We start from the raw sequence: 57,671 nt of genomic DNA, 5'->3' as shown, positions 1-57,671 counted from the left end.
CTTTTTACACTTTTATTTCCTAAAGTATAACGGGTATTATTTCTTTCTTCAATGATATTAAATGGAACATAAATATCATTCACCAGGTTACTGGTCCCAAAAATATCTCTGTCATAAGAATAGCTTCCGTCAGCATTATTAACTTGCTGATAAGGATTCACATTTCTGGAATATCTTGCTGGATTCGTAAAACCATCTACATCGGCAAGGTAATTTTTACGGTCAGACTTAGAAGCGAAAATTGAGACTCCTACTTTTAACTTTTGAGACAGGTTAAAATCAGTCTTCAAAGTCATGTTATATCTTTTCAGTCCGGTACCTATCGTTGTTCCTTTTTCGTCGTAATAACCACCAGAAAAATAATAATTCGCCTGGTCATTTCCTCCTGAAAAACTTAAACTGTATTGCTGATTGATCGCAGTCTGATAAAGTTCTTTATTCCAGTCTGTATTGTTTCCGCGAAGTGCATTGATAGCTTGTTGTGTTGCAGAACTTAAACCTGAAAAACCATTGGTCTGGTAGTTTTCCAATTCATTGTTCCGGTTAAGAATCCTGGCTACTTCACCCTGACTACTGCGGTAAACAAGGTCTGGTCTTGCAGCAAGGCCTAATTCAAAATCAACTTTTTCAGTCGAATTCATCAGGTTCAGCTTATCCAGGTTTGGACGTTCTGAAATGAAAGTATTCGCACTAAAGTTGATAGATACTGGTCCTTTTTTACCTTTTTTCGTCGTAATTACAATGACTCCGTTTGCTGCTCTTGCTCCATAAATAGAGGTTGCTGCTGCATCCTTCAAAATTGTAATATCAGCAATATCATCTGGGTTTAAGCCTGCAATTGGCAGGTTACGCAATTGATCAATATCATCTTTATCAGTTAAAGTATTTGGCAAATTGGTTCCTTCCAGAGGAATCCCGTCTAATACCCATAATGGGTCCTGACCACCGTTTAAAGAAACCGTACCACGGATACGGATTTTTGGTGCACCCGACGGCCCTCCGCCTAAGGAAGTTACCGCGACACCAGCAATCTGGCCTTCCAGCATCTGATCGATCCCTGAAACTCCGGACTGACGGACTTTGTCATAATCCAGCACAGTTGTTGCAGTGGTATTCTTACGTTTTGAAATCGTCGTATAACCGTTCACAACTACTTCGCCCAGGTTATTATCATTACTAGCCATTGAAATGGTCAGTTTAGTCTTATTGATAATATTTACCAGTACAGAGCTATATCCCATATAACTTACGCGGATAGCCGGCGTACCTTCGGGAACAGTTAATGTAAATTTACCTTCAGAGTTCGTTACTGTACCGATCGCTGTATTCTGGATCACCCCGGTAACATTGGTCTGCTCACCGATCGTGGATTTATCCACGTAAACAGATGCACCGGGTATTGGTAATCCTTCCGGGTCCAAAACCTGCCCACTTATAGTGGTTTGTTTCTGACTGTATCCTGAAAGACTGAGGCCAATCAGGAAGAGTATTAACAGTAGATTTTTAATCATAGTTTGTTGTTTAGGTGTGTTTAGATAATGTGTGAATTGTGTGTGTGGTGTTTATTTGTGTGTGTGTGTTCTTGTGTGCTTTTATTTAGTTTGCAGGCTTTGACGAATACGAAGGATCAAATCCATATAATGACCTTTAGTCGCCTCATCGCCGCTGTTCTTATGGTTTTCCAACAGGGTTAAGATTTGTAAAAGTTCTCCTCTTTTTGCTGATGCAACTTCCGAAGTCCGGCTCATGGCAGAAACATAAATATTTCTCAGATTTACCGAAGGATTGATACCGTTTTCCATCTGCTGATTTAGAGCTGCATCGTCTTTATTCAAACCTAAATCACAAGTTTGAGGTAAGTTATTCAGGCTGGTTTGCAACAATGATTTCTTCGTGATTTTTTCCAGCATTTTATCGGTACTCACCAATAAAACGTCTACATAGTTTTGTTGTAACATGCGGTCTGTAATAGACAGTGTTTTCCCTTTCAAGGTTTGTGCGAAGATCGCAGGGCGTATATCTTTAAACAATTCGCCCACAGTAAATACGTTTTCTTTGCCAAACTGAACTTCCATTTCAAGCATTCTCAATAAACGGTCTTCGCTCATTAAGCTATAAAGCAGGCCGTATTGATATTCTCGTCTCAGGTTTAATGGGGCATATTCCATTGGCCCGATTGGCGTATCTTTGATAGGGAAAGTCTTTTTAAGCAGTTCTTTATTGAACAACCATTCCGGCATCGTAAATACCTGGTCTTTGAAATATTCCAGCGCACCCTTCTGGATCTTAACAGGCACTGGTCTGTAAGCGTCTTTACCGTCTCCGCTAACTGGGTTTTCTAAATAATAACCTCCGATGTTTGCAGTTACATGCTCTGCATAGGTTTGCCATTGCCAGATTGCAGCCAGGTAAAGTTTACCTGCCTGGTAATAATTATCACCTTCTGGTGCTGACCATGTTAAAATTTGAGGGATCAGGCGTTTTAAATTTGCCAGTCCGTAACGGCTTGCTTTTACTGCATCATCACCAAGATCTTCAGATTGTGCCCTTGGATCTACGATGTTTTTCATTTGCTGCTGCTCCCCATAGTGGTATAAAGGATCATTTGCATGTACTTTAATCCATTCTTTAAGGATTGGCAATTCCTTACGCGGGTCTTCTTCTGGTAACCAGCGGTATCCCCATGCGATAGCATATTTATCATAAACCCCGATTTGCGGCGTAATGTTAGTGACTTTATCTTCTGGTTGTGCTACGTAATTAAAACGTGCATAATCCATAATCGAAGAAGCTGTTCCGCCCATACGATCTGTAAAAGCAGGTGAGCGTAAGGAGTCAACGGGGAAGGATGCCGAAGCAGACATATTATGTTTCAGACCTAAAGTATGGCCAATTTCATGAGAAGAAACGAAACGGATGGCATGTCCCATTCTTTGATCAGACACGTCATTTTTTCTTACTTCAGGATCGATAATACCGGTTTGCACGCGCATCCAGTATTGAACTGAAGTCATTACATTATGCCACCAGATGACATCAGATTCCAGGATCTCTCCTGATCTTGGGTCTACTACAGCCGGGCCCATTGCATTTGATTTAGGCGAAGCGGCATAAGTGATTTCGGAGTAGCGTACATCATCACCATCGTAATCTGTGGTATCTGTAACTTCACGTGCCTGAATTGCGTTTTTAAAACCTGCTTGTTCAAAGGCTTTCTGCCAGTCCACTACACCAGCAATAATTTCTTTTCTCCATTTTGGCGGAGTTGCCGGATCGATATAAAAGATGATCGGCTTCACTGGTTCTACCAATTCACCTTTAAGGTATTTCGCCTGGTCTTCTGGTTTAGGTTCCATTCTCCAGCGGGTAACGAGTTCCCTGGTTTCCAGTTTATGCTGTGCGTCTGAAAAATACCATCTTGGTGTGCTAAAAAAACCAACTCTGTTATCTGCAAAACGAGGTTTCATTGGTTTTTCAGGTAACAAAAGAATGTTCGTTGTTACTGTTATACTAATAGGTACGCTGATTCCTGCATCCATTACCCTTGTGCTCATTAATGCACGAACGACAATATTCTGAGGGAAACTTTTAATCTTTTCAATAGCGGACAGGGATGTCTTAGGGGTAGCTGCTAAGCCCATGTCATTAAATACATCATTGAAACTTTTCTCTGTTCCATCAAAGACTTTGTTCATTTTCACAACAACGGCCGATGAATCAGGGGAATAGGCTTCTATTTTAAAGGATTCTATCACTGAACCGGTAAAGTTATCTTTCACGGAACGGGTGATAGCATCGCCTGCAGGAGATTCTACTTGTGGCACGATTACCTTAACCCACACTGTTTTAGCTGCTTTATTTCTTGAAAAACGGATAACCCTGTTATCGAAGTTCATTCCTTTATTGACACCCGATTCGTTAAGCGCCAACGGTACTGAGGATATTTTATTGACTACTAAAAAGTCTTTTTCCATCAGGTTCAGCGGAATTTCGAAGTAATAATCGTTCTCCACCTGGTGTACTTTAAATAAACCTTTTAGCGTAGTTGCCTTCTTTAATAATTCGGCATAACTTTTCTGCTCCTTTTTACTGGCTGTATCTGCTTTCTTTTTAAGCGTATCTGTTAGTGCTTTTTTACCCGTGATTTCACCTTTATGAACAGGTAATTTTTTCGGTTGCACAGGTAATTTTTTAGGTATCTGGGTAAAACCGTTTACGTTGCATAAGAATAAAAAGAGCGCCGTAAAAGACAATTTCAAAAGTTTTTTAGTCAAAATCATGCTACAAAATCCCCCTTAGTTGGGAGATTATGAAATTATTAAAAGTGAAAGTCCCGTTTTGTGAAGTGAAAGCGCAGTTTTAAGGAGTGGAAGGTTTTTTAATGAGCGGCAAAAAGCATTGATAGGCCCCATTTTCTATTCCATAACTCAGGTGAAAGTCTCCAAAGTGCGCATAAATACCCTGCAGGTATTTCAAACCTTGCTTACCGGAATCTTTTACATCGCTGCGTAGTTGTAGGTTGTTGGTCACAATGATACCTTCTCCTTCACTCCTGATACTAATATGCAGCGGCTGAAGTTTAGAAACAATATTGTGTTTTACTGCATTCTCCACTAAAGTCTGCACACTCATAAATGGAATATAAGCGGAAGAGTGCTGCGGGTCAATATCGATTTCCAGGGATGCCAGCGCTTCTCCAAACCGTATTTTTAACAGAAAAAAGTATTCACTGGCAAAACGTACTTCTCTGGAAACTTCTTCCAGTCCGTTTGGCGTAGGATCTAAAACATAGCGGTATACCCTGGAAAGCTTAACAACGAATGCTTTAGCCAGATCAGGTTGTTCTTCAATTAAACCATTCAGAGAGCTCAACGAGTTAAACAGAAAATGCGGATCGAGTTTTTCTTTGAGCTTATCCAGCTGCAGAATTGCATTTTCTTTTTCCTGCTGCGCTGCGAGTATTTCAGCCTGCTGCCTCAGCATGAACTGTTTCTGCCATTTAGCTTGTGACCATTCTATTAATACCAGGATAATTAAGGTAGCCGCGATCAGCATCAGGAACACATACTTTTCGATGGCCTTTACGTCTTCGTCGATCACAAAAACAGGTGTTTCCAGTACCATTGTCCATTTCATCCGGCTGATGCCGAAAGGGGTATAAAAACGAAAAACAGGCATACCCAGGTAAGAAGAGGTTGCTATTTCATAACGGCTTATGCTATCCTGAAGCTTCTGCAGCCCGGCTGTTTTAATTCCGCCCGGCATTTGTTTCCCAATTTGTTTTTCATCCGGGCTCAGCACATAGTTACCCTGCTCATCAACGATATAGATCGATGCACGGCTTTGACCATCTACCCCCCATAAATAACGCTGTAATTCTTTGAAATTGAGATCCAGCCCCAGGATAAGCGTAGAGGAGTCTGCCAGGCGATGCCGGGTAGCGAGTAAACCATGAATGGAGTCTCCTGCATTGATCACAGTTCCTATTCTTGTGATCGTATCTTTTGAAAGGAGCTGATTACGAATCCATTTTTTCTGATAGGGTAATATCGTACCGTGCTGATAGTTATTCCCATTTTCACTGATTGTTTTGTACACCGTATCCCGGTCTTTAACGATTGCATACCAGCCGTGTTTGATTTTAGGATGGCTCAACAGCAGTGCATTGATCAGCTTTTCCCCTTTCAGGAAATCACCGGCAGTTTTAAATTGAGGTATGATGAGCTCAGCATTGTTTAATCCTCCGATAAACCCCCTGAACTCATTATTGATAACATTGGATCTCAGCTGATAAATGCTGGTTGCCATACCCATGCTGATCCGTTCTGTGCGCTTATTGAATTTATTGGTTATAAAAAAACCAATCCCACTAAAACACAGTAAGATAAATACTCCGATGGCAATGAAGTACCTGGAGTTATATACTGAAGTTTTCATTCCGGCAAATATAGTCAAAATGCCCAAAACCTATTTTACAGGTCCGAGTTCCATCTTGGCATATGCTGAAAGAGCTGATAATGTCTTTCAAACAGTATATTTTCCACTTTTCCGGGGCTATCAGTATGTTTCTCATTATAGGTTACATACCAATAAACATCGAGCGCTTCAATGTTTTCTTTCTTCATTTGCGCAGGCCAGGATATTTCTCTGGGTACATCGGTAAATTGCATACCATTGATCAGCTGATCTTTAAGCCCACCGGTTCCTGTACTCTGAATTGCATTTAGTTCTTTTTTGGTGACCTCTCCTGTGCCTCCTATAAATACGAGCTCAACTCTCCCGTTCCTCAGTGCATACGTCAGGAATACGCCAATTTCTTTTTCAGGCGCATTACATACGTCTTTTAATTTATCATCTGATGTCAAAAAGAAATGGCCGTTCTTTTTGTATTTATTCAATTCGTTAAACATATGCTGATAGTTTCAAATATTAGTTAACAACTTATAAATCAATATTCTCCACGGTAGAATATAAATATAAAAAAACTAATTTATAACAGAGTTCATAAGTGGTCTTTATTTCAGGGAAGATGCAGCTTTGATTATCTTTGAAAAGAAAAATGGCTCACCTCCACATGAAAATATTCGTTTTATTTACTTACCTGTCTCTTGGTTTTGGAAGCTATACGTTAAGGGCACAATCCAAAAATGCTGTTCCTGGAGATATGGAACAATTGTATACCAAAGCAAAGGCATCTTACCAGGAATTTGAAAGTGTACATGGAGGTTATGTCCAAACGGACAATGTGCTGATGCACTATTTATGCTGGGGCAATCCAAAAGACACTCCTTTAATCTGGTCACATGGCAGCTTCAGTCAAAGTTATGAACTGGCAAATATTGCAGATCTGCTGACCAGTGGCGGATATTATTTAATCGCTGTTGATTATTATGGACATGGTCAGACACCAATTCCTGAAAAGGAAGTATCACTTTATAATTCTGCGGATGACATCCGGGTATTAATGGATACGCTGAAGATTAATCAAGCTATTATAGGGGGATTTTCCAGAGGAGGATATATTGCTGCTGCTTTTTATCAAAGTTATCCAGAAAGAGTTAAGGCGTTAATATTGGAGGATGGTGGCTCTGTAGCATTTAATAGTTTTAACCACCGGATGAGCGATGAAGCATTAGCGCTTAAAATCAAAGCGATGAAACCTGAACCCGGGGCGAGTACGATTTATGAAGCTGCATTTGGCTCACCAGTTGCGGCTTATCAGAGTTTATACGATAAGGGTGAGGGTGGTTTACAGTTTGAGCTGCTAAATATTGTCAAACGCAAAGGTAATCAATGGGTCACTTACGCAGGATTAACTGATTTCTTTTGTATGAAGGATGATCAGCAGTTTAAAAACCTGGTCTTAAAGCCGGATAATTCTCCGTTATATGGGGCTTCGATCACGATGGTTCAACCGAAAATTATCTTTAGGAATCTATGTGTTCCCATATTAATACTTGATCCGGTATCTGCTGCTGACCCCATGCCATTCGAAAAAGATAACATTGCTTTAGCAAACAAATTCCCGGACTTGATAACCCGGGTTGAGTTTGCCGGAGTAGAACATAATATACACTATGAAAAGCCTGAACAGTTTAGCAAAGAGCTGCTCAAATTCTTAGGTATTGTTCAGCTTCCTTTTTACAAAAAAAATGACAAATAAGCCAGTAGATGCCGTTATCTTTGTTTTTTTAGCTCATCTTAATATTTCCAGCATAACACTATGATTAGATTGAACAATGATACACCCACTGATATATTGCAGGACGTTAAGAAAGGCAGTTTAGTAACTGATACTTTTAGCAAAACAGGTTTAGTGGAGACAATTGATATTAGTGATGATGGATTATACCGGATTTACACTTTTAACCTGGTGACTGGCAGAAGCATTGTGATTAAAAGATAATAACACAATCAGTAAAACTAAAACAGGGAGCATCACCGGAAAACTCATCGTTTTAAAGTATAACATGATAAATAATAGTATACTGCCAAGGAAAACCACTGATAAGGGTTTATTGAGTTTTTTGAAGAAAACAAGCAGGTAAAAGGGATGACACCACAGCATATTTAAATTATACTTTACCAATTCCAGGCTGGAAAACAGAGACAGATAAAGTAGCAGACAGCCTATTAAACTGATTAGTGTAAAAACGGTCACGGTTACCCAAATCATCAATTTATTCACGCCGCTTATCTTTTCTATAAATGGACTGATCAGCATAAGGATTAGTAAAAAACTATAGAACGCGGTAGTGAAGCTATTTTGCGAAACATTTTCTTTTTGTTCCGCTTTGAATAAAAAGGTAGCGGGGCCGGCAAGTTTACGCTCTTTTAATTGCAGGTTTCCCAATCTCTTTTGCAGAGTATCCGGCAGAAATAAGTTGACAGCTTTACTGGTACTCTTATCTGCTTTGCTTCCTAGCAAGACATTCATCCCAATCATATACAGTGCGTTACCTGTCAGGTAATTACTCACCAAATTTCTAACCGGATTACCTGCTCCCCGGTTAGCTATTGCCATTGAATTATCGAAATCCGGCCCTATGGTGTATGCTAACAGGTCAACTATTTTTGTTGCACAGTTATTTTTTATAAAATCATAGTAGTAATATTTATTTGCTGGTTTAAGTTGTTCGTTGAGCAGTAAAAAGAGTTTGTTCCTTTCTTTCAGCGTCAGGTAAAGTTTTTGAGTGGAAACTGCTTGCTGGTCTTTTATATACCCTTGTAAAAAGGAATGATAAGTTGAAACGGATAAAGAATACTTCATTTTTCCGCCGATAAGATTGATATAAAAATCAGGATCATCATTGTCAAATGTTCCATAGTTATAGACCAGGTCCAGTTGTTTTTCTTCATCTGTGATCCTGATAGCGCTATGGCCAAATAGTGCATATATATATTTATTGGTTTTGCTGCAGGTGAGCATGTTTATAGTAGATTTTTCTGAGAGCTGTGGCGCGTTTTCAGAGAGCTGCAGTGTGTTTTTTGCGGTTAAATCAGCGGCGGTACTGCTGAAGTACCTCAAAACAAAGACGAACAAAATAAGGATATGTTTTCTCATCAGCCGGGCTGTTGGAGTAAGTTGCAGGGCAATTTGCATTTATGTTGTTAACTCCATGCAAAATATTCATTGTTTTTCAGGTTAAAACGAATAACTCAATAAATTCTTAATTTATTTAATTCCGGACAAGTACAACATATTCAACTTCTTAAATACTATTAAAGCGTTGGTTCTATACAGGAGGCACAATATTTTCATTATTTAATTTGCATCCCATTCAAATTTAATTACTTTTGCCACCCCGGGGGATTAGCTCAGTTGGCTAGAGCGCTTGCCTGGCAGGCAAGAGGTCAGCGGTTCGACTCCGCTATTCTCCACAGAGAATTTCAGAGAAAAACTGAAGCTTTCTTTTTTAGCTTAATAAACCCCTTCAGTGCCGCAGGGATATAGGCAAAATGATCGGGGGAATACCAGAGTGGCCAAATGGGACAGACTGTAACTCTGTTGTCGCGAGACTTCGAAGGTTCGAATCCTTCTTCCCCCACCACTACAAAAAAGTCTTTCAGTTAATTCTGGAAGACTTTTTTGTTTACCGGAGTTATCTGCTAAGACACATCCCTGTTGCTATAAAGCGGATCAAGTCATAAACTTTTGGATCAGGGATTAAATTTCAAGTTTTGGGTTTGATATTTTTTGAGTTCAAAGCAGATGGTTACAATTCTTTAATAAGCTGATTACTTCCTGATTTTATAGTTCAATTTATCATTATTAAAGTCTCCTGATTACTTTGATAAGAGATCGGTCAACGCTTCAGCGGAATTCTTAGGGAGAGGAAAGATCCTGTTTTTTCCAGGCTTGCTACTTTTACGAAAGTTCTCTGATGCCTTTTTCGGTTTCCATTGATTGTTCCATTATGCCCCTTACAGAACTTTTGAAACAACCAGTACTCCAAACTACTGCTTTAAAAATGAAATCGCCCAGGATTCCCTTTACAAATTTACCCGTTAAACTTCCCATAATAAATAAATGCCTTTCCACCAATGTAGGCTATTCGCGTTAAAGATTATCCTGATGCGTAAAAAATGTCCGTAATTGTCCGCAGCTGTCTGCAATTGTCCGCGGTTGTCCATGGGTTAGTCAAAGGGAAGATTATAATTTCATTAATCTTCAACTAGTTATGGTTTGGTTGTGCCTGAGTGGTGGTCGGGGTGACACCAGGTTGTAAACGGGCTGTAAGCATGGCAACTCTAAGTCATTTCAACTAGTTGTTTTGACTTGGACTTGCCATGCTCTCGCGTTACTTTAGCACTGCTCTTACCCTAACGAGTACCCGACCAGTACTCGGACAGTACCCGGGCAGTACCCGGCCGATATAGATCTATTATTAAGCTATTTTGAATTTATTTACTAACAGCCCGGCCTTGTTTCGGCTGAGTCATTCCCATGCAAATTGAAAGCTTTCAGCGCAACTTCCACAGGCATAAGAGCATCCTCCACAAGTTTATGACTTGATCCTATAAAGCACCCTATCATTAGTATAACTTATAACCTTCAGCTTGACAAAGGACATCGGCTTGCCAGTTTTTTATAAAAACCAGTACAAAGGTTAGTTCGCATTAGATTCTTTAATATTATAGTTAGGTATGAAAGAATTATTTGCGAAACTGGCAATTAATCAATTGATTTAGCTATACTTACAGTAAAATAAATCCATTATGATTAAAAAATTTTTCTCTTTCAATGGTCGCATCCATAATAGCGAATATTTTATCTCTTTATTTATCTTTCTCTTTGAAGTGATTATGATGCAAAATATGTTTTCTGGCTTAAACGCTAATATTAGCAGTATCAAGTTGATTATATATGGGCTAATTAATATTGTATTTCTATGGCTCTTAATAGCACAAAGTGCAAAAAGATGCCATGATCTAGGCAAAAGTGGCTGGTGGCAATTAGTACCATTTTACGGGTTTGTCATGATCTTTAAGAACGGACAAATAGGAGCAAATAAATACGGAGAGAATCCTAGAGGAGAGAATGAGCTCAGCTCATTTAAGAATAGAACTGGGAACTAGCTATTTTTTTTTTCGACGATGTACAAGCAGAGCGTAGAAACTATATAGCTAGCTACTGAAATAAATAATTGATAATCTATTTTATATTAAAAGTTGAAGCTTATGAACAGATTTAAATTTTTCGATAATGAAGATGATTTAACAATTGAAAATGGTAAAAACATATCTGATAAAGAGCATAAAAACATACCATTAACTAGTAAAAACCACGTATTTAAAGCGGGAGAAGCAAAATATAGAAGTGAACAGCTAGTATTAATTAAGGTAGATGGTATAATAGAAAACCATGCCGAAACCAAATTGGAATATAAGATTGAGAAGATTGTTCATGATGATCAATTTTTGGTTAAGGTGAATCTTACAGATCAAATCGTAAATATGCAACCTAATCATTTACAGGAAGGTTTTGATTTGATGAGCAAAATTGATCTGATTAAAAGCAATGCCCGATTACTTGTCAATCAACAGACAGGGAAAATAGCCAGTATAGAAAATATTGATGAGATCAGAAATAACTGGTTTGCATTTAAACAGGAGGTTGAGGCAAACACATCTTTTGTAAAATCAGAAGAGATGAAAACCAGTATCGCCAATTATTTAAGCAATACAGAGCTACAGTTTACCAATGAAAATTTATTGCAGGATTTTCAGGTCAGACCTTTTTTTGAACTCTTTTTCAGCGCATACTTAATATCAGATAAGCTGGCCGTTAAGAATGAAACCAAACTTTATTATTCTCAACTTTTCGATAGGTTACCTGTAGAACTTGATATTTTGGCGACAATTGTCAATGAAACACCTGATACAATTAACATTCTCAAAGACGCTACGCTAAACAGGGAAAATTTAAACTTATCGGCATTTGTGAAAATTTATGACGAAAGGTATAAGCCCCGCATTGGCTATAAATTTGATGAATATAGTTTTGAACATCACACACAGGTTAGCTATAATTTAAAGGATAATTTACTGGCCGATGCAACTATGAATATAGTAGAAACGGTTAAAAATAATATAGAAGTTTTTGTTGATTATAAACTAATGAGGATAGACTAATGAGCAGTTCATACTTACCATCGGGCGTAAAAGTTAGCTGCACTTTAATGACGGTTGCCAAACCACAACAGCTGGGCATATCCCGAAAAACAAAAAACGTGCTTTCAGTTTCCAACATTGTATGGTTAAATATAGACGATAAGAAAATAAGTACAACGTTTGTATGTAAATCACCCGCCAAGTTCTGGAATGGGCTGAGCAACATGCTTACAGGTTTAGCTATTGGTATAATATGTGTAGCAGTGGCGGTAGTTGTTGTAGCTGCGGTTGTAGGTACAGGTGGTGTAGCAGGTGTTATTTTAGCTGGCATGGCAACAGCCGCAACCAGTGCTGCAACAGTTGCAGTGGTCGGTACAGTAGCGACAGCAGCCATCGTAACTGCAGCCGTTCAGCCAGTCAGGAATTTGATTGGCAATTTCACCAGTGGTCACGCTTGCGATTGTACATTAGAGACGGGTTCGCAATGGTCTAAATTCCATGATAAAGTTAATTTTAATGGACAAAATGCTATTGTTCAAAAATCAATTTTAAAATGTTTAAATGGCGGTATAGTGCAGCCGTTTATTAGCCCCGTATTAGCTCAAACTGCTGCTGATAAATTTTCGACAAATAACAATAAGGAACTGGAATTGCACAACAAGCAACAGCTTTGGATGGGTTTTGTGAGTGGTTTTAGCGGTCTTGCCGACCCCTTAGGTACATCATTAGGTATAGCAACAGGTATTTATGATTATAGTACTGGCTACAATACCAATACTTTAGCTAATGAAGATGCACCTGCTACTGAAGATTTAAAAGATGAAATTAGCAGCGCAAAAAGAGATCAGAAGATTGGTGTAGCTTCAGGTACTTTAAAAGGAGGTTACGAGGCTATAGAAACTATGACTTTGCAGAATAGAACCATTATTAGAGAGGTAATGGAACAAGGTGGTACTTATGCACAGGCAGAGAGAATGACCGCCTGGGGCTTAAAAAGTTTTAAGGGTGAATTTGCAAACATGGGCATAGGTTTGGGTGTAGGTGTAGGTTTTGGCGTAGCCGGGGCAATAATCAACCATTATATTGCCCAAAGTTATAAAGATGATAAACAGCAATTAATTGAAGATATAAGAAAAAACAGAAAGAAACTAGCCGATCTGGACACAAAAAACATGAATAGCGTTATTGCAACACAAAAATAGAATTAAATGAAAAAAATTTTGACATATGGTGCCTTTGGCCTGTTAGCCGTTGGTTTATTTTTCGGCAGATATCTGGGTAGATGGATCGTTAACGTAATAGATAATCCAGATACAAGAATAAATAATGGCAAACCCCACGTAGTCCAATATTTAAACGATTGCGATACCCTGCATTTGATAATGAAAAATTCCACACTACAAGATACCTTTTTCAAGGTTCAGGGAGCTTTCGATCTTTCAAGAGACGACAATACAGCTAGTGTAGATAAATATGAAACAATATTTTATGAGGAGAAAATGACAAAATATTTTTGTATTTATTACTTTTTCTCAAGGAACTCAATGTTTAGTCAAATGTATTACGACTTTATTTATGACATAAATAAAAATGGCGCTCACATTATTGCAACGGTAAACAAGAAGGAATTAGCAGATATTACATATGGTACAAAACAGAAACCAATTCCCATTACATATTTTGAAACACCGGATAATTCGACTACTTTATATGATTTAAATAAAGGGAGTGTTGAGAATAAATTTACGTTTCACGGTACCGAGGCCGAATTTAAGACTTATATGAAAAATTACAATATCCGTAATTACCTCTCTTATGTAAAAAGTAAAGCCGACTTTGAAAAGATGTTTGGAAAACAGCAAGATAAATAGCGAATAATATGTCCCTTCCGTAAGGAAGGAACATATTGCAATTAATATCATGAAGAAATCAATAATAGCGATTCTATTAATGACAGCCTGGTCATTTTGTTTTGCACAGAAAAAAGGTAAAATCATCGGCCAGCCGGATTCCCTTCAAACCCATATTAAACTAAATCAACCTGTTAAACCCTTAGATATTCGCGGGCCAATAATGAATATTATTGCAAGACATTCAGATCGTAATCTTTTGTATGAAACAAAAAAAGGTCATTCTTATATGATGTCCATCGCCGTTTTATTCAATGGTGAAGGGAAAATTGATACTGTGTATTTTTCTAATAATATGTCGTCAGAGCTGAAAGCTATTATCAGACCGAATCCGGAATTAATTCAGAAATTCAAAAGCCTTCGTTTAACTTGTCCCCAATATAAAGGCAAATTGGCCATGTTCCTTGTAGTATTTAAACAGGAAGGAGACAATGTATTAGCTTATGATAATCAATTTTTAAATGGGTTTAATAATTTATGGCCAGAATTCAGACCTGAAGACAGCAATAGGCCTATTGTTTTTTTAAAATCATATCTAAATGAATTTATAATCAGAATATAAATTATTGCAGGATTTATTAAACCAATAGCTGCTTCAAATCCTTATCTCTTTACAGAAATCCCTGCAGTTAATTCCGGAAGGATTTTTGTATTCCAGCCTACTGAAATCCAATTCGTATTATACCTTTCTCCATAAAAAAAGACCTGAATATCGTTCAATTGTAAATGGAAAACTGACCCTGATTTTCACCTGCTAAACTGTATTAAACTGAACACAAATTACAGCTATAAAAAGAAGGTGTGAATAAAAAATCAGACAAAATTACAGCTTACCATTTCACCAGCTGAAAGAAATATAAATTTATTTACATTAAAAAACTCCGTAAATAAAAATGATTATTACTAGAAAATAATAATTTATAGAAATCATAAAATCGCAATTCCAGCGTTTAATTTCTCCAGTTTAAAAATCTCAATTGAATTATTCCATTTAGGAATAATTCAGGCTTTAAAATAGCCATGCCAAAAAAAACCATATTTCACTGGCTTAACTTAATGTAAAATCACAAGTAAATTACAAGAGATTATCAGTCATTATCCGACAAATTTCATCTTTAGCTAAAACGTTAAACTTACTCAAGACAGACAAAAATAAGGACCTTATTTTTGTTGAACTTTAGCCAACAATAACCTAAACACCTGCATTTCAACGTAGTATCGGCACAATTTTTGACCTTAAAGTAAATAGACAAGTATTTTGTCCGAAAAAAAGTACACAAATGAACGTACTTTTTAAAAAATTGCTTTTTAACTATTATTACCTAATCCGATATTAAACTACTTGAGGCTCGCCTTGGCACAGGCTTGTCAGTTTCTTGCTAAGCTATTATAATCTACAAAGTATCTAAAGCTATAAAAAGTATGAAAAAAATATTTACTCAAATTATTTCTTTGCTTTTAAGAAATGGTAAGGTTCTTACATCTTCTCCGCTAGTGTCATTTTTAAATCACTTATTCTACCAGAAACCTTTCAGAAAAAATCCTGAATATGCTTTCATATACCTACAAGATTTCAAAAAACCCCCACAATAACAACTGAGTAGTATCCAATACGCTGATTTCTATAAATCTTACCAAACATCAAAGAATATCTCTCTCAACCCATCTACTTATGATTATACTCTACATTTAAACTACAACCAGAAAAGGCCTGGTTCATCACGTCTGCTACAAAGACCATTTCCTTTTATAATTTTTCTTTTAATACTTGAAGATTAATATCTCCTATTAGCTGGCTATACCTGACTAATTGGGACAGAACTATTCTTCTTTATATAAAATCGTTAACGCCCAATCCACATTTCTATGATACTATCCTATACTAAGAACTCCCCATTCTATCAGTACCTGCGCTGTCTGATCAAAAAAATCAAATTCAGTTATTCTTTGATTTTATGCCTCGTATTAGCGCTGGGATTATTATCTAATCACACTTCAGCACAGGTACAAGCGACAGGGGGAACTGGAAAATACCGAAATAACATTTATTGGCTAAACTTCAACGCATTGAATATGGCCACCGGTGACAGCAAAACATTTACATTTACTGTTACAGGGATTACAGTCACAGTAATTATTGACCAGGTGGTTTTCAGTGGAGGCAACAACAGCGCATCAAGACTAATCCCCTACATATCAGGAGCCTACGGAGAAGACAGGCTGAACCGGCTTTATAATATTGGAGGAATCGGCGCAAGTAATACCCTTGTGAATGCAATCAGAACTAATCAAAATGGAGTAGATGCTGATTTTAGAATCCGTAGTTATGCCAGCGTAAATGGTCAACCTGCAGATATAGGACTGGTTTTTGGAAACGCAGAATCAGATGCACCTGCAGAATATACACAGGGCAATACGAATGGAGATAAATGGAAATTACTGGAAACCTTTGTAGACAATTCAGCAGACCAGCCTAATCCAGGAGACGGCAGACGTATCACATTTTCAGCTGCTGATCAAACAGTCAGACTACAATGTAATCAGAATGCGGCATTGTTATACACACAAAAAACTTTAACGAGCCTGGTCGCGCCACTAACTATCAATGCACATATCGAAGCAGGAGGATTAACTGGAATGGCTCTGGGTGTAATGGCTTATTCTGAAGCCGGTGACGCACCCGCGACTTATGGTTCGCCATCTCACACCTTAACTCCGGTCTTAAGTGGAGGAGACAATCCAACTCCGGGATCATCTAATCCTGTTTATATTGCAAATCCACCAGCTGGCACCCAATTAATTAATGCAGGTACTGTAGATAAACCTCAAACCCCAAGATTAGGGCTAATATCAGGTGATTTTGATCCTGCTACTTTTGTATTGGGCACAAACGCTGACGCTGATAATAAAAATGGAGAAAATGACGAAGATGGAATAGCCAGTTTTGCTCCATTAGCAGTTAATGCCACTTCCTACAGTGTAACAGCAACTGTTGCAAATACTGGTGCAGCAAATGCCATCCTCGTTGGCTGGATAGATTTTAACCGGAATGGGACTTTTGAGGCATCTGAGGGAACCTCTGCAACAATTGTTCCCGGAGCAACTACAGCGACATTAAACTGGACTGGTCTGGCGGGCATGGTAGCCGGACAAACTTATGCGCGTTTCAGAATTTCAACAAACCCGGCATTAGCAACCTCAACACCTTCCTCTGTAATTAGTAATGGTGAAGTGGAAGATTATACTTTGCCTATCATCCCATTAGATTTCGGAGATGCCCCTGTTAGCTACGGAACACTGCTAGTCAATAATGGCCCCAGACATGTTTTAGATAACCGTATTATCATAGGTAAAACAATTGATGGAGAACCAGACGGTCAGCCAGTAGCTGCTGGAGCAGATGCAAACGGAACCAATGGAGATGGACTGGATGAAGACGGTTTTACGACTTTACCAACGCTCACAACTGCATCTGCAACCTACACGCTGAATGTCCCGGTTACCAATACAACAGGAACAACAGCAAATTTAGTGGGCTGGGTAGATTTCAACAAGAATGGTATTTTTGAACCTTCAGAAGGAGTTGTGGTGAATGTCCCGAATGGTGCCACTATTGCTACACTAAACTGGACAGGTATCAGTAATCTGACCGCCGGAATTACCTATGCAAGACTGAGGTTAAGTACTGGTAATTTAACAACAAGTACAACTGGTGGAGCAGCCATTAATGGAGAAGTCGAGGATTATAGTCTCCTCATACAGCCTTCATATGATTTAGGCATAATAAAAACTGTACTTCCAACAACTGCTACTGCAGGCCAGCCGTTAACTTACACGATTACACTCAAAAATAACGGCCCAAGTCCAGTACTGGCAACCGATATTATTACACTTACAGATAATCTGCCTGCGGGTTTTACAGCTACAGCCTTCACTCCTGCTACCGGAACTTATACCAGCAGTAACGGGAGCTGGACTGGATTAGCTTTAACCTCAGGACAAAGTACAACTTTGACAATTACCGGAAATGTTGCTTCGACTGTAGCAGCGTCCTTAAGTAATACAGCAACAGTGGCCAATCCGGCCGGTAATATTGATATTAATCTGGCGAACAATTCCTCAACAGTGGTCACTCCTGTCAACAGAGACATTGACTTGAGCGTAACAAAAACGTCCAGTCCAAAACCTGTAATTGCAGGCCAGACATTAACCTATACAATTACACTGACCAATAGTGGGCCGGGCAGTCTGCTTGCTGCTGATATTGTAACGTTAACTGATAACTTACCGGCTGGTTTTACGGCCACAAGCTATACAGCCGGAAAAGGAACTTTTAATAAGACTACTGGCGAATGGACCGGATTAACGTTAGATAATGGCCAGAGCACAACATTGATTATTGCAGGAACAGTTGCCCCAACAGTAACCGGAACTTTAAGTAATACGGTCAGCGTAGTTGCACCAATTGGCACGAATGATAAAGTACCAGCTAACAATTCGGCAACAGAAACTACACCTGTTACCAGACAGATAGATTTTAGCTTAACAAAAACAGCGAATCCGTCATCTGTAGCAGCTGGTCAGGCATTAACTTATACGCTAACGTTAAAAAACAATGGAGTGAGCAGTTTACTGGTTACAGATATTGTCAAAGTTGTTGATAATTTACCTGCTGGATTTACTCCAACAGCATTTACACCGGCTACAGGTACCTACACGAGTTCGAATGGAAACTGGACAGGATTAACTTTAGCCAGCGGGCAATCAACAACCCTGGTAATTACCGGAACATTTTCTGCAACAGCGGCCACTGGCACCTTAACCAATACTGCTGTGGTAACCAGTCCTTTGGATATAACAGATCCTGATCTGACAAATAATACAGCAACCAATACGATCAATACAACAAGAGTTATTGATTTAGGTGTAAGCAAAACAGCTTCACCAGCCACAGCCGTAACTGGACAAGCTTTAACCTACACCATCACTTTAACTAATAGCGGTCCGAGTACATTGGTTGCGAGTGATGTAATCAATGTGCTGGATAATCTGCCAACTGGGTTTACAGCTTCAACTTATACAGCTGGCATGGGTAATTATACCAGCACGAATGGAAATTGGACAGGATTAACATTGGCAAGCGGGCAATCAATAACGCTGACTATTGCCGGAACAGTAGCTGCTAATGCCACTGGTTCTTTAAATAATACGGTATCGGTCACTGTACCAGCAGGTATCACTGATCCAAATACAGCTAATAATATAGCAACTATTACGACACCTGTCAGCCGCGTCATTGACCTGGGAATAGCCAAAACTGCTGCACCTAAACCTGCTGTGGCCGGTCAGCCATTAAACTATACGATTACTTTATCCAATCATGGTACAGGTTCTTTACTTGCCACTGATATAGTAAAAATAACAGATAATCTCCCGGCAGAATTTACCGCCACAGCCTTTACAACAAGCGCGGGAACTTATACCAGCTCAAATGGCAACTGGTCTGGCTTAACCTTAATTAATGGACAAAACGCGACTTTGACCATTACCGGTACACTGGCGGCAACTGCTACCAGTTCAATTAGCAATACGGTTACTGTTACCCCACCTGCAGGTGTAACTGATCCCACACCTGCAAACAATACGGATACAGATAATACAAATATCAACCGTACGATAGACTTTGGAGTTAATAAAACCGCAAGCCCCGCTACAGGTATACCGGGTGAGACTTTGACTTATACCATCACTTTAACCAATAATGGCCCGAGTACTTTATTAACTACCGATGTACTGCAGCTAACTGACAATTTACCTGCCGGGTTTACTGCGAATACCTACGCGGCTGCCAGCGGAACTTATACCAGCTCCAATGGGAACTGGACTGGCTTAACTTTAGCCAGCGGACAGTCTACGACATTAACCATCACCGGAAAAATAGCCGTATCGGCAACAGGTTCATTAAGCAATACTGCAACTGTGACACCGCCAACCGGTATAACCGACCCGACACCGGGTAATAATACTTCAACCACCACAACTAATTTAACAGCAAAACCAGTACTAACGATTACCAAAATGGGCGCAGCAGGCTTAACAGCTGGTAATACGGCAACTTATACTTTGAATATTTCCAATACAGGAAGCAGTAATGCTGCAGGCGCAAGTATTACAGATATTATACCAGCAGCATTAACTGGCGTTAGCTGGACAAGTACTGTCGCTGGTGCAGCTACAATTACAAATGGCGCATCTGGTACTGGAAATAATTTAAGTATCACCGCGAATATTCCTGCTGGCGCAGCCAATACCATATCGGTAACAATTACTGGCATAGTGAATTCAGGGGCAACAGGAAATATAAGCAATACTGCCACCGTAACACCTGCTGAACCTACAGGAACAGGAAGTAACTCTACTGTAAATGCCAACGTAACCAGCACATCCGGAATAGTCATAACTAAAACAGGCCCTTCATCTGCTACCGCAGGGAATCAGATTACCTATCAGGTAGATGTTTCAAATAATGGCCCGAGTAATGCAGCCGGTACACAAATTACAGATATAGTTCCTGCATCATTAAGTAACGTAAGTTGGACAACACAGCTAATTGGTGCTGCAACAGTGACCACTGGTGCAAGCGGAACAGGCAATACAATAAATATTACAGCCAGCATTTCAGCTGGAACTTCCAATAAAGTAGTCATTATTGTAAAAGGCACCGTAGATCCTTCTTTTAATGGGAACATCACCAATACCGCAACTGCTACCCCTGCCGAAGCAGGTAGTACAGCTGTTAATGCACAGGCAATAACCACTGTTAAAAAACTACCTGTATTTACGGTAACCAAAAGCGGCCCGGCTACTGCAAATGCTGGTAATTCGATTGTATATACCATCAACGTTAAAAATACAGGTCCTTCAAATAGTTTAAATACACAAATTAAAGATGCTGTTCCTGCTGCAATAACTGGCGTAAGCTGGACGGCTACAGTAACGGGTGGTACTGCTACGATTAATTCGGGAGCTGCCGGAACTGGTAATACCATCGCCGTTTCAGGTAATTTTGAAGCAAACAGTACTATTAAAGTGGTCGTTTCAGGAACTATAAATCCAAATGCCTCTGGTACGATTACCAACACAGCTACAGCTACTCCATCAGAATCAGGCACGGCCCCTGTAACCTCAACACCAGTAAATACGACGCTGAGTGCTAATTCAGGACTGACAATAGTTAAAAGCGTTACCCCAACGGTCAACTCGGGAAGTAGTATTACCTATACAGTTGAGGTTGGTAATGCTGGCCCAAGTGACGCATTAAATGCACATATACAGGATGCTGTACCCGCCAGTGTTTTAAACACGACATGGACTTCGGTAGTACAAGGCACTGCTTCTATTTCAACTGGTGCGACAGGAACAGGAAATACATTAGCTGCAACAGCTAACATTCCAGCAGGTGCAGGAAATAAGATCATCTTCACCATTACAGGCAAAGCTAATCCCGCTTTTAATGGTTCGATCTCCAATACGGCTTCGGTAACAGCAACAGAACCGAACAGCCCATCACCTACTTCTACCGTAAATACAATTGCCAGCAGAACACCGGCCCTGTCAATTACCAAAAGCGGCCCTTCATCTATCAATGCAGGAGAAACAATTACCTACACTGTCATCGTCTCCAATAACAGTGCATCGGATGCACTTAACCTGGCGATCAGTGACCTTGTACCGGCAACTGTAAGTGGAGTCAGCTGGACTGCCTCCACTACTGGTGATGCACAAGTTACCGGGGCTTTAACAGGAACTGGAAACACGATTAACCTGAATGGAAATGTCGCCAGCGGCTCTGGGAACCACATTACTATTGTCGTTACTGGTAAGGTTGGTGCTGGTTTTAGCGGCCCGCTCACGAATACAGCAACAGTAACTCCTGCAGAAGCCGGAACCACACCTGCATCTGCTACCTCGACCACAAACGTAACCCGTATACCGGTATTAGCCATACAAAAAAATGGGCCAGCAACTTTAAGTGCAGGTCAGGCCATTACTTATACCATTTCAGTTAAAAATATCAGCCAGGCAAATGCCACAGCTTCAGTTATTACTGACGCTATTCCTTCCAGTATCCTAAATCCAAGCTGGATAACCTCAACTACCGGAACAGCAACAGTTACAACTGGTGCTGCTGGCAGCGGATCTGCATTAAGTGTAACAGGCAATATTGGCGGAAATTCTGCAGATGAGATCCTGATCACTATTTCAGGAACGGTTAATCCTGCAACCACTTCCAATATCAGTAACAGTGCTACAGTTACTCCTGCTGAAACAGGTGCTGTACCTAAAACTGCAGGGCCGGTAATTACAACGATCACAAAAACACCATCAGTATCTATAACTAAAACGGGACCAGCAACTGCATATGCGGGTGAAACTGTTTCTTATGTTATTAATGTGGTAAACAGTGGCCCTTCTAATGCTACAGCATTAGTCATTACCGATGCTGTACCAGCAGAATTGACGGGCGTAAGCTGGAAAGCAACTCCATCTGGAACATCAACAGTAACTACAGGTTTGACAGGAACCGGCAACACAATTAGTGTAACTGGTAATCTGAATGCTGGCACCAGCAACCAAATTCAGCTCACTGTTTCAGGATCGTTAAGTGCAGGTCAGCCTAATACAACCATTAACAATACCGCAATAGCAACTCCTGCTGAGCCTGGTATCTCACCAGTATCATCTAATACTGTAAGTACAAAAATCAGCAATAAAAATTCACTGGCGATCAGTAAATCCGGGCCGGCCACAGTCAATGCCGGCGAACAGGTAGTTTACAACCTGGTTATTTCAAACAATGGTCCGGGTAATGCAGTTAATGCAATAATTACAGATCAGATTCCATCAGGATTGACTAACGTAAACTGGACTGCAACTACATCCGGGGCGGCAACAATCTCAGCTGGCAATACAGGAACTGGTAATAATTTATCAGTAACAGGAAATGTTCAGGCGGGTATTGATAACCATATCAACGTCAGAATTAACGGCACTCTTAGTGCTGGTTTTACGGGTACTTCTTTTAGTAATACAGCAATTGTAACTCCTGCAGAAACCGGGAATAATGCAGTTTCCTCTAATGTAGTAACAACTACAGTAACCAAAAAATCTGATCTGCAGATTTTAAAATCTGGTCCAGCCAGTAGTGTCGCTGGCCAGCCAGTCAATTATACAATTAGTGTAAGCAATGCTGGTCCTGGTGATGTTACAGGAGCACAAGTAACAGATGCAATTCCTGCGAGCATTTTAAATCCGGTCTGGAGCGTCACTTCCAGTGGTACTGCTGCGGCAAACATCAATAACGGTACAGGCAATGTATCACTTCTGGCTACTTTGAAAGCAAATGGAACGGATGCCTTGCTAATTACAATAAATGGCACACTTGATCCATTATTCACCGGGCCAGGTGTAACCAATACGGCCACCGCTACACCACCAGCTGGGGTAACGGATCCAACACCTGCGACAAGCACAGTAGTTACCAATACAACCAGATCGGCAAATGTCAGAATTGTAAAATCAGGTCCTGCAGATGCCGGGGCTGGTCAGCTGATACAATATAATTTGCGGATTACAAACGCCGGACCAAGCACAGCCTTAGCGGTTAATATTCAAGATGCTATTCCACCTGAGATACTAGATCCAAGCTGGACAGCAACTGCCAGTGGAGGTGCTATTATTTCCACTGCACCTTCAGGAACCGGAAACGTAGCTGCCACAGCAGATATTCCATCAGGAACCGGCGTTGTTGAGATCGTTATTACAGGAACAGCAAATCCTTCATTAATCAATAATGCTACGATTTCGAATACCGCAACGATAACAAGTACAATTGTCCCTGATCCGGAAATAAGTAATAATTCATCAGCAATAGTCACTAAAATCACGAACACACCTGATTTCAACGTATCAAAATCAGGACCTGCAACTGCTAATATTGGTGATCCGATTACTTATACTATGATAATCAGTAATACCGGAGCAGGGGACATCGTAAATGCTTTGATTGAGGACCCAATACCTGATGATATACAAGTGACCAGCTGGACAGCTTCGGCAGTAGGCAGCGCACAAATCACCGGAACACAAAGCGGGACTACCAATACAATCAATACAACTGGTAATATCTCGGCGGGTCCGGCCAATACAATCCAGATCACAGTCAATGGTATTGTAGTTGATAAAGGACATACACAATTTATAAATACAATCACAGTGACTTCAGGGGGTGTCAGATCAAGTTCTGTAACTACTTCTGTTAATAAATCAATGGATCTCAGGATAGAGAAACAGGGGCCTGCAACAATAGCTGCTGGTGAAAATATCACTTACACAGTAAAAGTATTGAACAATGGCCCGAATGATGTTTCCAGCCTATCCATTCAGGACAATGTACCACCAGAAGTTGTAGTCAGCAACTGGACAGCAACTGTGATCGGCAATGCAGTAGTCAATGGTAGTTTAACAGGCACAACTAATGCAATCACCTTAACGGGCGGGATCGATGCAGGTGCCGGTAACTATATACTGATTACTGTAAATGGGAAAATACCTGCTGCCACTGCTGCAGGTAATATTATTAATACGGCGACAGTTAATTTAACGACCGCAGGTTTAACTGACTATAATCTGGCTAATAACACTTCAGCTGTTTCCACAGCAATCACTAATAATCCAACTTTACAGGTATCGAAAAGTGGTCCTCAGACCGCTTTTGCCGGTGAGCAGATACATTATATAATTCAGGTGAGCAATAATGGACCGAGTGATGCAGCCGGAGTGAATATTACTGATGCGATCCCTCCACAATTACTGAATTATAAATGGACAGCTACAAGTTCAGGCACTGCCGCAATTACCTCTGCCCCTGCTACAGGAATAATGATAAATCCTGCAGTTACGGCCAACATTCCGCAAGGCGCTGATAATATCATTACTATCGATGTAACCGGAACAGTTGACCCTGCTTTCACGGGTACATTTACCAATACCGCGCAGGCACAGATTGGTGTAAATCCACCGGTAGTTTCACCAACAGTAAGTACGGTTGTCAGCAAAGTTACTGCCTTGAATATCCGCAAGTCGGGGCCAGCATCAACAAGTGCAGGTCTTCCTATTGCTTACACAATCGAGGTAACCAACACAGGGCCTAGTAATGCGCTGGCGGCAGCGATCACTGATGCGATACCTCCTATTTTACAAAATGTGAAATGGACTGCTGCTGGTAGTGATGGTGCTACGATTACTTCAGGTGCTACTGGAAATGGCCCGCTCTTAAGTGTAGTGGCCGCGATTCCAGGCACAGGAAATGCCAGGGTGTTAATTACCATAACCGGCGACATTCCTTCTTCAGCAACAGCTGATCTTTTGAATTCAGTAACTGTCACCGAACCGGGTAACCCGGCGGTAACTTCTAATGAAGTCACAACAACGTTAACTAAAACTCCTGGCCTGGTTCTGGTAAAATCAGGCCCTGCAACTGCAGCTGGTGGAGAAAAAATAACTTATACTTTGAACCTGACCAATGCAGGCCCATCTGATGCGACGGGTACGGTGATCACAGATGCGGTTGACCCTGCTGTCAAAAATGTACAATGGGCAACCATTGCCAGTGGCGGTGCGGTGATCAACTCCGGTGCTGACGGCACCAGTAATCAGGTAACTGCAAATGTCAATGTTCCGGTGGGTGGTACAATCAGCGTGACCATTACCGGTGATATTGACCCGGCTTATACCAACAGCCTGACCAATACGGCAACGGCAACTCCAGCTGAACCTGGTGTTACTCCGGTAACCTCTGCGGTTACCACTGTAGTCAAACCAGTAGTTAACCTGGCGATTACCAAAAGCGGCCCGGCTACTTTACTGGCAGGTGAGGAAATCAATTACGAAATCCGTGTCACCAATAGCGGTCCTAGTACCGCGCTTAATGCTGCGATTACAGATATTGTTCAACCGGACGTAACCGTTCAGCAGTGGTCTGTTACACAAACAGGGAACACTGTAATTACGGGTGCAAGTTCAGGCACTTCCAATACCATTGCAACCAATGCCAATTTAGCTGCGGGTGATGCTTTAATTATCGCAATCAAAGGAACCGTCGCCCCATCATTTAGCGGGTCGATAACAAACACTGCTACAGTAACGGCAGTTGAAGATCCGCTGAATCCGGTCACCTCAACTCCGGTTGTGACTACACTAAGCAGAAAACCTGTGGTTAAAATAGTTAAAACAGGCCCTGCAACTTTAACTGCGGGAGCAACAATTAATTACCTGATTACTGTAAATAATGAGGGTACTGGTGATGCACTTAACTTGGACATTGCCGATAATATTCCAGCTGCACTTACCGATATTAACTGGCAGGCGACTGCTGCCGGAACGGCAAACATTATCACCCCGGCAACTGGTGGTACTGGCAGTAATATTGCATTAAAAGTTAATGTTCCTGCTGGCAATGGCAACACGATTACCATCACAGTGAGCGGTAAAGTACCGTCAAACAATAGTGTATCTCCTTTGGTGAATACGGCCACGGCTACGCCTGCAGAACCCGGGGTCCTTCCTCAGTCTTCTGCAGTAAGCACCGTGGTGAGCAGAATTCCGGTAATTGAGATCACTAAGTCGGGCCCTGCCAATGCAACTGCTGGAACTGAAGTTGAGTATATAATTACAGCAGTTAATACTGGTATCAGTGATGCACTGGGAACAGTAATTACTGATGCGGTACCAGCAGCACTGACTAATGTGAAATGGATTGCAACTCCTGGAGGAGCTGCTACCATTACTGCCGGTGCTGCCGGCACGAATACAAATAATGTAAGTGTAACGGCTAATATTCCGGCGGGCAATACCAATACGGTAACTATCCGCGTCACAGGGTTCCTGCCTGCAACTGCCACAGCCAGCCTTCAGAATACAGCAACTGTAACTCCTGCAGAACCGGGTACAACCCCACAAACTACACCTGTGGTAACGACTAATATTGATGTCGTTATTCCGGGAAATCCAGCAATGACTTTAACTAAAGTGGCTAACAATACAGGCACTAAAGCAGGCGATGTGATCACTTATACTATTGTAGCGACTAACACTGGTAATGTTATACTGAGTAATGTCGTTGTGAGAGATCCAGGTGCAGATGCAGGAAGCATTATTCCGCTAAGCATCCAGTCTATCGCTCCTGGTGCAAGCGCAACGGTAACAGCGAAACATACCTTAACTCAGTCAGATGTGGATCTTGGTACTTATAGCAACCAGGCAGGTGCAACAGGTACCGACCCGTCAGGTAATCCGGTTGACAAACCGAAATCTGATGATCCGGATACTCCTGCGCCTGATGATGCTACAGTTATTGTGATTGGAGCAAAACCAACTATTACCTTACTTAAAACCGGCGTATTTAGCGGCAACCAGATTACCTATACTTTCACTGTGAAAAATACAGGTAGTATTACTTTGAATCCGGTTACTTTCAGTGATGCAAAACTGGGAATAAACAACAGAACAATTGATGTGAGTGGTGGTCTTGTTCCGGGAGCTACAGTTTCTGCGACCGAAGTTTATACGCTGACACAGGCAGATAAAGATGCTGGAAAAGTAACCAATACAGCTACTGCGAAAGCAAAAACTCCGGCAGGGGCCGATGTCACTGCAATTTCCGGAACAGATGGGACCAATAATACCCCTACCGTTATTGTGGTAGATAAATCCCCGGTTGCCATAGATGATAAAGCGGAGGCTAAAGCCAATACAACAATTGTAATTGATATTCTGGCGAATGATAACCCTGGAAATTCAAGCTTCGATAAAGCTACGGTAGTTATTATTACACAGCCATTGCATGGTAAAGTTATAGTAAACAGTGATGGTACCGTTTCTTACACACCAGATCCTGGTTATTCAGGTCCTGACAATTTCACTTACCAGGTGAAAGATAAGTTCGGTTATCTAACCAACGTAGCTGCTGTTGCGATCACTCTTAATTTCTTCGAGATCAATATTCCGAACCTGTTTACGCCAAATGGTGATGGTACAAATGATGTGTTCGAAATCCGCGGATTAAATCAATATGGGGACAATGAATTAAGTATTGTCAACCGCTGGGGTAATGAAGTATTCAGACAGAAAAACTACCAGAATAACTGGAGTGGCGAGGGGCTGAACGAGGGTACTTATTATTACCTGCTGCGTGTGAAACCTAAAGGTGGAAATACAGAGTGGCAAGTATTTAAAGGTTACATCACCCTGATCCGCACCTTTAAGAAATAAAAAAAACGACCAAAAAACTGAATCAGATTGAAGAATAGAATTAATTATATCCGTATGAAAAGAAGCTTGTTATTATTAGTGTTAATCTTAAGCCTGCTGCTTCCTGCCAAGGTGTTGAAAGCACAGCAGGATGCACAGTTTAGCCAGTATATGTTCAACGGCATTTATATTAACCCGGCTTATGCGGGGTATAAAGAACAATTGAATTTACATAGTTTTTACCGCAGCCAGTGGACAGGGATTAAAGGGGCACCAACTACTTTCTCCCTGGCAGTTGATGCGAATGCGAATAATGGTAACGTGGGTTTGGCTTTACAGGTTTCAGCAGATAAACTGGGCGCGCAAAGTAACCTGGCCGCCTACGCCAATTATGCGTATCGACTGAAAATGAACGAAAGCGGAACATCAAGACTGGCACTTGGGGTTGGTATTGGAATGGTACAACTGGGGATTGACGGATCGATGTTACACCCGAATGATCAGGAACCTGACCAGCCGACAGGTTCACAGAATACGGTATTACCAGATGCAAGAGTTGGGGTTTATTATTCTGATGATCGTTTTTTTGCGGGAATATCTGCGGATAATCTGATTGCCCAATATATTAATGTGGACCGCTATGCTTTTATTCCGCAGCCCAAGCCTCATTATTATCTAACAGCAGGTACATTGATTCCCTTGGGACAGGATATTTTGCTGAAGCCTTCTTTTTTGCTGAAGGATGACCGCGGTGGCCCAACAAGTCTGGACATCAATGCTTTTGTGCTTTTCATGGACAGGATCTGGGTGGGTGGTTCTTACCGTACCGGGGTCAAATTGTATAGCAAAGATTATTTGCAAAAAGATTTAAGCAACAGGAATTCAGCCGTCGCGGCTATTGAAGTTTTTCCAACTAAGACACTGCGTGTGGGTTATGCTTATGACATTTCAATCGGTCCGTTACAGGGATATAGCAGTGGTACACATGAAATATCAATTGGTTATTATTTCAATACGAAAAACACCAGGATGAGGTCTCCGAGATACTTCTAAAAGACTGATTATATAATTAAAATAGATTTTAACGCGTTCCATCGATTAATAGCATGAAAACAATCCAATCAGGTATAGTTATCGCAATACTCCTGCTGACTTTAACAGTAAAGGCGCAGTACGTCCTTAAAGAGGCGGATACCCAATTTGAATTATTTAATTATAATAAAGCTGTCGAATTATATCAAAAGGCTTATCATAAAAAGAAGACCTTACATGCTGTCCAGCGTTTGGCAGCATCTTATCGCCTGATGGATAATTATTCAGAAGCGGAAAAATGGTATGAGGTTGCTGCTGTGATGCCTGAAAGTCCGGCAGAAAATACGTTGTATTATGCAAAGGCTTTACAAAGCAATTCTAAATTTGCGGAGGCCAGGACTGCTTATCAAAAGTATATAAGTTTGAAACCTGAGGTCAGTACTGCTCAGCAGCAGGTCTGGCTTACCTCTTGCGATTCGGCACAATACTGGATCAAAAACCCGGTACCTGTTACGCTTGTCAATGAAAAAGGCTTGAACAGTTCAGGATCGGACTGGGCGGCAGTTACTTATCAGCAAGGAGTGGTTTTCACTTCTGACCGAAATTTTACAGGGAGTACCAAGGGAGTGAAATCAAAACCCTTTCTGAAGTTTGACGGTTCAACAAAATTACCAGATCCGGCAAGTTATGGATGGACCGGAAATGAATACCTGCGCTTGTATGAAAAAACCGGACTAAATGACAGCCTCAAAGTTTTCGCCCTGAATGCAGAAACCAATTACCATATTGGTGCGGCAAGTTTTACTGCCGATGGCCAGACGGTTTATTTCACGCTGACCAGGATTCCCAAAAAGATCATCCGTCAAAAAGGTGCACCGGGAACAATTAACCTGGAAATTTACAGCAGCTCCAAAGATGCCAGTGGTAACTGGGGGAAACCAGTTCCTTTTAAATACAATAAGGTTAATGAGTGGTCGGTTGGTGATCCTGCAATCTCTGCGGATGGCGGGCAGCTATATTTTGTTTCCACAATGCCAGGTGGCAAAGGCGGAACTGATATTTACAGTGTGCGTAAAAATGCAGACGGAAGCTGGGCAGATGCTGTAAATGTGACTGCGGTAAATACTGATGGAAATGAAAGAAACCCTTTCGCAGCGGACGATGGTTACTTTTATTTCAGCAGTGATGGACTGATCGGTATGGGCGGACTGGATATTTATAAAGCAAAACTGACCTCTGCAGGATTGAACAAACCGGTCAATATGGGATACCCGGTCAATTCTCCACAGGATGATTTTGCTTTCAACCAAAGTTTAAAAGGTACAGGTTATATGGCTTCTAACCGCCCGGGCGGGACTGGTAATGATGATATTTACAGCTTCACAACTCAAACGATTATGTACTTTAAGCTGGAAGGAACGGTTTATGACCGTAAAACCAATCAACCGGTTGGTGGTGCAGTGGTTACCTTAACTAAACAGGGTGGTGGAAATCTGACAGCGGTAACGACCAGCCTGGGAACTTTCAAATTCAACCTTGATCAGGCAGCCGACTATACTTTAAAGGGCGAAAAGGCGAATTATAGTTCGGATGTGGTCAGGGTAACAACGGTGAACCTGAACAGTTCTTCTACGCTTGTTCAAGATTTATTCCTGGAAACAATTGTGCTGAACAAGCCGGTCAGGATAGAGAATATCTATTATGATTTTGACAAATCAAATATCCGTCCGGATGCAGCAAGAGAATTGGATAAACTAGTTTCTACGATGAAAACCAACGAAACCATTGGGGTGGAGTTAAGTTCTTATACCGATAGCAGAGGCCCTGATGTATATAATTTGTGGTTGTCTCAGAAAAGAGCGAATTCGGCTGTACAGTATATTATTTCAAGAGGTATTGATCAAAGCAGGATTACGGGGCATGGTTATGGAGAAACACAATTACTTAACCGCTGTGCAAATGGCGTAAAATGTACGGAGGCTATGCACCAGCTAAACCGGAGAACCACATTCAAAGTAGTGAGCCAATAGCATGTAATCAATTCATTTTAATCCCTGCAAATTAAGTTTTGCAGGGATTTTTTGTTAAATCGAGTTTAAAAATTCACTCTCCCGCAACAAGTTACCCCAAATCTTCGTTTATCTATTAGAATAATTTATTAAACAATGCCCGCACCGCCTTGTTTAGTAGACAAATTTTTATCAATAAATATTATGTCAAAACTGATTCAAATCATAGAAGACGATGAAGCTATACGCGATGTAATAGAATATATTCTGCAACAGTCAGAATTTGATGTTACCGTGGCTGCCAATGCCAGAGAATTTAAAATTAACCTCTTTAATACTTTACCTGATCTTATTCTGATGGATGTAAGACTTCCGGATGGCAATGGTATACAGTTATGCCGAAAATTGAAACAGAGCCTGGATACCAGGCATATTCCTGTAATTATTATTTCTGCACATGCGAGTGCCGAACAGAGCAGTAAAGAAGCTTTTGCAGATGATTTTATTAGTAAACCATTCGATTTAGACGATTTGTTAAAGCGTGTTGAGAATCAACTAGCTTAAAAACCAAAAAAAAATGCCTTTATGATTTATTACAAAATATCACTTTATGGCGAGAATTTTCAGGTAAAAAAGCTGTCACCAAGTATCCCTCTTTTCAGGGTAGTACATAAACGGGGTATTCTGGAAATATATAAAAACAGGTCATCAGGGAAATGGTCGGTGCTTTTCCGTTCCAATCCTGATGACCTGATCTCGGCCTCTGCTATAGGCCCTGCAATAGAGAATTCCTATCCGGTTGCCCATGGTTACAGGCTCAACACCGGACGTTCTTCTTCTGTAGTCAGAATATTCTCCTGATCATTTATTTTACTGTAGCTGCCCAGTCGTTCATTTTATTTTCAAACACGCTGAGTGGTAATGAACCGTCTTTGAGTACCTGGTGATGGAATTCGGCAAGTTTAAATTTAGCACCCAGTTGTTTTTCATATTTGGTGCGCAATTCACGGATCTTCATTGCCCCTATTTTATAACCTAATGCTTGTGCAGGCATTCCCATGTAACGTTCAATTTCGGCTGTTGCCCCTTGTTCGTTAATGGCCTCATTATCCATCATATATTTGATAGCCTGTTCTCTGGTCATATTTTTAGTATGTATCGCTACATCTACAACCAGGCGGATAGCACGGTGCATTTCATCACCCAATGCCCCCATATACTGGTAAGGATCGGTATATAAGCCCAGCTCCTTTCCTAAGGATTCACAATATAATGCCCAGCCTTCTACATAAGCATTGTGCATTCCAAAGCGTCTGAATTTAGGAAGTTCTGTGTTTTCCTGCGTCAATGAGATCTGGTAATGATGACCAGGAATGGCTTCGTGAAGGAATAAAGATTCCATACCCGAAGTAGTATTGAATTTAGTGGCATCCAGTATAGGTACATAAAAAATACCGGGACGTTTACCGTCGGCAGATCCCTGGTTATATTCTGCACTGGCAGAAGCGGCACGGAAGGCTTCTGTTTGACGGATCTCAAACGGAGTTTTAGGAACGGTCGTAAACATCGTTTTCAGGTTTGGCTCCATTCGTTTATGAATGTTATCAAAAGCAGCCAGAATTTCAGCAGGAGTTTTATAAGGCATGAATTTAGGGTCAGTTTTCATGTACTCGAAAAATGCCTTAAGGTCACCTTTGAAACCTGTTTTATTTTTGATACTATCCATTATTGAATGGATTCTTGCCACTTCTTTTAAACCTGTCTGATAAATTTCTTCAGGGGTTTTGGTCGTCGTCGTTTGTTGTTTCACCAGGTAAGTATACATCGCTGTACCATCTGGTAAGGAAGAGAACCCCGAAGTGGTTCTGGATTTTGGCAGGTAGTCATTTTTCAGAAACTCTCCCAGTTTTTTATAAGCCGGAACAATAACGGTTAAAATAGTATTGCGATAAGCTTCGGTCAGTCTTTTTTTATCTGCGTCTGCAAAGTCTTTTGGCATTTGTGTAACAGGCGCATAAAAAAGACTCTTTGCCGGATCGGTAACAACCATACTCAGCATTTGCGGATACATTTTTACCACCAGTGCTTTAGGTAAAACGATACCCGATGCTATTCCTTTTTTAAAATTTCCGATAGCTGTATCTGCCCATACAGCAAATGCGTCAACACGTTTCAGCCAGTCTTCATAGTCTTTAACAGTTTTAAAAGGTTGTGCGCCTGTACCAGATCCTAATTGTCCAATGGTTAAGGGTAAAGCATTCATCTGGTTGAAGGGCAGATATTCAAAATGATATTTTAGTCCTTCAAGGCCAGTTTCTAGGTTATCTTTTAATACATCAAAGGATAACTTATCATTTTCATCGAGCTGGTCGCGTTTATATTTCCCCAGACTATCCAGGTATTGTTTGTAGAAGTTTTTAGTGGTATTCAGGTAAGCAACAGAGCCATCATTGGGCAGTTCACTATTATACCTGTTATCTCCTGCGTAGGTAGCAGAAATTGGATTTAGCTTTAAATAATCTTCATAATACTGATCACATAATTTGCCGAATTGCGGATTCGCATTGCTTTTTTTGTCTCCTTGTTTACAGGCGGCTATAGTGCCGGCAAACAACAGAACAAAGGCTATTCTTTTCATAAATTTTGAGTTTAGAAAATAAAGCTAGTAAATATTTATCAGGTTCTGCCTATTCAACCAGGGTATTGAATCTGGATTCAATATGGCTTTTAGCTTGTTTTTGAAAGTCTTCCGGAGATTGTCCGGTCTGTTTTTTAAAGAACCTGCTGAAATAGGAACGATCTGTAAAATTCAGGTTATAGGCAATTTCTTTGAGTGTATTTTCGCTGTGAATGATTTGTCTTTTAGCTTCCAGAATAATCCGGTCATGGATGAGCTGGGTCCCGGTTTTATCCAGTTTATCTTTTAAGATCTGATTGAGGCGTTTGGCGCTTAACCCTAATTCTCCGGCATAAAAGTCAGCATTCCTTTCCAGTTGATAATTTTCTTCCAGCAACATCATAAATTCATATACTCTTTTCTGATTAACATCCTGGGTAGTAAATACATGCTCTTTAATGCGGATAAGCTTTAGTAAAAAAACTTTCAGCAATGCTTTTAAAATCAAAAAACTGTTGCTTTGCTGTTTATATTCTTCTTCCAGCAATTGATAAATTTTGTCCAGTTCAACAGCATTTTCTTTGGTTAACGGCAGACAGGAGAACTCTCCCTGGAAATTAAAAATCTTGAAGATGTCAAGGTAGAATTCTTTATCTTCCTCGTCCAGAAAGTCTCTTTTAAAAGATAACAGGATACCGTTTTTACCTGCTTTGTTCAATTGGTGCACCCGGTATGGTGGAATAAGATAAATCCAGTCGCCTGCTTTTGGTGTTTCTTCTTCTTTAACCGCGTGTAATGGAAATTCATTTTGCAGCCAGACAATTTCAAAGAAGTCTTTTCTTCCCGGATCATTCAGATAGCTTGGCGGACATTTCTCCAGGTTTCTGATATATATTAATGACTTTTCTAATCCAAGGCTGGTACTTTCTTCCATCTGCTGATTCTCCTTTACTGTTTACCTCCTGAAATATTCGGGCCGGGTTTGAAGGTCAAATATATTAATAAGTTAAGGATGTATTAGCGGCCGTTTCCAAATAGTCCCATACTATGCGCATATAGTGTAACGTGGGGGCTTCATGGGCCAACTACCTTTGATGCAGACAAAAAAGAGATGGGTAGTGCAAACATAAAGGAGCAGGCAGCCGGTTTACAGGCAAACCTGGAATTGATTTTACAAGAGAACCAGAGGTTAGCGGCGCAGCTCGATTTTACTCAGCTCGCGGCAGTAATTCCTTATTTACATCAGGCTGAACGTGTGTTTGTGATTGGTGCCGGACGCACTGGTTTTGCATTAAAAGCCGCTGCAATGCGCTTAATGCACTTCGGGTTTACGGTTTTTGTAGCGGGAGAAACAACCACCCCTGCAATTAAAAAGGGTGATCTTTTGATTGCAGCTTCAGGTTCAGGAACGACCAGTACAATTGTCAAGGCAGCGGAGAAAGCTGTCGCTGCTGATGCCAGGGTCATTGCTTTTTCTACAACCAGTGATTCTCCGCTTGCAGATTTAGCTACGCTTGTTTTACTTCTTCCTGCTGCGCAGAAACAGGATCATGGAAAAACTATTTCTGAGCAATATGCGGGCAGTTTATTTGAACAAGCTTTATTCCTGTTAACAGATGCCCTTTTTCAAACCATGTGGGCTGCCGATGGCACTCCTGCAGAGGAACTCTGGAAAAGACATGCCAACCTGGAATAATAAATACACAATTATATAATCAGTTTTAAAGAGATACAAACAATAATTAAAAACAAATAACAATGGCAAAATTACAAGTCGCAATAGATTTATTAACTACAAAAGATGCTTTAGCATTAGCTGCTAAAATCGCTCCTTATATTGACATCATTGAATTAGGTACTCCGTTAATTAAAAATGAAGGTATTGCTGTAGTTACAGCAATGAAACAAGCTCACCCGGATAAATTAGTATTTGCTGATTTAAAAACAATGGATGCTGGTGAGTTAGAGGCTGATATTGCTTTTAAAGCAGGCGCTGATTTAGTGACTGTTTTAGGTGCGGCTGGGGATGCAACTATCGCTGGCGCAATTAAAGCAGCTAAAGCGCATGGAAAAGGTATAGTTGTAGATACGATTGGCGTAGCTGACCGTGTTAAACGTGCCCAGGAAGTAACTAAATTAGGTGCTGAGTTCGTAGAATTACATGCTGGTTTAGATGAGCAATGGACTGAAGGATATTCTATCCAGGTTTTAATTGATGAGGCTGCCCGCGCTGGTGTTCCTGTTTCCATCGCTGGTGGTGTAAACATCAATAATGTTACCGCCGTGATTAAGGCAGGTGCAATAGTAGCGGTTGCTGGTGCTGCAATTTATGGCGCAGAAGATCCTGCTGCTGCGGCAAAGGCTTTACGTGAAGCAATTGACGCAGTATAATTAAAATATTTTATCTAAAAGGGCAGGTCAATATCGTTGATCTGCCCTTTTTCTTTAAACAAATAATTTTTACACAGTGTTATGTAATATTTAACCCGACAAAGTCCTTAATAGCCATTATGGAACACTATTTGATAATGTTCTGGTTCAAATAATGGCCAAACATAATTGATTATGACCAAAAGGATACACGTACTTGAAGATGACAGTGATATCAGGTATATCATTGAATATTTGTTAAAGGATGAAGGTTATGAATTGCAGCTTTCTTCGTCAGTTAGTGAACTGAAAAGTAAACTAAGAGACTCTTTACCTGATCTGTTTATTATTGATGTGATGTTACCTGACGGGAATGGAATTGAAATCTGCGACGACCTTAAAAATGATATGTTTACCAAACATATTCCTGTTATTGTAATGTCTGCCAATCCAAGAAGTAAACAAATGAGTACACAGGCTTGTGCCGATGACTATATCAGTAAACCATTTGATCTGGATGACGTAGTCAAAAGAATCAGCAATTTACTAGTCAAAAAGACTGCTTAAGAAGCATTAAGGAGTATCTGCCCTGATAATTTCAAGGCAGATATTTATATTTTAACCTTTTAGCAGATATGCTGAAATCAGTGATGCCGTTCTGGCAGAAGCTCCGGGTTCACCCATAATTGCAGACAATTCCTTATAATCTTCCAATATTTTCACTCTTGCCGGCCCTTCAATCAGCTTGTAAAGCTGATCTGTAATATTCACGGTATTGCAATCCTCCTGAATCAGTTCAGTAACCACTTCTCTGTCCATGATCAGGTTAACCAGGGATATAAACCTGATTTTCACAAGCATTCTTGCAATGGCAATAGAAATTGTCCCTCCTTTGTAAACCACGACTTGCGGGACATGAAATAAAGCGGTTTCCAAAGTTGCTGTACCTGAAGCAACAATTGCTGCTGTTGCAACATTCAGCAAGTCGTAAGTTTTTCCGAAAACAAGTTTCACATTTTTAGCACCAATAAATTGCTGGTAATAAACTACTGGAAATCCGGGAGCTGCTGCAACAACAAATTGCTGATCGGGGAATTGTCCGGTAACGCTCAGCATCGCTGGCAACAGGCGTTCTATTTCTTGTTTACGGCTGCCCGGAAGCAGGGCAATAATGTTATCTTCGGTTAATTGATGCTGTACACGGAAATCCGGGTCAGGTATAAAAGAGGCTTTTTCGTCCAGTAAAGGATTGCCAACATAATCCACTTCCATCCCCCATCCTTTGTAGAAGTCTACTTCAAATGGAAGGATACAAAACATTTTATCAACTACCTTTTTGATCTTCAGTACCCTTTTCTGGTTCCACGCCCATACTTTCGGAGAAATATAATAACAAACTTTAATACCTTTCTCTTTTCCAAAACCGGCAATCTTTAAATTAAAGCCCGGAAAATCAATCAGGATCAAAACATCGGGCGACCAGGCCAGAATATCTTCTTTACAGGTTTTTAAATTCCTGAATATAGTTCTCAGGTTAAGCAGTACTTCTGTAAATCCCATGAACGCCATTTCTGCATAATGTTTGGCGAGCGTTCCGCCTTCTGCTTTCATTTTATCCCCGCCGAAATATCTGAATTCAGCCTCCGGGTCCTGATCCTTCAGTGCCTTCATTAAATTAGCGCCATGGAGATCTCCGGAAGCTTCACCGGCTACAAGATAATATTTCATGATTGTGAGATTTTATAGAAAAAGAAAAGCATGCCCCATATAAATGTGGCTCCTAATACGCCTCTCCCTGTATTTTCTTTATTCACCTTAAAAAAGTACTTCAGCAGTATAGCATTTACGGCAATACAGCCAATCAGCAACAGGTCTGCTTTGGCGAGGTAGGCTATCTGGTGCATAATAAACCAGACCATGGAAAGCAGTACTCCCGGAAGGAAAATACCAATCCCAAAACCTACCCAGACGTTATCTTTAATCTGCTTAATCATTAAATGTCCACGAGTTTAATATTGGAATAGCGTGATGTGCAGTTAAATCAAATTGTACGGGTACAACTGATACAAAACCGTTCTCCAATGCCCATACATCTGTATCTTCTCCTTTATCATTATTTTGAAATACGCCGGCCAGCCAGTAGTATGGACGGCCATAAGGGTCGTTACGTTCGTCAAATTCTTCTGCCCATTTTGCATTGGCCTGTCTGCAGATTTTAATTCCTTTCAAATCCGCACCTTTAGGGAAGTTGACATTCAGCAAAGTTGCTTGTGGCAAACCGTGATCGAGTACCTGGCGGACTATGGTCTTAACAAATTTAAGACAGTGACTGAAATCAGCTTCTTCAGAGAAATCATCCAGGGAGAATCCAACAGAAGGAATGCCTTCAATGGCTCCTTCCATAGCAGCTGACATGGTTCCTGAATAAATAACGTTAATCGAATTATTTAATCCATGGTTGATACCTGAAACACACAGATCAGGCTTTTTACCTTTAAATATTCTGTTTACTGCCAGTTTTACGCAGTCCACAGGTGTACCTGAACATTTATACATTTCCACACCTTCGTACAGGTTTACCCTGTCAAAACGCAAAGGTTTTCCTATGGTAATTGCATGTCCCATTCCGGACTGTGGCCCATCTGGTGCGACTACTACAACGTTACCAAATTCCTTAACGGCTTCAATCAGATTCCTGATACCTGGTGCAGTAACACCATCATCATTTACTACTAAAATATTGGGTCTGGATTGCTCTTTCTTCATGGGGGTAAAAGTACAAGATTATGGGATATATATAACTAGTTTCTCATATTTCAAAAGTATATTTGAACATAACTTATTAAACATGAAAAAAAATATATTTCTTTTATCTTGCTTTATCCTCGCTGGATCGTCCTTAATGGCGCAAGTGGGGTATGAGTGGAAAACAGCATCCTCCGGCGGATATACTTATAAGTATGTAACGAATGATCCTACGAAATCCCGCTTTTATACTTTGCAAAATGGTCTTACTGTCATCCTTTCCGAAAATACGAAAGAACCTAGTATTGAGTTTCGCATGGCTGTCAGAGCTGGTAGTAATACTGACCCCCGCAATGCTACGGGTTTAGCGCATTACCTGGAGCATCTTTTATTCAAGGGGACTGATCGTTTTGGTACTTTAGATTATGCCAAAGAAAAACCTTTGCTGGATAAAATAGAAGGACTATATGAGAAATATCATGCAACTACTGACCCCGCTGAACGAAAAGAAATCTATGCCCAAATAGATAAAACTTCCGGTGAGGCTTCTAATTATTCTATCGCCAATGAATATGATAAAATGATGAAATCTATTGGCGGACAGTCAACCAATGCACATACATGGTATGAGGAAACGGTTTACAATGAGGACCTGCCTGCGAATGCAGCTGATAAATTCCTTGCTTTACAGGCTGAACGTTTCCGCAACCCGGTATTCCGTATTTTCCATACAGAACTGGAAGCTGTTTATGAAGAGAAAAACCGCGGACTAGACAATGATTCGTGGAAAATCAGTGAGAAGATGAATGATTTGCTGTACCCTACGCATAATTATGGACAACAAACGACCATCGGTACTATTGAGCATTTAAAGAATCCTTCGCTGGTAGAAATCCGCAAGTATTATAACAAGTATTATGTTCCTGATAATATGGCTGTTATTCTTTCTGGTGATTTTAAAGCCGATGAAATGATTAAAAAGGTAGATCAGTCTTTCTCTTATATGAAGGCAAAACCTCTTGAATTATATACACCTGCTGCCGAAAAACCACTGACTAAAATTCAGACGGCTGATATTAATGGCCCAAGTGCTGAAGCAGTGAGAATCGGCTACAGAGGATATGCGGAAAACACGAAAGAGAGCATGATGCTTGATTTAATTTCCAGCATCCTTGCCAATGGTAAAGCGGGTTTAATGGACATCAATTTAAACAAACAGCAGAAAGTTTTAAATGCTGGTGCTGGTTATCAGCAGATGAAGGATTATGGTACTTTCCTTTTAGTGGCACAACCTAAACAAGGACAGTCACTGGATCAGGCCAAACAGTTATTATTAGACCAGGTTACTTTATTAAAAAAAGGTGATTTTGAAGAGAGCCTGATCAAGGCAACGGTCGCCAACAGCAAATTAAGCTTACTGGAGTCATTTGATAAGAATGATTTCCGTGTGGAAGCAGTGACCAATGAGTTTATCCTGAACCGTGCAACGAAATGGGATAAGTCATTGAGAAATCCGGATGACATGGCTAAAATCAGCAAGAAAGAGGTAGTTGATTTCGCGAATAAGTTCTTCAAGGATAACTATGTGGTTATTCTGAAACATAAAGGAGAAGACAAGAGCATTCAAAAAGTTGACAAACCGGCAATTACCCCGGTTAAAACGAATACGAATGAGACTTCTGTTTTTACTAAAAATCTACTGGCTACACCTTCAAAACCTATTGAAGCCCGGTTCCTTGATTACCAAAAGGATCTGAACTTTGGTAAAGCCGGCATCGCCGATGTGGTAACTGTTCAAAATAAAGAGAACAGTATTTTCAACCTGACATATCGTTTTGATATGGGTGCATGGAATTCTAAATTAACACCTTATGCTGCAAAATATCTTACTTTTTTAAGTACTGATAAATATTCGGCAGAAGAAATCAGCAAGCAGTTCTATAATATTGCTTGTAATTATTCATTCACTGTAAAAAATGATGTATGTACGATTGAGATCAGCGGTCTTCAGGAGAATTTTGATCAGGCTGTAAATTTAGTGGAGCATGTGTTCGCTAATTGTAAAGCAAATGAAGAGGCATTGAAGGAAATGAAAAGCAGTATCCTTAAATCAAGGGAAAATACGAAGCTGAACAAGGCTGCAATCCTTTCCGGGCTGATGAGTTACGCGCAATATGGTCCAAAAAACCCAACTAACTTTGTTTTATCCAATGAAGAGGTACAACAGTTGACTTCTGCACAGTTATTGGATATTTTACATCATATCAACAGTGTGAAACATTCCATCAATTATTATGGCCCGGAGACAATCGATATATTCACTAAAAACATTGAAAAGGTACATGTTTTACCTAAAGTATTTACTGAAGCAACTCCTGCGCAGCAATTTGTTTATACAGACAACAAAGACAACCAGGTTTATTTTGCCAACTATGATATGGTACAGTCTGAGATTCGCTGGATAAGAAATAATGGCGCTTACGATCCTTCACAGGCAGCTAAAATTAACCTGTTCAACAGCTATTTTGGAGGCGGTATGGGTTCTATTGTTTTCCAGACCATCAGAGAGTCTAAAGCTTTAGCGTATTCAACTTATGCGTATTATTCTGCTCCTGATAAAAAAGAAAAAGACAATTCAATGGTTGCTTATGTGGGTAGCCAGGCTGATAAAATGACTGACGCTGTGGGTGCGATGAATGAGTTATTGAATGTATTACCTGAGTCTGAGAAAAACTTTCAGTCTTCAAGGTCTAATTCTTTAAATTCTTTAGAAACTTCAAGAATCACTAAAAATGCAATTATCAATCATTATTATGCAGACCAGAGATTAGGTCTTGATCATGATTCAAGAATTGATGAATATAAAGGTTTACAGCCTTTAACTTTCTCAGATATTAAAGCTTTTCATACGAGCCAGGTAGCCAATAAGCCTTATAATTATTGTATCGTAGCTTCTGATAAAAAAGTAAAAATACAGGATATGGAGAAATTCGGTAAGCTGAATACGCTTACACTGGAACAAATATTCGGTTATTAACCCGGGAACAGCTCAATAAAATGGCCGCTTTGGATAAAATTCAGAGCGGCCATTTTGTTTATAACTTTAGATACATATTTAACTTAAAGGAAGTATATTTAATGATGCAATAGTAAGTCGCTAAATTAATCCAAAAAATGTATGCTAGTACCAGATACGAACATAAGCAGCCTGCCGTGGAGCAGAAGCTTAAAAATCCAGCCCATTATCAGAATTAACCGCCGGAGCCGAACCATAATTCCTGAAATTAAGCTTTCAGGCCATTGGCTTAGCGAAATAGGTTTCACCCCAGATCAAAGAGTAAACATTACGATGGTCAATAACGCATTGGTTATCAATCTGGCTAAATAAAGAAGGCTCCTCAATATAATTTGAGGAGCCTTTTCTATTAGAATATAAATCTATAAAGATTTCAACCACGTGATCACTTCATCACGGGTTTTACCTGTTTTCTGCTGTAATTTACCGTAAAGCTCATCATCTTTACCTTCTTCATGTTTCAAGTCGTCTTCTGTAAGATCGCCATAGGCTTGCTTCACTTTACCTTTCAACTCATTCCATTTTCCTTTTAACTCTAAACTGTCCATAGTATTTGTTTTAAATTAATGATCGTTTCGATAAGGAACAGCTAAAACTTAAAAATTGTTTTAAAGGGGATAAATCTTTACAATTGCTGTGCGGAAACAATAATTTCTTCTACAATTCCAGGATCTAATAAGGTACTGGTATCACCAAGATTTGCAGTTTCTCCTTCAGCAATCTTACGAAGTATTCTACGCATGATCTTTCCTGAGCGCGTTTTCGGTAAGCCCGTTACAAATAGAATCTTATCTGGTTTCGCAATTGCACCAATAACACGGGTTACTGTTTGCAGAATATCTTTTTTGGTCAATTCTGGTTCATCATGCAGCTTCGGATAAATTACGAAAGCATAAATCCCCTGTCCTTTTACTTCATGTGGATACCCCACAACAGCACTTTCTACTACGCCAGCGTGCATATTGATGGCATTTTCTACCTCGGCCGTGCCAATTCTATGTCCTGAAACATTGATGACATCATCTACCCTTCCGGTGATTTTATAATAACCATCTTCGTCACGCATGCAGCCATCACCTGTAAAATAAAGGTTCGGATAAGTTGAAAAATAGGTTTGTTTACACCTTTCATGATCACCATAAGTTGTACGTAATATACCTGGCCATGGGAATTTAATACAAAGGTTACCGTTTACGCCGTTTCCTTCAATCTCTTTTCCATTCTCATCCACCAGCAAGGGCTGAATTCCAGGTAAAGGTAAAGTCGCACAGGCAGGTTTTAATGGCGTTACAAAAGCAATCGGTGAAATCATCAGTCCACCAGTTTCAGTTTGCCACCAGGTATCTACGATCGGGCAGTTTTTATGACCAACTTCTTCATCAAACCAGTGCCAGGCCTCTTCATTAATGGGCTCTCCTACTGATCCTAAGACACGCAGGCTGCTCATATCTATTCCCTTTAAAGGTTCTGTACCAAAGCTCATCAATGAACGGATTGCAGTTGGAGCAGTGTAAAGGATATTAACTTTATGTTTTTCTACCACTTCCCATAATCTTGATGGCGTAGGATAAGTAGGAATTCCTTCAAATATCAAGGTTGTTGCGCCTTGTGAAAGCGGGCCATAGACAATATAAGAGTGTCCGGTAATCCAGCCAATATCAGCTGTACAGAAAAAAACTTCGTCTGGCTGATAATTAAACACATTGGAGAAAGTATATCCTGCATAAACCATATAGCCACCTACAGTATGTACTACACCTTTTGGCTTTCCGGTAGAACCAGAAGTATATAAGATAAATAACATGTCTTCTGCGTCCATTTCTTCTGCAGGACAGATGGTATCTACTAGTTTAATCTCATCCTCAAACCATAAATCACGGCCTTTTAACATCGAAACAGGAGTACGGGTGTGGGTAAGCACAATCACTTTTTCTACCGTAGGACATCCGATCAGTGCGTCATCAATGACTTCTTTCAGCTGGATTTGTTTACTTCCACGGAAAGATCCATCGGCAGTAATCACCAGTTTACAAGCTGAATCATTGATTCTGTCTGCAATTGATTTCGCAGAGAATCCACCGAATATAACAGAGTGGACTGCTCCGATACGTGCACAGGCCAGCACCGCAATCGCGAGTTCCGGGACCATTGGCATATAAATACAAATACGGTCACCTTTTTTTACACCATTTTTCTTTAGCACGTTAGCAAACCGGCACACTTGTTCATGAAGAATTTTATAGGTCAGTGTCACACTTGGCTTTTCAGGGTCATTAGATTCCCAGATAATTGCAGGTTTGTCACCACTTTTCTCCAGGTGACGGTCAAGGCAGTTTTCAGTAATATTCAACTTCGCGCCTTCAAACCATTTGATCTGTGGGTCAGTGAAATTCCAGGATAAGACTTTATCCCATTTCTTTTTCCATAGAAATTTTTCTGCTATTCCAGCCCAGAACTCTTCTGGATGCTCGACACTGAACTTATAGGTTTCCTCGTACTCGGCTAAAGATTTGATTTGCATAATATATTTGGTGATAATTTTAAGCTAATATAAATTATTTGAAAGGTAGTTAAAAGATTATTATAGCAAAATATATGTAGTCAGTTTACTACAATACAGCATAATAACGCCAAGAATAGCCCAACATTCGTATTTGTGGGGTATTTATGTATCTTTGCCGCAAGAGCAATAAGAGGTAATCTATAAAATTTGAAAAATAATCACATGGACTCTTGATCGTTACAAATATTTTCGTGATATTTGCACACTCTTAAAAAATTAAGCGAAGAACAATTTAACAATATATATTAAAGGCATGTCTAGAGTTTGTGATTTAACCGGAAAAAAGGCTATGAGTGGTTTTAATGTTTCTCACTCAAACGTTAAAACTAAACGTAAGTTTTATCCCAACTTACAACTTCAGAAATTTTATATTCCTGATGAAGACCGTTGGATAACACTGAAAGTTTCTACTTCAGCTATCAAAACCATCAATAAAATTGGTATTACTGAAGCTATTAACCGTTTCGTAAAAAAAGGATTTTTGTAAAAACATTGTTGATGTGAATCAACTAAATTATTAATAAAATGGCAAAAAAAGGTAACAGAGTACAAGTTATTCTAGAATGTACAGAGCATAAAACTAGCGGCATGCCTGGTATGTCTAGATATATCTCTACAAAAAACCGTAAAAATACTACTGAGAGATTAGAATTGAAAAAATTCAATCCGGTATTGAAGAAAGTAACTGTACACAAAGAAATTAAGTAATACATTTCCAATCTATTTAGATCATGGCAAAAAAGGTAGTTGCAACCCTTAAAACGGGTAAAGGTAAAGAATATTCAAAAGTTATTACGATGACTAAATCACCAAAATCTGGTGCTTATTCTTTCAAAGAAGTTATCGTTCATAACGATCACGTTAAAGATGCTATTGCTGGACAAGGCAAGTAATTTTAATATTTAATGATATTAAAGCCGTCCCTATATTTATGGGAGGGCTTTTTTTGTTTTCATCTACATTTCTATGGGACTATTCGATTTTTTCAAGAAAAAGGAAACTGCTCCTGAAGCTCAGGAAGTATTAAACAAAGGTTTAGAGAAAACTAAAAACGGATTCCTTAACAAAATCACGAAAGCTGTTGCCGGAAAGTCAACAGTCGATGATGATGTATTGGATAATCTGGAGGAAGTACTGGTTACTTCTGATGTCGGTGTAACCACTACATTGAAAATCATTGAAAGGATTCAGGACAGAGTGGCAAAAGACAAATATTTGTCCACCTCAGAATTGAATCTGATCCTCCGTGATGAAATCCAGCTTTTACTGGCTGAAAACAACAGCAATGATTTCCGTAATTTCGAGTACGGTGAACATAAACCTTATGTAATCATGGTAGTTGGTGTAAATGGTGTAGGTAAAACAACCACCATTGGCAAGCTTGCCCATAAACTTAAAGCTGAAGGGCTGAAAGTGGTATTGGGTGCAGCAGATACTTTCAGGGCTGCAGCTGTTGAGCAGATTAAATTATGGGGCGAGCGCATTGATGTAAGGGTAGTGGCACAGGCAATGGGTTCTGATCCTGCTTCTGTTGCATTTGACACCATACAATCTGCTGTTGCTAACGGAGAAGATGTAGTGATCATTGATACAGCCGGAAGATTGCATAACAAAATCGGGTTGATGAACGAGCTGGGCAAAATCAAAAAAGTGATGGAGAAGGTGATCCCTAATGCACCACATGAGATTTTACTGGTACTCGACGGCTCAACCGGACAGAACGCATTTGAGCAGTGTAAACAATTTACAGAAGCTACAGATGTAAATGCACTGGCAATTACTAAACTGGATGGCACTGCCAAAGGTGGTGTAGTTATTGGTATTTCCGATCAGTTTAAAATCCCGGTTAAATACATCGGGGTTGGTGAAGGTGTGAATGACCTTCAATTATTTGATAAAAAAGCTTTTGTTGACGGCCTTTTTAAATAAGCCTTCTTTTAAAAGCAATATATATACACAAGATGAATACGAAAACGACTTCTAAAATTATCCCTGTTAAGAAACCAAAAATCAACGTAATTACATTGGGTTGTTCCAAGAATATTTACGATTCTGAGGTTTTGATGGGACAATTAAGAGGGAATAGCTTAAATGTGGTTCATGAGGCTAATGAAATCAACAAAGATGATATTATTGTTATCAATACCTGCGGTTTCATTGACAATGCAAAACAAGAGTCTATTGACACTATTCTTCAATACAGTCAGTTAAAAGAAGAAGGTAAAATCAGTAAAGTAATTGTAACGGGATGTCTTTCGGAACGTTATAAGCCTGAACTGGAATCAGAAATTAAAAACGTTGATGCCTTTTTCGGTACGAACGATTTACAAAACATATTACATTCATTAGGTGCAAATTATAAGCATGAATTGATTGGAGAACGTTTATTAACTACTCCTTCACATTTTGCTTATTTTAAGATTGCAGAAGGCTGTAACCGCCCCTGCTCTTTTTGCGCGATTCCTTTGATGCGCGGTAAACATGTATCGACAGAAATGGAAGCTTTGGTTAAAGAAGCAAAAATATTAGCTGCCAACGGAACTAAAGAGCTGATCCTGATTGCTCAGGATTTAACGTATTACGGTTTGGACATCTACGGTAAACGTAATCTGGACGAATTGTTAAGAAGGCTTTCTGATATTAATGGTATCGAATGGATCAGGTTACAATATGCCTACCCTTCAGGGTTCCCGATGGAAATTCTGGATGCCATGAACGAAAGAGAAAACATCTGTAAATATCTGGATATGCCATTACAGCACATCACAGATAATATGCTGAAATCAATGCGTCGTGGGATTACGAAACAGAAGACGATCGACATCGTTAACCAGATCAGGGATAAAGTTCCTGGAATTGCGATGCGTACCACACTGATTTGCGGTTACCCGGGTGAGACTGAACAGGACTTTGAAGAAATGTTACGCTGGGTAGAAGATACCCGTTTCGACAGATTGGGTTGTTTCACTTATTCTCATGAGGAAAAAACACATGCACATAACTTGGTGGATGATGTACCTGATGAAGTAAAACAGGAACGTGTTGATGCAATCATGGAGTTACAACAGGGAATTTCTTATGAAATCAACCAGGATAAAGTAGGTCAGACTTACAAAGTTCTGGTAGACCGTAAAGAGGGTGATTTCTTCATCGGACGTACTGAATTTGACTCTCCTGAGGTTGATAATGAGGTTTTAATTGATGCTAATACGGGTTATGCTGCAAATGGCAGTTTCGTAAACGTAGCAATTGACCGTGCTGAAGATTTTGATCTATATGGACAGATTGTAAAATAATATTGCGTTTTGCTGAATTATGGTTTATTAACTTAATTTCGTAGCAATGCAGGCCAAGTACATCTCTTATCAGCAAACACACGCCTTTTCATCCATTGTATTGGATTACATTGATGGAAAGGATAATCTGGAGTCTTTTTATAAGTACTCCCCTACTTTAGAGGGTTTTAAAAAAGCAATCGGAGACCGGAAGTATTCTGGTGACCGCAGCTTATTAGTAAACAGCCTGCATAAGCAGTATCAGCATTTGCAGCCCTCTGCTTCAGTTCTTGAAAATATCAACTTATTAGCTGATGAGCGTACGTTTACTATAACGACAGGTCATCAGCTAAATATTTTTACAGGCCCCCTTTATTTCATCTATAAGATTGTTACTGCGATTAAACTTGCAGCAGATCTCAAGCAACGTTTTCCTGACTATAACTTTATACCTGTCTACTGGATGGCTACAGAGGATCATGATTTTGAAGAAATCAATCATGTGAAGGTAGAGGATAAAATGCTGACCTGGAAGAAAAATGCAGCAGGAGCTACTGGCAGGTTAACAACTTCAGATATTACAGATGCACTTATTGGTTATAAAGGTTATTTAGGTATCAGCGAAAATGGTACTGAATTCTCACAAATCGTTGAAAAAGCCTATACCTCCAATAAAAGTCTTGCTGATGCAACACGTGAACTGGTAGATACCTTATTTGGTAAAAAAGGTTTAGTTTGTGTGGATGCTGACGATGCTGCCTTGAAAGCACAGTTTTCATCAATTATATACCAGGACATTGTAGAACAGCACAGTTTCGCACAAATTAATACAAGTAGTGAGGCACTGGAAGCAAAAGGTTATAAACCCCAGGTAAATCCACGGGAGATCAATTTCTTCTATATGGACAATCAGCTCCGCGAACGTATTGTAGAAGAAAACGGGGAATATAAAGTCCTGAATACTGAAATCAGCTTTACCAAAGAAAGCTTAAAGCAGGAAATAGCTCATCACCCGGAGCGTTTTAGTCCCAATGTGGTGATGCGTCCGGTTTACCAGGAACTTATTTTACCAAACCTTGCTTATATCGGTGGCGGAGCCGAAGTAACCTACTGGTTACAGCTAAAAGCTAATTTTGATTTCTACAAAATCCCTTATCCTATCCTGATTCTAAGAAATTCAGCTTTAGTTATAGACGATAGAAGTGCCCGCAAAATGCAAATTCTGGATATTAGCCCGATCACTTTATTTAATAGTGATGAGCAATTGAAAAACCAATGGATTAAAGCACATGTTGGTGATTCTCTTTGTCTGGATGATGAGCAACGCGCAATAAGAGCTGTTTTTGATCAGATCAAATTAAACTCTTATAAAATCGACAAAACACTTTCCATGTCTGCGGAAGCTGCTAAAACAAAAGCTTTAAAACTGGTTACTAACCTGGAGAAAAAACTTTTAAGAGCTGAAAAGCGCAAGCATACTACCTCCTTGCAGCAGATTGACACCTTAAAGAATAAACTCTTTCCATCAGGTGTACTGCAGGAACGTGTGCTGAATATTGCCCCGATGTACGTACTTTACGGGGAAGATTTTATTGACGGTTTATTAGCTGCATTCAAACCGCTCGATTATAAATTTACGGTTCTATACGCTTAACTCATTCAAATGACCTTTCATACTTTTACAGAAACACGTTTACGGAATTTTACCAGAAGCGTCTTTTTGAGAATGGGCTGCTCTGCTATAGATGCAGACCTGGCCACAGACGTGTTGTTACGTTCTGACCTTAGAGGAATAGATTCTCATGGCGTAGCCCGGTTAAGCGGCTATATACGCTTATGGGAGAAAGAAAGAATTAATGCTACACCAAATATCAGGGTCGTACATGAAACGCCAACAACAGCCACAGTAGATGGTGATGCAGGCCTCGGCCTGGTAGTTGCTCCTTTTGCGATGAAGGTCGCTATGGAAAAAGCGGCTATATACGGCAGCGGATGGGTTGCAGTCAAAAACTCCAATCATTTCGGTATTGCAGGTTATCATGCTTTGCTGGCTGTAGAAAAAGATATGATTGGCATTAGCATGACCAATGCAAGTCCATTGGTTGCACCTACCTATGCCAATGAAAGATTATTAGGGACTAATCCAATGTGTTATGCTTTTCCTGCAGGAAAATATCCTCCGGTAGTTGTTGATATGGCTACCGCAGCTGCTGCAAATGGAAAACTGGAAATTGCACAGCGCGCAAACCTGCCTATTCCAGAAGGATGGGCACAAGATAAAAATGGTCATGGAACTACTGATCCTAATGCACTAAAAAATGGTGGTTCTTTATTGCCATTGGGAAGTGATAAGGATCATGGCAGTCATAAAGGTTACGGTTTAAGTGCAACAGTTGATATTTTGACGGCAGTGCTTTCAGGAGCTAATTACGGCCCATGGGTTCCCCCTTTTGTAGCTTTCCTTGAACCGTCAGCAAATCCGGTAGGTGAAGGTCTTGGCCATTTCTTTGGCGCAATGCGCATAGATGGTTTTCGTCCGGCACAAGATTTCAAGGATCACCTGGACAACTGGATTGAGCGTTTTCAAAGTGCGCAGACTATCGATCCTGCCAAGCGGGTAATTATTCCGGGAGAACCTGAATACGCCTTTGAACAGGAACGCAAAATAGCTGGAATTCCTTTGGTAGAACCAGTTGTAAATGATCTGAACGAACTCGCCGATAAGCTACAAATTAGCCGGCTATAAACAAAAAGGGTTGCTATGTTTACGACACAGCAACCCTTTTTGTTTATAGCGGGAATTATAAAATCCTGGCTTAATGAATACCGTTAAACAAACGGCCCCATCTGATCTTACTAAAGAAAGAACCATTGGTATCATAACTCATCCAGATGAATAAAGCTTTGCCTACAATATGATCTTCTGGTACAAATCCCCAATATCTTGAATCCAGTGAATTATGCCTGTTATCTCCCATCATCCAGTAGTAGTCCATTTTAAAGGTATAACTATCACTTTTCACCCCATTAATTAACCATCCACCAGCAACTTTCTCTACTTTATTACCTTCGTAAGTAGAAATAGCACGCTGATATAAAGGCATAGATACACTATCCAGTTTTACAGTCCATCCTTTCTTAGGAACTTGAATTGGCCCCCAGTTATCAGCATTCCATTTTCTGTTTGGGTCCTGAGGAAACACATTCGCTTCAACCGCACCAGGTGCAGCAGTACGTGTATTAACAGCAGCAACGAAATCCAGTTTCTTTACTTTGTCCATCATTACTGGTGTACCGACAAAATTATAAGTATCCTGAGATAATGCACTGATGTCCCTGTCAATGACAAAACCCATTTCTTCAAACACCTGGAAATTGACATCACTGGTTTTAAATTTCACCATATAATCAATTTGTCCAGTATTTTTCATCGGCTCAGCTTTTCCGTTGACCGTAACCAATCCATTCGACATACTTAATATATCACCGCTGATACCGATACAACGTTTGATATAATTCTCTCTTTTATCTACTGGTCTGCTGACAATTGTATACTGACTTTGAATAGCCTGTTTACCAACTGCACGTACCATATCATAATAGTCTCTGTCCTGGGCTTCTAACGCTACAGTATCACCATCAGGAAAGTTAAAAACTACAACATCATTTCTTTTAATATCCTGCATTCCAGGTAATCGGCGGTATTTCCATTGTATACCGTCATAATAAGCTTTTGTACCGGTAACAGGCATCGTATGGTGTGCAAAAGGAAAAGCAACCGGAGTCATTGGTATCCTCGCGCCGTAATTAACTTTACTCACAAACAAAAAATCGCCGATTAACAGCGACTTCTCCATGGAACCCGTAGGAATAGTATAAGCTTCAATAAAAAATACGCGGATAACAGTGGCGGCAATTACAGCGAAAACAACGGCATCAAACCATTCTCTGCTTTTGGTCTTTTTCTTTTTCGGCTCAGTATTATTCTTTTGCCAGAACTTCCAATTCATATGTTTTGTTATTTTAAATTAAATATATCAGATATATTATAGAATCCCTGTTTATTTTGCAGCCATTCAGCTGCAACTACTGCCCCCAGTGCAAATCCGGCACGGCTATGCGCAGTATGTTTCAATTCTATTTCATCTACCTCTGAACTATAAATCACTGTATGTGTACCTGGTATATTTTCAATTCGCTGTGAAGCAATCAATACTTGTTCCTGCTTTAACACTTCAATAGCCGGGTTACCATCCAGTTCATTCACCCATTCAGATTTACGGTCCATATTTTCGATAATACCTTCTGCAAGCGTCATTGCCGTACCACTTGGTGAATCCAGTTTCTGAGTGTGGTGAATTTCCTCTACCTGTACTTCATAAACCGGGTAATTGTTCATCACTTTGGCAAGCACTTCATTGATATGAAAAAACAAATTAACCCCTATACTGAAATTAGACCCATATAACAACGTATTGTTACGGCGCAGGCACTCATCTTTTATTTCCTGTAACTGACCATACCAGCCAGTTGTACCAACAACGATAGGCACATTTGCATCAAAGCAAGTATATATATTATTAATAGCAGCATCAGGTGTACTGAAATCTATGGCTACATCTGCTTTTCTTAAGTTAAAAACAGTCAGATCGGCCAGATTATCTATGCCAACTTTCAGGACAACTTCGTGCCCTCTTTCTATAGCAAAACGTTCAATGATCTGACCCATTTTACCGTAACCGATTAAAGCTATGTTCATTTATTTATATTTTAAAAAAGATAATTGGTAAATCATATTGAAATTAAAATCTAAAGGCGACTTTCAGACCAGGATTGAAGGCATTGTAGCCATACATCATCGATTGTGTACCAATTACAGTAGGAGAAACTTTGATAGCCAGGTTATCACCTATATCAAAATAGGAAAGCCTTGCATCAACATAGGCTTCCACAATGTTCACCACATATAAACCTACCATAGAAAAGATGACAACTTCTTTGTTCCTTCGAAATATATCCTTGGCTGTTAATAATCCGTCTTTACCGATACTGGCAAGCGGGCTACCTTGGGGAGCCTGATCATTATGTGTCTCTCTGTATTGAAGTTCAGTCAGGTATTGATGATATTTAGTATTATTCTGGATGAAAGACATCACCAGTAAAGTACCACCTGTATAGATTGCAGCTATTTTTATCCCGCGGTAAACAGTTAACCCGTTTCCATACTGTCCCCAGCCAGGAATCAATGCAGATCTGAATGCTGCCTTTCTGCCGGCAATACGGCCAAGGTTTACATATCCCGTATCTACTTTAACCGGGGTACGTTTAAGACTATCACCTTTCACACTAAATTTTTCCTGCCCGCTAACTGCAAAAACAGTGCAGCAAAACAAGACCGATAACAGTAGTTTTTTTGGCATTACCAATCTAATAATTCTAATATTCTGCTCAGGTCATCATCAGAAACAAAGGGAATTTCAATTGCACCTTTGCCGTTTTCACCAACTTTAAGTTTCACTTTAGTCGCAAATCTTGAAGCCAGGTCTTTTTGTAATTTCTGATATTCGAAAGATACGCCCAATGGCTGTTTTGGACTTTTCGGTTTCAGCTGAAGACTGTTGATACTTCTAACCAATTCTTCCACTTTCCGTACAGAAAGCCCTTTATCAATAATTTCCTGATGGATAAATAATTGCTTTTCAGTTTCTTCTACACTAATCAGCGCCCGTGCGTGCCCCATAGAGATTTTCTGATCACGGATCGAGATTTGTATAGCAGGAGGTAATTTTAGTAAACGCAGATAATTGGTAACTGTTGACCGGTTTTTACCGACACGCTCGCCCAATTGTTCCTGTTTAAGATTACATTCTTCCAGCATACGCTGAAAGCTCAGTGCAACTTCAATTGCATTTAGATTTTCCCGCTGAATGTTTTCGATCAGGGCCATTTCCAGCATCTGCTGATCATTGGCCTCACGGACATAAGCAGGGATTTCTGTCAACCCCGCCAGTTTAGACGCTCTTAAACGTCTCTCACCTGAGATTAACTGATAATTTCCTCCTTCAGCTTTTCTGACAGTAATCGGCTGGATTAATCCCTGTACCCTGATGGAATCGGCAAGTTCATTTAATGCAACCTGATCAAACTCAGAACGCGGTTGATAAGGATTTGTGGCAATATCACTGATCCTGATATTACCAATATTACCTGATTGCGTTTTCTGTTCAGTCTCACTGACCGGGTTAATTGCGTTCTTTTGCGGATGAGCAGAATCTGAATCATCTAAAAGAGCACTTAATCCTCTACCTAAACCTGTTTTTCGCTGAAACGATGTCATTAAGTTATATTTAAATAGTTGCAGAAGTCAAACCCTGATTTTCTTTGACCAATCCGTTTTTGCGGACAATCTCACGGGCAAGGTTCAGATAATTTATTGCTCCCTTACAATTTGCATCATGCATGATGACCGAAATCCCATAACTTGGTGCCTCACTTAAACGGGTATTTCTTTGTATAATCGTATCAAATACCAGTTCCTGGAAATGTGTTCTTACTTCTTCTACAACCTGGTTTGATAAACGTAAACGTACATCGTACATGGTTAAAAGAATACCTTCAATTTCCAATTCAGGGTTTAACCTGTTTTGTACAATTTTTATGGTATTCAACAATTTACCCAATCCTTCCAATGCAAAATATTCGCATTGAACAGGTATAATCACAGAATCCGCAGCGGTTAAAGCATTGATTGTAATCAAACCCAGTGAAGGGGAACAGTCAATAATGATAAAATCATACTGGTCTTTAATTTTCTCCAGGACGGCTTTCATTTTATATTCCCTGTTGGTCAGATTGATCATCTCAATTTCTGCTCCAACCAGGTCGATATGTGCTGGTAATAAATCAAGGTTAGGTGTTTCCGTCTTCTGGATAGCTTCTGAAGGTTCTACATCATTGATGATACATTCATAAATACTATTTTTGATGCTTCTTGGATCAAACCCAATTCCTGAAGTTGAATTGGCCTGAGGGTCTGCGTCTACCAATAAAGTTTTGTATTCTAATACGGCCAGGCTGGCGGCTAAATTTATAGATGAAGTTGTTTTACCTACTCCACCTTTCTGATTGGCCAATGCAATAATTTTACTCATTTATCTTTTTAATAATTACCAATTATTTCCTGAGAATTTGTGAATTAGATCCTTTAGGTATAAAACGCTATTTTTACCTACATTTAGGGGCTTTTTAACAATTAGCTAAGATACAAACTAAATGACAATATTAGCGTTAAACAATAGCGTGTTTTAAACATCTTATTAACAATTTTTACATGATTACGATCATTTCAGGCACAAACAGACCCGATAGCAATACGCTGAAAGTCGCAAAATATTATAGAGACACACTCGCTAAAAAAGGACAAGAGGCTAATATACTGAGCCTGACAGACCTGCCGGCTCAATTAATCGTTTCCGATTTATACGGAAAAAGATCTCCGGAATTTAAAAAGATACAAGAACAAATTACGGCAACCGAAAAATTTGTGTTCATTATTCCTGAATACAATGGCAGTTTTCCTGGTGTTTTAAAAACATTAATCGATGCCTGTGACTTTCCAGACAGCTTTTATGATAAAAAAGCCTGCCTGGTTGGTATCTCCTCCGGTAAATATGGAAACATCAGAGGAATCGATCATTTTGGTGGCGTATGCAGTTATCTGCACCTGAATGTTCTCCCTTTACGTTTACATATTCCAGCCATCAAAACAGAATTGGATGAACAGGGTAATTTTTATAAGGAAGATACTTTAAAATTTACAGGACAGCAGATAGACAAACTTATTGCTTATTAAACAGCAAAGGAAGTCCAGTTTTTTCCTTCATTACCAAAAATAAAATAGCCAGGATAAAGCATTTCTGCCATGTCTTCCATAGCCTCTACAAAGGATACCGGATCACTTAAAAAGGCAGAAGTGTCTTCCATCAGGTAAACTCTGTTGTAAGCAACTGCCGGCCATTCCTTTTCTAAAAGAGCAGGCACGAGTCCCATTAGCTGTCCAATACCTGTATTGGTTTGATGATAGATCAGTACTTTCGCCTGCTGAACAATTTCAAGCACTTCGCCACCAACAGCCTCCAGAAGCACATTCAATACGTGATTAGGGGTGTTATTTGTATCCAGGCAGGTTACAGGAACTTTGTCCATAAATTTAATCTTATGCAGAATAATATCCACGCGCTCCTGCAAATCTTCGCGTTGCGTTTCATCCCCAATATTATTTATAAGTGCATTTAAAAAAGACATATCGATTAATTTATTACTTTGTGCAAAAGTAATATTCCTGACCTGATGCCCCGAATTATAAAAAATATATTTTACATTTTATGTCTGATTACATGCTGGGGGTGCCATTCCGGGACGCAGGACGACAATAAAAAAGTCTTTAACCTGAATTTTGACCAGAGTCTGACCTCATTAGACCCTGCTTTTGCACGTAATCAGCCTGCAATATGGATGATGAACCAGCTTTTTAACGGACTTGTTCAGGCGGACAGCGCACTAAATACCATTCCGGCCATTGCCAAATCATGGGAAGTAGCACCAGACGGACTTCAGTATACCTTTCACCTGCGCAATGATGTATACTTTCACGACGACCCTCTTTTTATTCATGGAAAAGGGAGAAAAGTTGTTGCAGCAGATTTTGCCTATAGCTTTAACCGCTTGTCAGACCCAAAAGTAGCTTCTTCAGGAGGCTGGATCTTCAGTGATAAAGTAAAGGACAAAAATAGCTTCCAGGCACTCAATGACACTACTTTAATTATTCACTTAACCAAACCATTTCCAGCATTCCTGAATCTCCTGACTACACAATACTGTGTAGTTGTACCACATGAAGTGGCAGATTATTATGGAAAGGACTTCAGAAGTCATCCTGTAGGCACAGGGCCTTTTCGTTTTAAATACTGGAAAGAAGAGGAAATTCTCGTCCTGTTGAAAAACGAAAAATACTGGGAAAAAGACCATGGCAAAAGACTTCCTTACCTGGATGCTGTTAAAGTTTCTTTTATCACGGACAAGCAAAGTGCTTTCATGTCCTTTATCAAAAAAGACCTCGATTTCTTTTACAGTGTTGATGGGAGCTATCGTGATGACATCTTAACCAAAAGCGGCCATATGACCAGCAAGTATAAAGGCAAATTTCAGTTGATCAAAGGAGCTTATCTGTGTACTGAATATGTTGGTATATTAGTAGATACTTCAAAATCTATTGTCAGGAACTCTCCTTTAAGATTTAAAAAAGTACGTCAGGCTATTAATTATGGGATAGATAAGGCAAAGCTGATTAAATATTTGCGCAACAGCACAGGTACACCTGCGACTTCGGGTTTTGTACCCAAAGGAATGCCTGGTTTTGATAGTATTAAAGTAAAAGGTTATCATTATGACCCCGTAAAAGCGGCGCAGCTACTCTCTGAAGCAGGTTTTCCGCATGGAAAAGGAATGCCGGAACTAACTTTGAGCACTTCTACAACTTACAAAGATCTCATCGAATTTATCCAGGGAGAATTGAACTCACTGGGCATGAAAATCAAAGTTGACGTTACACCAAGCTCCAGCTTAAGAGAACTGATGTCTAAAAATGAAGT

General features: G+C 39.9%; 44 protein-coding genes and 2 tRNA genes (2 of these 46 cut by a window edge). 27 read left to right on the top strand and 19 right to left on the bottom strand.

What is annotated here, in order from left to right; all coding sequences use genetic code 11:
- The 4 genes from LY11_RS10075 to LY11_RS10060 form a co-directional block, all read right to left on the bottom strand.
- Positions 1–1,511 carry the start of a SusC/RagA family TonB-linked outer membrane protein gene (locus tag LY11_RS10075; protein WP_111633585.1) on the bottom strand. It extends 1,849 nt beyond the left edge of the window, so the window shows 1,511 of its 3,360 coding nt (coding positions 1–1,511); its start codon is at positions 1,509–1,511; its stop codon lies off the left edge, out of view.
- Between the two features lie 81 nt (positions 1,512–1,592).
- Positions 1,593–4,181, bottom strand: a complete 2,589-nt coding sequence (locus tag LY11_RS10070) for a zinc-dependent metalloprotease (RefSeq protein ID WP_245952701.1) — start codon at positions 4,179–4,181, stop codon at positions 1,593–1,595.
- 178 nt (positions 4,182–4,359) lie between these two features.
- Positions 4,360–5,937 carry a histidine kinase gene (locus tag LY11_RS10065; RefSeq protein WP_111633583.1) on the bottom strand — a complete coding sequence of 526 codons (1,578 nt, stop codon included), beginning with the start codon at positions 5,935–5,937 and terminating at the stop codon, positions 4,360–4,362.
- 35 nt (positions 5,938–5,972) lie between these two features.
- Positions 5,973–6,410: a hypothetical protein gene (locus LY11_RS10060; RefSeq protein WP_111633582.1), complete on the bottom strand. Its 438-nt coding sequence runs from the start codon at positions 6,408–6,410 to the stop codon at positions 5,973–5,975.
- A gap of 164 nt (positions 6,411–6,574) precedes the next feature.
- Between LY11_RS10060 and LY11_RS10055 the strand changes: the two genes are divergently transcribed.
- Positions 6,575–7,663 (top strand): alpha/beta fold hydrolase, encoded by a 1,089-nt coding sequence (locus LY11_RS10055; protein WP_170132665.1) that lies wholly within the window; start codon positions 6,575–6,577, stop codon positions 7,661–7,663.
- Positions 7,664–7,846: 183 nt separating this feature from the next.
- Here LY11_RS10055 and LY11_RS10045 read toward each other — a convergent pair whose 3' ends face one another.
- Entirely contained in the window at positions 7,847–9,103 is a 1,257-nt protein-coding gene (locus tag LY11_RS10045; protein ID WP_111633579.1) for a lipoprotein N-acyltransferase Lnb domain-containing protein, read from the bottom strand.
- Between the two features lie 204 nt (positions 9,104–9,307).
- On the opposite strand from LY11_RS10045, the gene LY11_RS10040 reads away from it, so the two are divergent.
- Positions 9,308–9,381, top strand: a tRNA-Ala gene (locus LY11_RS10040).
- 84 nt (positions 9,382–9,465) lie between these two features.
- Positions 9,466–9,551, top strand: a tRNA-Tyr gene (locus LY11_RS10035).
- A 317-nt stretch (positions 9,552–9,868) separates the two neighbouring features.
- Here the strand turns inward: LY11_RS10035 and LY11_RS26680 are convergent.
- The gene (locus LY11_RS26680) at positions 9,869–10,021 is read right to left on the bottom strand and encodes a hypothetical protein (protein WP_170132664.1); all 153 of its coding nucleotides are present in this window, start codon (positions 10,019–10,021) and stop codon (positions 9,869–9,871) included.
- Positions 10,022–10,719: 698 nt separating this feature from the next.
- Between LY11_RS26680 and LY11_RS10030 the strand changes: the two genes are divergently transcribed.
- From LY11_RS10030 to LY11_RS09985, 10 genes are all read left to right on the top strand, one after another.
- Positions 10,720–11,079 carry a DUF805 domain-containing protein gene (locus LY11_RS10030; RefSeq protein ID WP_111633578.1) on the top strand — a complete coding sequence of 120 codons (360 nt, stop codon included), beginning with the start codon at positions 10,720–10,722 and terminating at the stop codon, positions 11,077–11,079.
- A gap of 102 nt (positions 11,080–11,181) precedes the next feature.
- Positions 11,182–12,135, top strand: coding sequence for a hypothetical protein (locus LY11_RS10025; RefSeq protein ID WP_111633577.1), 954 nt, complete (start codon positions 11,182–11,184; stop codon positions 12,133–12,135).
- Positions 12,135–13,316, top strand: a complete 1,182-nt coding sequence (locus LY11_RS10020) for a hypothetical protein (RefSeq protein ID WP_111633576.1) — start codon at positions 12,135–12,137, stop codon at positions 13,314–13,316. Before LY11_RS10025 ends, LY11_RS10020 begins: the two co-directional genes overlap by 1 nt.
- Before the next feature lie 6 nt (positions 13,317–13,322).
- Positions 13,323–13,985, top strand: a complete 663-nt coding sequence (locus LY11_RS10015) for a hypothetical protein (RefSeq protein ID WP_111633575.1) — start codon at positions 13,323–13,325, stop codon at positions 13,983–13,985.
- Positions 13,986–14,034: 49 nt separating this feature from the next.
- Positions 14,035–14,586 (top strand): hypothetical protein, encoded by a 552-nt coding sequence (locus LY11_RS10010; RefSeq protein ID WP_146610833.1) that lies wholly within the window; start codon positions 14,035–14,037, stop codon positions 14,584–14,586.
- 1,304 nt (positions 14,587–15,890) lie between these two features.
- Entirely contained in the window at positions 15,891–28,355 is a 12,465-nt protein-coding gene (locus LY11_RS10005) for a DUF7507 domain-containing protein (RefSeq protein ID WP_111633573.1), read from the top strand.
- Between the two features lie 54 nt (positions 28,356–28,409).
- Positions 28,410–29,387, top strand: a complete 978-nt coding sequence (locus LY11_RS10000; RefSeq protein WP_111633572.1) for a PorP/SprF family type IX secretion system membrane protein — start codon at positions 28,410–28,412, stop codon at positions 29,385–29,387.
- Between the two features lie 53 nt (positions 29,388–29,440).
- A complete protein-coding gene (locus tag LY11_RS09995) occupies positions 29,441–31,396 on the top strand; it encodes an OmpA family protein (protein ID WP_111633571.1) in 1,956 nt (651 codons plus the stop codon).
- A gap of 183 nt (positions 31,397–31,579) precedes the next feature.
- Positions 31,580–31,939, top strand: coding sequence for a response regulator (locus LY11_RS09990; RefSeq protein ID WP_170132663.1), 360 nt, complete (start codon positions 31,580–31,582; stop codon positions 31,937–31,939).
- Positions 31,940–31,960: 21 nt separating this feature from the next.
- The gene (locus LY11_RS09985) at positions 31,961–32,236 is read left to right on the top strand and encodes a hypothetical protein (RefSeq protein ID WP_111633569.1); all 276 of its coding nucleotides are present in this window, start codon (positions 31,961–31,963) and stop codon (positions 32,234–32,236) included.
- Between the two features lie 4 nt (positions 32,237–32,240).
- Here the strand turns inward: LY11_RS09985 and LY11_RS09980 are convergent, their stop codons facing one another.
- Positions 32,241–34,013 (bottom strand): DUF885 domain-containing protein, encoded by a 1,773-nt coding sequence (locus LY11_RS09980; RefSeq protein ID WP_111633568.1) that lies wholly within the window; start codon positions 34,011–34,013, stop codon positions 32,241–32,243.
- A gap of 49 nt (positions 34,014–34,062) precedes the next feature.
- Positions 34,063–34,926, bottom strand: coding sequence for a helix-turn-helix domain-containing protein (locus LY11_RS09975; protein ID WP_111633567.1), 864 nt, complete (start codon positions 34,924–34,926; stop codon positions 34,063–34,065).
- Between the two features lie 177 nt (positions 34,927–35,103).
- Here LY11_RS09975 and hxlB point away from each other — a divergent pair, with 177 nt between their 5' ends.
- The 3 genes from hxlB to LY11_RS09960 all read left to right on the top strand — a co-directional run bounded on the left by hxlB (position 35,104) and on the right by LY11_RS09960 (position 36,929).
- A complete protein-coding gene (hxlB, locus tag LY11_RS09970) occupies positions 35,104–35,688 on the top strand; it encodes a 6-phospho-3-hexuloisomerase (RefSeq protein ID WP_111633566.1) in 585 nt (194 codons plus the stop codon).
- Positions 35,689–35,750: 62 nt separating this feature from the next.
- Positions 35,751–36,383 (top strand): 3-hexulose-6-phosphate synthase, encoded by a 633-nt coding sequence (gene hxlA / locus LY11_RS09965; RefSeq protein WP_068406325.1) that lies wholly within the window; start codon positions 35,751–35,753, stop codon positions 36,381–36,383.
- Between the two features lie 174 nt (positions 36,384–36,557).
- The gene (locus tag LY11_RS09960) at positions 36,558–36,929 is read left to right on the top strand and encodes a response regulator transcription factor (RefSeq protein WP_111633565.1); all 372 of its coding nucleotides are present in this window, start codon (positions 36,558–36,560) and stop codon (positions 36,927–36,929) included.
- 51 nt (positions 36,930–36,980) lie between these two features.
- Here LY11_RS09960 and lpxB read toward each other — a convergent pair whose 3' ends face one another.
- From lpxB to surE, 3 genes are read right to left on the bottom strand one after another with little or no spacing between them, the layout of a single operon-like run.
- Positions 36,981–38,090: a lipid-A-disaccharide synthase gene (lpxB, locus tag LY11_RS09955; RefSeq protein ID WP_111633564.1), complete on the bottom strand. Its 1,110-nt coding sequence runs from the start codon at positions 38,088–38,090 to the stop codon at positions 36,981–36,983.
- Complete coding sequence (locus LY11_RS09950) at positions 38,087–38,356, bottom strand: stationary phase survival protein SurE (protein ID WP_111633563.1); 270 nt, start codon at positions 38,354–38,356, stop codon at positions 38,087–38,089. The genes lpxB and LY11_RS09950 overlap by 4 nt, the downstream gene beginning before the upstream one ends.
- The gene (gene surE / locus LY11_RS09945; protein WP_111633562.1) at positions 38,349–39,128 is read right to left on the bottom strand and encodes a 5'/3'-nucleotidase SurE; all 780 of its coding nucleotides are present in this window, start codon (positions 39,126–39,128) and stop codon (positions 38,349–38,351) included. Before surE ends, LY11_RS09950 begins: the two co-directional genes overlap by 8 nt.
- A gap of 82 nt (positions 39,129–39,210) precedes the next feature.
- On the opposite strand from surE, the gene LY11_RS09940 reads away from it, so the two are divergent.
- A complete protein-coding gene (locus LY11_RS09940; RefSeq protein ID WP_111633629.1) occupies positions 39,211–42,144 on the top strand; it encodes a M16 family metallopeptidase in 2,934 nt (977 codons plus the stop codon).
- Between the two features lie 141 nt (positions 42,145–42,285).
- Positions 42,286–42,495 carry a SymE family type I addiction module toxin gene (locus LY11_RS27280; protein WP_111633561.1) on the top strand — a complete coding sequence of 70 codons (210 nt, stop codon included), beginning with the start codon at positions 42,286–42,288 and terminating at the stop codon, positions 42,493–42,495.
- 50 nt (positions 42,496–42,545) lie between these two features.
- Here LY11_RS27280 and LY11_RS09930 read toward each other — a convergent pair whose 3' ends face one another.
- Together LY11_RS09930 and acs are read right to left on the bottom strand one after the other, a co-directional pair.
- Complete coding sequence (locus tag LY11_RS09930) at positions 42,546–42,731, bottom strand: CsbD family protein (protein ID WP_068406300.1); 186 nt, start codon at positions 42,729–42,731, stop codon at positions 42,546–42,548.
- A 77-nt stretch (positions 42,732–42,808) separates the two neighbouring features.
- A complete protein-coding gene (acs, locus tag LY11_RS09925) occupies positions 42,809–44,704 on the bottom strand; it encodes an acetate--CoA ligase (RefSeq protein ID WP_111633560.1) in 1,896 nt (631 codons plus the stop codon).
- 295 nt (positions 44,705–44,999) lie between these two features.
- Here acs and rpmB point away from each other — a divergent pair, with 295 nt between their 5' ends.
- The 7 genes from rpmB (at position 45,000) to LY11_RS09890 (ending at position 50,767) form a co-directional block, all read left to right on the top strand.
- A complete protein-coding gene (gene rpmB, locus LY11_RS09920) occupies positions 45,000–45,233 on the top strand; it encodes a 50S ribosomal protein L28 (protein ID WP_037437638.1) in 234 nt (77 codons plus the stop codon).
- A gap of 38 nt (positions 45,234–45,271) precedes the next feature.
- Positions 45,272–45,454: a 50S ribosomal protein L33 gene (rpmG, locus tag LY11_RS09915; protein ID WP_008242799.1), complete on the top strand. Its 183-nt coding sequence runs from the start codon at positions 45,272–45,274 to the stop codon at positions 45,452–45,454.
- A gap of 23 nt (positions 45,455–45,477) precedes the next feature.
- Positions 45,478–45,639, top strand: a complete 162-nt coding sequence (locus tag LY11_RS09910) for a DUF4295 domain-containing protein (protein WP_082036098.1) — start codon at positions 45,478–45,480, stop codon at positions 45,637–45,639.
- Positions 45,640–45,712: 73 nt separating this feature from the next.
- Complete coding sequence (gene ftsY, locus LY11_RS09905) at positions 45,713–46,675, top strand: signal recognition particle-docking protein FtsY (protein ID WP_111633559.1); 963 nt, start codon at positions 45,713–45,715, stop codon at positions 46,673–46,675.
- Positions 46,676–46,707: 32 nt separating this feature from the next.
- Positions 46,708–48,042, top strand: coding sequence for a 30S ribosomal protein S12 methylthiotransferase RimO (rimO, locus tag LY11_RS09900; RefSeq protein ID WP_111633558.1), 1,335 nt, complete (start codon positions 46,708–46,710; stop codon positions 48,040–48,042).
- Between the two features lie 46 nt (positions 48,043–48,088).
- The gene (bshC, locus tag LY11_RS09895) at positions 48,089–49,675 is read left to right on the top strand and encodes a bacillithiol biosynthesis cysteine-adding enzyme BshC (protein WP_111633557.1); all 1,587 of its coding nucleotides are present in this window, start codon (positions 48,089–48,091) and stop codon (positions 49,673–49,675) included.
- A gap of 9 nt (positions 49,676–49,684) precedes the next feature.
- On the top strand, positions 49,685–50,767 hold the full coding sequence (locus tag LY11_RS09890; protein ID WP_111633556.1) for an Ldh family oxidoreductase: 1,083 nt from the start codon (positions 49,685–49,687) through the stop codon (positions 50,765–50,767).
- 70 nt (positions 50,768–50,837) lie between these two features.
- Here the strand turns inward: LY11_RS09890 and lepB are convergent, their stop codons facing one another.
- The 5 genes from lepB to LY11_RS09865 are packed head-to-tail and all read right to left on the bottom strand — an operon-like array spanning position 50,838 to position 55,172.
- Complete coding sequence (lepB, locus tag LY11_RS09885) at positions 50,838–52,031, bottom strand: signal peptidase I (protein ID WP_111633555.1); 1,194 nt, start codon at positions 52,029–52,031, stop codon at positions 50,838–50,840.
- Positions 52,032–52,039: 8 nt separating this feature from the next.
- Entirely contained in the window at positions 52,040–52,780 is a 741-nt protein-coding gene (gene dapB, locus LY11_RS09880) for a 4-hydroxy-tetrahydrodipicolinate reductase (RefSeq protein ID WP_111633554.1), read from the bottom strand.
- Between the two features lie 43 nt (positions 52,781–52,823).
- On the bottom strand, positions 52,824–53,441 hold the full coding sequence (locus tag LY11_RS09875; RefSeq protein WP_111633553.1) for a DUF5683 domain-containing protein: 618 nt from the start codon (positions 53,439–53,441) through the stop codon (positions 52,824–52,826).
- Positions 53,441–54,358, bottom strand: a complete 918-nt coding sequence (locus LY11_RS09870) for a ParB/RepB/Spo0J family partition protein (RefSeq protein WP_111633552.1) — start codon at positions 54,356–54,358, stop codon at positions 53,441–53,443. The genes LY11_RS09875 and LY11_RS09870 overlap by 1 nt, the downstream gene beginning before the upstream one ends.
- Positions 54,359–54,368: 10 nt before the next feature.
- A complete protein-coding gene (locus LY11_RS09865) occupies positions 54,369–55,172 on the bottom strand; it encodes a ParA family protein (protein WP_068406272.1) in 804 nt (267 codons plus the stop codon).
- 179 nt (positions 55,173–55,351) lie between these two features.
- Between LY11_RS09865 and LY11_RS09860 the strand changes: the two genes are divergently transcribed.
- On the top strand, positions 55,352–55,873 hold the full coding sequence (locus LY11_RS09860) for an NADPH-dependent FMN reductase (RefSeq protein ID WP_111633551.1): 522 nt from the start codon (positions 55,352–55,354) through the stop codon (positions 55,871–55,873).
- Here the strand turns inward: LY11_RS09860 and LY11_RS09855 are convergent.
- Positions 55,870–56,325, bottom strand: coding sequence for a hypothetical protein (locus tag LY11_RS09855; protein WP_111633550.1), 456 nt, complete (start codon positions 56,323–56,325; stop codon positions 55,870–55,872). The two genes, LY11_RS09860 and LY11_RS09855, sit on opposite strands and share 4 nt — an antisense overlap.
- 45 nt (positions 56,326–56,370) lie before the next feature.
- Between LY11_RS09855 and LY11_RS09850 the strand changes: the two genes are divergently transcribed.
- On the top strand, positions 56,371–57,671 hold the 5' portion of the coding sequence (locus tag LY11_RS09850) for an ABC transporter substrate-binding protein (protein ID WP_111633549.1). Its footprint extends 331 nt past the window's final position; only the first 1,301 of its 1,632 coding nucleotides appear in the window; its start codon is at positions 56,371–56,373; its stop codon lies off the right edge, out of view.

The sequence above is a fragment of the Pedobacter cryoconitis genome, from assembly GCF_003259615.1.
Classification (GTDB): domain Bacteria; phylum Bacteroidota; class Bacteroidia; order Sphingobacteriales; family Sphingobacteriaceae; genus Pedobacter; species Pedobacter cryoconitis.
Note: the sequence above shows the minus strand (reverse complement) of the source record. Positions and strands in the feature narration are given on the sequence as shown.

Excerpts from the sequence above, each read along its gene's own strand:
- LY11_RS10065 (WP_111633583.1), bottom strand. The coding sequence starts at position 5,937 with ATGAAAACTTCAGTATATAACTCCAGGTACTTCATTGCCATCGGAGTA.
- LY11_RS10060 (WP_111633582.1), bottom strand. The coding sequence starts at position 6,410 with ATGTTTAACGAATTGAATAAATACAAAAAGAACGGCCATTTCTTTTTG.
- LY11_RS10055 (WP_170132665.1), top strand. The coding sequence starts at position 6,575 with ATGAAAATATTCGTTTTATTTACTTACCTGTCTCTTGGTTTTGGAAGC.
- LY11_RS10045 (WP_111633579.1), bottom strand. The coding sequence starts at position 9,103 with ATGCAAATTGCCCTGCAACTTACTCCAACAGCCCGGCTGATGAGAAAA.
- LY11_RS26680 (WP_170132664.1), bottom strand. The coding sequence starts at position 10,021 with ATGGGAAGTTTAACGGGTAAATTTGTAAAGGGAATCCTGGGCGATTTC.
- LY11_RS10030 (WP_111633578.1), top strand. The coding sequence starts at position 10,720 with ATGATTAAAAAATTTTTCTCTTTCAATGGTCGCATCCATAATAGCGAA.
- LY11_RS10025 (WP_111633577.1), top strand. The coding sequence starts at position 11,182 with ATGAACAGATTTAAATTTTTCGATAATGAAGATGATTTAACAATTGAA.
- LY11_RS10020 (WP_111633576.1), top strand. The coding sequence starts at position 12,135 with ATGAGCAGTTCATACTTACCATCGGGCGTAAAAGTTAGCTGCACTTTA.
- LY11_RS10015 (WP_111633575.1), top strand. The coding sequence starts at position 13,323 with ATGAAAAAAATTTTGACATATGGTGCCTTTGGCCTGTTAGCCGTTGGT.
- LY11_RS10010 (WP_146610833.1), top strand. The coding sequence starts at position 14,035 with ATGAAGAAATCAATAATAGCGATTCTATTAATGACAGCCTGGTCATTT.
- LY11_RS10005 (WP_111633573.1), top strand. The coding sequence starts at position 15,891 with ATGATACTATCCTATACTAAGAACTCCCCATTCTATCAGTACCTGCGC.
- LY11_RS10000 (WP_111633572.1), top strand. The coding sequence starts at position 28,410 with ATGAAAAGAAGCTTGTTATTATTAGTGTTAATCTTAAGCCTGCTGCTT.
- LY11_RS09995 (WP_111633571.1), top strand. The coding sequence starts at position 29,441 with ATGAAAACAATCCAATCAGGTATAGTTATCGCAATACTCCTGCTGACT.
- LY11_RS09990 (WP_170132663.1), top strand. The coding sequence starts at position 31,580 with ATGTCAAAACTGATTCAAATCATAGAAGACGATGAAGCTATACGCGAT.
- LY11_RS09985 (WP_111633569.1), top strand. The coding sequence starts at position 31,961 with ATGATTTATTACAAAATATCACTTTATGGCGAGAATTTTCAGGTAAAA.
- LY11_RS09980 (WP_111633568.1), bottom strand. The coding sequence starts at position 34,013 with ATGAAAAGAATAGCCTTTGTTCTGTTGTTTGCCGGCACTATAGCCGCC.
- LY11_RS09975 (WP_111633567.1), bottom strand. The coding sequence starts at position 34,926 with ATGGAAGAAAGTACCAGCCTTGGATTAGAAAAGTCATTAATATATATC.
- hxlB (WP_111633566.1), top strand. The coding sequence starts at position 35,104 with ATGGGTAGTGCAAACATAAAGGAGCAGGCAGCCGGTTTACAGGCAAAC.
- hxlA (WP_068406325.1), top strand. The coding sequence starts at position 35,751 with ATGGCAAAATTACAAGTCGCAATAGATTTATTAACTACAAAAGATGCT.
- LY11_RS09960 (WP_111633565.1), top strand. The coding sequence starts at position 36,558 with ATGACCAAAAGGATACACGTACTTGAAGATGACAGTGATATCAGGTAT.
- lpxB (WP_111633564.1), bottom strand. The coding sequence starts at position 38,090 with ATGAAATATTATCTTGTAGCCGGTGAAGCTTCCGGAGATCTCCATGGC.
- LY11_RS09950 (WP_111633563.1), bottom strand. The coding sequence starts at position 38,356 with ATGATTAAGCAGATTAAAGATAACGTCTGGGTAGGTTTTGGGATTGGT.
- surE (WP_111633562.1), bottom strand. The coding sequence starts at position 39,128 with ATGAAGAAAGAGCAATCCAGACCCAATATTTTAGTAGTAAATGATGAT.
- LY11_RS09940 (WP_111633629.1), top strand. The coding sequence starts at position 39,211 with ATGAAAAAAAATATATTTCTTTTATCTTGCTTTATCCTCGCTGGATCG.
- LY11_RS27280 (WP_111633561.1), top strand. The coding sequence starts at position 42,286 with ATGCTAGTACCAGATACGAACATAAGCAGCCTGCCGTGGAGCAGAAGC.
- LY11_RS09930 (WP_068406300.1), bottom strand. The coding sequence starts at position 42,731 with ATGGACAGTTTAGAGTTAAAAGGAAAATGGAATGAGTTGAAAGGTAAA.
- acs (WP_111633560.1), bottom strand. The coding sequence starts at position 44,704 with ATGCAAATCAAATCTTTAGCCGAGTACGAGGAAACCTATAAGTTCAGT.
- rpmB (WP_037437638.1), top strand. The coding sequence starts at position 45,000 with ATGTCTAGAGTTTGTGATTTAACCGGAAAAAAGGCTATGAGTGGTTTT.
- rpmG (WP_008242799.1), top strand. The coding sequence starts at position 45,272 with ATGGCAAAAAAAGGTAACAGAGTACAAGTTATTCTAGAATGTACAGAG.
- LY11_RS09910 (WP_082036098.1), top strand. The coding sequence starts at position 45,478 with ATGGCAAAAAAGGTAGTTGCAACCCTTAAAACGGGTAAAGGTAAAGAA.
- ftsY (WP_111633559.1), top strand. The coding sequence starts at position 45,713 with ATGGGACTATTCGATTTTTTCAAGAAAAAGGAAACTGCTCCTGAAGCT.
- rimO (WP_111633558.1), top strand. The coding sequence starts at position 46,708 with ATGAATACGAAAACGACTTCTAAAATTATCCCTGTTAAGAAACCAAAA.
- bshC (WP_111633557.1), top strand. The coding sequence starts at position 48,089 with ATGCAGGCCAAGTACATCTCTTATCAGCAAACACACGCCTTTTCATCC.
- LY11_RS09890 (WP_111633556.1), top strand. The coding sequence starts at position 49,685 with ATGACCTTTCATACTTTTACAGAAACACGTTTACGGAATTTTACCAGA.
- lepB (WP_111633555.1), bottom strand. The coding sequence starts at position 52,031 with ATGAATTGGAAGTTCTGGCAAAAGAATAATACTGAGCCGAAAAAGAAA.
- dapB (WP_111633554.1), bottom strand. The coding sequence starts at position 52,780 with ATGAACATAGCTTTAATCGGTTACGGTAAAATGGGTCAGATCATTGAA.
- LY11_RS09875 (WP_111633553.1), bottom strand. The coding sequence starts at position 53,441 with ATGCCAAAAAAACTACTGTTATCGGTCTTGTTTTGCTGCACTGTTTTT.
- LY11_RS09870 (WP_111633552.1), bottom strand. The coding sequence starts at position 54,358 with ATGACATCGTTTCAGCGAAAAACAGGTTTAGGTAGAGGATTAAGTGCT.
- LY11_RS09865 (WP_068406272.1), bottom strand. The coding sequence starts at position 55,172 with ATGAGTAAAATTATTGCATTGGCCAATCAGAAAGGTGGAGTAGGTAAA.
- LY11_RS09860 (WP_111633551.1), top strand. The coding sequence starts at position 55,352 with ATGATTACGATCATTTCAGGCACAAACAGACCCGATAGCAATACGCTG.
- LY11_RS09855 (WP_111633550.1), bottom strand. The coding sequence starts at position 56,325 with ATGTCTTTTTTAAATGCACTTATAAATAATATTGGGGATGAAACGCAA.